The sequence below is a fragment of the Plantactinospora veratri genome (assembly GCF_036421995.1).
GTDB lineage: Bacteria > Actinomycetota > Actinomycetes > Mycobacteriales > Micromonosporaceae > Plantactinospora > Plantactinospora veratri.
This window is the reverse complement of sequence record NZ_JAZGQL010000009.1, coordinates 57,672-113,683: the sequence shown is the minus strand read 5'-3', so window position 1 is coordinate 113,683 and position 56,012 is coordinate 57,672. Positions and strand designations below refer to the sequence as shown.

Here is a 56,012-nt window from a genome sequence, read left to right as displayed (position 1 = left end):
AAGTTCCTCGACGTGCTGACCACGGCGCTCGACAAGCCTCTCGAACACGGCGGCGGGACGCTGAACATCCTGCGCAACGGAGTGCAGTACATCGGTGGTGGCCGGTTGAAGATGGCGCAGTTCCGCCCCGAGACCAGCCTGAACGCGACCACCAACGAGCAGTACGCGGCGATGCGGGTGCGGGTGATGCGGCAGGTGCACTTCTCCACCGCCGACCGCCGCAGCATCGACTTGGTCTTCTTCGTCAACGGGCTCCCGGTGGCCACCGTCGAGCTGAAGACCGACTTCACTCAGTCTCTCGACGAGGCGATCAACCAGTACCGCAAGCATCGGCTGCCGCTGACCAACGGGAGGCCGGAGCCGCTGTTGTCGTTCGGGCATCGGGCGTTGGTGCACTTCGCGGTCTCCAACGACCGGGCCGCGATGACCACCAGGTTGGAGGGTGACAAGACGCAGTTCCTGCCGTTCGACATGGGGTACGAGAGTGGCGCGGGGAATCCGCCGGGTGAGGGCGGGCGGTCGGCGACGGCGTACCTGTGGGAGCGGGTCTGGGAGAAGGAAGCCTGGCTCAACATCATCGGTCGGCTGATGATCGTGGAGACCAGGGAGGAGTGGGACGTCGCGACCGGAACGTCGGTACGGCGTACGAGCATGCTCTTTCCGCGGTTCCACCAGTGGGAGGCCGTGACGAAGATCGTGGCAGCGGTGCGCGAGGAGGGGGTGGGGCATCGCTACCTGATCGAGCACTCGGCAGGGTCGGGGAAGACGAACACCATCGCCTGGACCGCGCACGGGCTGGCGCGGCTACACGTCAACGACGAGAAGGTCTTCGACTCGGTGATCGTGGTCGTGGACCGCAACGTGCTCGACGGGCAGCTCCAGGAGGCCATCCGGCAGATCGACGGGTCGGGGAAGATCGTGGCCACGATCAGCCCCGAAGACGTCCGCAAGGCGGGAGCGAAGTCGAAATCCGGGCTGCTGGCGACCGCGTTGAAGAACGGCGAGCTGATCATCGCGGTGACGGTGCAGACCTTCCCGCACGCCCTCGACGCGATCCGGGCCGACAGGGGCCTGAAAGGTAAGCGGTTCGCGGTGATCGCCGACGAGGCGCACTCCTCGCAGTCCGGCCAGATCTCTCGGAAGCTGAGGGACGTGCTCACCGCAGAGGAAATCAAGGATATCGAGGACGGTGGCGAGGTCGACGTCGAGGCGGTCCTGGCTGCGGAGATGGCCGAGCGGGCCGAGTCGAAGCACATCTCCTACTTCGCGTTCACGGCGACGCCGAAGAACAAGACCCTGGAGCTGTTCGGCCGCAAGGGTCCTGACGGGAAGCCGGTCGAGTTCCACATCTACTCGATGCGGCAGGCGATCGAGGAGGGCTACATCCTCGACGTGCTCAGGGGCTACCAGTCCTACGACACCGCGTTGAAGATCGACGGACGAGCCGCGAGCGGCAACGGCGACAAGATGGTGGAGGAGGCCGTAGCGCGCAAGGGGCTGATGCGGTGGGTGAAGCTGCACCCGACCAACATCAGCCAGAAAGTGGAGATCATCGTCGAGCACTTCCACGCCAACGTCGCCCACCTGCTGGAAGGCAGGGCGAAGGCGATGGTCGTGACCGACTCGCGCAAGGCCGCGGTGAAGTACAAGAAGGCGATCGACGCCTACATCGCCAAGCGGGCCGCCAAGGACGCCTCGTACAGCTACCGCACCCTGGTCGCCTTCTCCAACTCCGTGACTATGGCCGAGGACGAGGAATGGACCTCCGACTGGGGGCCGCAGCCGAGCAAGGACGACGAGTTCACCGAGGCCAACCTCAACCCCGGCGCTGGCACGGACCTGGCCGCCGCGTTCAAGGGCGGAACGTACAAAATCATGTTGGTCGCCAACAAGTTCCAGACAGGGTTCGACCAGCCGTTGCTCTCGGCGATGTACGTCGACAGAAAGCTATCCGGGGTCACCGCCGTGCAGACGCTGTCCCGGCTCAACCGCACCCACCGCACTGCGGGTGGGGAGCAGAAGCACAAGACGTTCGTCATCGACTTCGTGAACAAGCCGGAGGACATCCGGACCGCGTTCGAGCCGTACTTCACCAACGCCACGTTGGAGACCGAGACCGACCCGTACATTGTCGTCCACCTCGCCAACAAGCTCGCCCAGGCCGGGATCTACACGCCTGAGCAGGTGCGCGAGGTCGCCAAACTGTGGTACGCCCGCAAAGGCAACAACGCGCTCTCGGCCGCGATCAGCCCGGCCAAGAACGACTTCGCCCGCCGCTACGCGGCGGCGATTGAGGCCGACGACAAGGTCACCCTCAACACCCTCGACCTGTTCCGCAAGGACGTCTCCACCTACGTCCGGCTCTACGACTTCATGAGCCAGATCGTCGACTACGGCGACCCGTACATGGAGATGTTGTCGATCTTCCTGCGGCTCCTGGAGAAGGTCATCGCCGAATCCTCCTGGGCCGCGGAGGTCGACCTGTCCGACGTGGTCCTGGTCGGGGTCAAGCACAACAAGGCGACCGCAGTCGACATCTCGCTGACCGGTGACGGCCAGCTCAAGGGCATCGGCGCCGCCGGCACCGGTGCACGAAAGGAGCCGAAGTACGTTGCACTACAGGTCGTCATCGACAAGATGAACGACCTTTTCGGCGCCGAGTCGTTCGCCGAGTCTCAAGTCCGTGAGTTCGTGCAGGGACTGTTGCAGCGGCTGCTCGCCTACCCGGACCTGGTCAACCAGACCAAGGTGAACTCGAAGAAGCAGTTCATGGAGTCGCAGGACTTCCAGGCAGCGGTCACTGAGGCAGTGGTCGAGAACCAGGAGGCCCACAACACCATGGCCGACTACTTCTTCAGCGACGGCCCTGGCATCAACGGTGTCATCGTGGCGCTCGCGGACGCCTTCTACGAGACAGCAATCGACCAGCGGACCGCCGTGTGAGCAGGCGCGTCAATGCGACGTAGACAAGTCGACGGCCTCGAACGTCCTCGGCGATGATGTCCGCTCGCTGCGCGGCGGTTCGGCAGCACGGATCCTCGGCACAGTCTGGGCACATGCCGAAAGCCATCTGGCACGACCTGGTCGTCGCCGAGAGCACGGACACCGTCGTGGTCGAGGGCAACCATTACTTTCCGCGTATCGCACTACGGGAGGACCTGGTCCGAGGCTCCGACACGGCACACCGTCTGCCCGTGGAAGGGCATGGCTTCCTGCTACTCGTTGGAGCACGACGTACGCCGTAGCGTCGACGCCGTGTGGTATTACCCCGAGCCGAAACCGGGGGCCGAGATGATGCGGGACCGGGTCGCATTCTGGAAGGACGTCGAGGTCATCGACTGACAGGCGCACGGCTGCTTGCGCGTTCAACACCACCGAGACGATGACCCGGCAGATCGTGGGCACCGCGCCGTACATGGCGCCGGAGCGGTTCCGGGACAACAACGGCGGGCACGCGTACCCCGGTGTCGAGGACAGCCCCGCCGCCGAGTCGGCGTGGTCCGCCGCGTACGCGTTGTTCGAGCGGATCGACAACAGCCGGCGGCGAATCGGGTGGCCGCGCTGTGCCCGGTGTACCGGTGCAGCCGCCCGCTGACCCGCTGCCGGCGTTGCGCGCGCCGGTTGTCCGGTCGGCAGTCCGGGAGCGGTGATCAGCTCGGACGGGTTGTGGTGGCGGTGTTTAGCTCGTGCGTGTGGCGGCGGCGTGCGCGGCGAGGCCGGCCGCGACCTGGCCGATGAACCGGTGCAGCGCCCGCCGGTAGAGCCAGCCGGTCCCCGGCACCCTGGCGGCGAAGGTGGAGTGCCAGCGGATCGAGGTGCCGCCGCGCTCCGGGGTGAGGTCGACGTCGGCCCGGTAGTCGCGCAGCGGCAGCCCGGAGAGGAGTTCGTAGCTGAACCGGCGGTCCGGCACCCGCTCGACCACCCGCTCGCGGCTGGTGAGCCAGCCGGTCCGGAAGATCCGGATCGCGCCGACCCCCTCCGGCTCGTCCGGGCCGGGGCGTTCCAGCTCGAAGGAGCCCAGCGGTGACCAGCCGGGCCAACCGGCGCCGTCGACCAGCAGCGCGTAGACCACCGCCGGGCTGGCCGTGGTGTGCACCCGTACGTCGATCTCTTCTCGGGCCACTGTCCGCACCCTCCCCAACTCATGTACCAACTGGTACATGTACCGTATGGTACATGTCTGCCGGAGTACGGGAAGAGCTGCTCGCCCGGGTCGTCGACCGGATCGCCGACCAGGGCGTCGGCGCGCTGAGCCTGCGCCGGCTGGCGGCGGACCTCGGCACCAGCCACCGGATGCTGATCTACCACTTCGGCTCCAAGGAGGGGCTGCTCGTCGAGGTGGTCCGGGAGATCGAGCGCCGGCAGCGGGCCGCACTGGCCAGTCTGGAGTTCGACCCGGCAACCGCACCGGCGGACGCGATCCGCAGCATGTGGCGCCGGCTGGCCGACCCGGCGCTCTGGCCGTACGAGCGGCTCTTCTTCGAGCTGTACGGCCAGGCGGTACAGGGCTATCCGGGCACCACGGCCCTGCTGGAGGGGGTGGTGGACAGTTGGCTGGACCTCAACGTCGAACTCGCCACCCGGCGGGGCGTACCGGCCGAACTGGCCCGCACGCACGCCCGGCTCGGGCTGGCGGTGATCCGGGGACTGCTGCTCGACCTGCTCGCCACCGGCGACCGGGCCGGCACCGACGCGGCGCTGGAAGCCTTCGCCGCCGGTTACGAGGCGGGCCTGCCGGCCGGCCCGGCCGAGAGCGCGGGCGCCCGCCCGACGGGACGGACACCCGCGCGGTAGGTCAGGGCCGCACGAAGGTCACGTCGGGGTGCCGGGGCGACGGGTCCCGAAGCAGCGGCTGCGGCCGTCCCCGCAGATGCTGGTCGAAGAAGGCCCCGAGGTAGGCCCGCAGCGACCCGACGATCCGGTCCGGGTCGACGGTGCCGATCGATCCGGCGACCAGATCCGGCGGCAGCGGGAACACCTCGGCGAGCTGCGGCAGCAGTGCCTGGTGGTCGGTGAAGGTGAAGTGCTCACCCTCGGCCACGTGGAGATCCAGCTTCCAGCCGGTGGACTTCGCCCAGAAGCCCGCCCAGTCCCGGGCGTGCTGGTGCGTGTGCGGCGCCCCGGAACTCTGCCCGGCCCCCATCAGCAGGAACGGCCGGTCCAACCCCTGGTGTACGACGTCGCCGAAGTCCCCGGCCGAGAAGCTGTAGGCGAGACTGCCGTCCATGTCCACCCCGGCGTCCAGCCGGCGGTCCAGCAGCATCGTCTCGGCCGCCGTGAAGCCCCCGGCGGAGTGGCCGAACATCCCGACCCGGGACATGTCGAGCCCAGCGCCGACGCCGAGCGGCAGTCGCCGTCCCTCGGCGTCCGGGTTGCCACCCCGGGCGAGCAACGCGAGCTGGTCGAGGACGAAACGGGTGTCCCGGACCCGGGTCTCGAGCATCCGGTGGTTGAGTTCGGTCGGGTCGACGTCGGGAAGCTGCTGCACCTCGACCCGACCGCCCGGAAATTCAAGCTCCGGCGTCTCGTAGGTGTGGTCGACCGTCACCACCACGTACCCCCGGCTGGCCAGTTCGGTCACCAGCATCGTGCCGTTCGCCCGGGGCACTCCCCCGCCGGGTGAGAAGAGGACGACCGGGTGGCCGCCGTGCCGGGGGCGTACCGGCACACCGGTCCGGGCGTGCGTGGCGATCCCGGCCCAGTCGACCTGGCCGGTGGGGAAACCGAGCTGCGCGTCGGTGCGCGCGGCGAACCGCTGCCCCGCCAGCGGTGGCAGGTACGGCGCCGGCCGCCCGCCGTGGGCGGTGAGCGCCGGATACCAGAGGCTCACCATCAGTTCTCTCGGCCGCCCCGGCACCCACGGGTCGGGGCGGGCGGCGTCGACCAGGTGCAGTTCGCTGGTGCCGACCGGATACGGGCCGGTCGGCTCGGGCAGGCTCAGCCGCAGCGGCGGTGCGGGTGGCGTGGTCCCGGCCGAAGCCACCGGGGCGGCGGCCGGTACCGACACGGCCAGCAGTGCCACGAGCCCGCCGAGCAACCAGCGTCGAGAAGGTATTCGCATACCCGCAGACTGTCCCGCGAGAGCACCCGGGCACATCTGCCGAAGGTGCCCACCGGTACCCGGAGAAATCTCAGGGGAGTCTCGACCGGAAACCAGGGTGCGCGGCCCGATGACCGGACACGGCAACGCCCTCGTAGCGGGAGTATGCGCGGGTCTCGGCGGTGTCCGGCAGATCGGGTGTCAGCTGGACGCGGGGCGAGGTTGCCGACGAGCCACACCGGTATCACCGCACCGGCTGCTCTTGATCCACTTGCCGCCGGTCAGATCCACTTCTCCGCCACTTCCTGTATCAACTCGGCGGACTGCTGCCGTGGAAGCGCCTCACTCCGAACGGCCTCCCATGCCCGCTGTAGTACCGCCAGGTCGTCCGCATTCTCGATCACCTGCCAAGCCAACTGGTTGTCGAGATAGCCGGTCTCGCTCCGGTCCCGCGCCGTGGCGATCGCGAATGGACCGTTCAGTCCGGGGTACGCGCCGACCGACATGGGGACGACGTGCAGCCGCACGTGCGGCAGGGCGCACGCGGCTACCAGTGCGTCCAACTGTTCACGCATGACAGCCGGCCCACCGACAGGGCGGTGCAACAGTTCCTCGTCCAGTACGGCCGTGAAGTCCACCGGGGCCTCCCGGGTCAGTACCGCCTGGCGAGCGAGGCGCATGGCGAGCCGACGCTCCGCCTCCTCAAGGTTGGTCAACCCTGCCTCGGTGAGCACCGCTCGGGCGTACGCCTCGGTCTGTAACAGGCCTGGCACGACCAGAGCCTGAAACGACCGCAACGACACCGCTCCCTCTTCGACGGTCCACCAGTCGATGAACCACTGGGAGGAGCCGAGCCGGGCGGCGAGGCGGCCGAGTGCGCCGCCGGTCTGTAGGGCGCCGTCGACGGCGGCCCAGAAACCGGGCGGTGGTTTACGACGCCCACTCTCGATCATCGCGATGGTGGAGGCCGCCCATGGAATATGGCCGGCCAGATCCTCCTGCGTCATTCCGCGCGCGTCCCGGGTCAGTCGGAGTTCGTCGAGAAGATAGCGAACTCGATCATCCATGCTCACACCGTCCTCACAGGTCCGACCGGCGCGCCACACACCGCTCACGATGCGCCGTGACCACCCACAATCCGGCGCTACGCCTTCCGAGGATAGGACCGGGAAGGCCACTGTGGAAGGGACGAACTTCCGCTCGCATCGGCCCCGATCCCATTTTCGAGGAGAGAAGAAGCTAATGATTCCGGTAGGTCGAACAAAGGCGCGCCATCGCCGGGACTGGCGGCGACTCTGGCGGTACTGCCGATGTGGCTGGCGCTGGCGCTGCCCGGACTCGGTCGAACTCGTCCCGATGCCGTACCCGCCGCCGCCGGACCCGGACCGGGCGGTGGTCGTACTCCCGGATCCGCCGCCACCGGCCGGCGTTCGCGCCGTGGCCGGACCGCCGGACCCGCCGCCTCCGGTGCCGCGCGCCCGTGCCGTCAACAGCCGGTTCCCGCTCCGGAACTCCCCCGGCTCCCACGAGGTCGGCCGGGTCGGTCCGATGGCCCCGGCCCAGGCTCACCGCGCGGGCCGCAGCGGGCGCGCGGAACGTGCGGTGCGGTGATTCGGCCCGAGCCGGGCGGCCGGCCCGGTCGGCGTACCGAGGATCAGCGAACAGCATGACCCGGCCGCTCCTCAGCCGCCGTCGTCCACACGTCCATACCCGCCCGCTCTTCCTCTGCCGGGCCTGCGGGGCGAAATGGCCCTGCCAGCCGGCCCGGCTCGTCCTGCTCGCCATGTACCAGGACGACCGGCAGGGGCTGCGGATGCACCTCGCTCGCAAGCTGCTGACCGCACTGGCCGACCAGCCGCGCAGCGACGCGGTCACGCTGGCCACGCATTTCCTCGGCTGGCTGCCCCCGGAAGACTGAGGTTTCGTCACCCGACCGCGGGGGGGGGGGGCCCCGCCCCGCGGCCCCCCCCCCCCCCCCGCCGCATGCGTCGGGCCGCCGGGCCCGTCTCGCCGTCGACCGTCCCGTCGCCCCGCCCCGCCGCCGACGGGCGTCCGGGGATGAGGTCAGGAGACTCCGCAGGAACTCGCCGACCAGGTACGGCTCGACTTGTGCGCCACGTGGGTGTGGTCGCTGTGTCCGGGGTAACCGGGGCCGAGGATCTCCCGCCAGCCGTGGTTACGGGCCTGCTGGGCGAGGCGGCACAGGGAGTGCGGGTTGACGCCGAGGTCGACCGCGTCGCCGTAGAGGTGCCGGCTGGTGGCCGAGCCGCCGACCGCGTTGTTGCAGGCGTGGCTGCGGAACGCGCTGGTGACCCGGATCTGCTGGTCGCCGAGGGCGTGCCGCATGGCCTGGAGCTTCCACATGTTCACCAGGGCGTTGAAGCGGGCGGTGGAGGCTGAGACCGCGCCGCCGGACCAGTCCGAGTTGCAGTTGTTCAGCTCGGCGTAGCTGAAGTTCACCGGGGTGCAGTCGTCGTCCTGGAGGGCGTAGATCCGGTCGAACGTCTGCGGGCCGGCGATGCCGTCGGCGCCGAGCCCGTACGCCTGCTGGAAGCGAACCACCGCGGCCCGGGTGGCCGGACCGAAGGCGCCGTCGATGGTGAGTACCGCGTTGTAGCCGGGGTAACCGGCGACCCGGATCTGCAACTGTCGTACGTCCTCGCCGGACATTCCCTCCGAGAGGGTCCGGCCCCAGGCGTAGCAGCCGTCGGCCTGGGCGGGGCCGGCGGTGGTCACGGTCGCGACGAGGGTGGCCGCGGCGGCCATGGTGAGCGCCGCGAGGATTCTGACGGTACGTCTGAACAAGGGGTCCTCCATACCGAGCGGGGGTTGAATATCGACGAGGATGGCTGTCCGCAGATCACAAGTCAATATCTTGCAGTGACCTTTTGTGACTCGGCGCTTTCCTTCACCCGCCGGAGACGCCCCGTTCACCGCCCCGCCGCCGGGCGGATCGACCAGTTGGCCGGGAGGGACCGGTCCGAGACGCCGGTCGGGTGCCGGCCCGGTCTGACCGGAATAGTCTGGGCTGATGCCGAAAGCCATTTGGAACGATCTGGTCATCGCGGAGAGCGCCGACACCGTCGTGGTCGAGGGGAACCACTACTTCCCGCGTACGGCCCTGCGGGACGACCTGGTACGGGAGTCGGACACGCACACCGTCTGCCCCTGGAAGGGCACCGCGTCGTACTACACCCTGGAACACGAGGGCCGGCGCAGCGTCGACGCCGTCTGGTACTACCCGGAGCCGAAGCCGGACGCCGAGATGGTCCGGGACCGGGTCGCCTTCTGGAAGGACGTCACGGTCGTCGACTGATCCCCCGCCACCCGGGCAGCCCACCCGTCGGCCGCCAATTGCGGCATTAGCCTGCGAAGTCGCCCCACCGGGTCCGATCCTGAACCCGTGGCGACGTACGAGTACCGGTGTCCCCGGGACGGGGTCATCCCGGCCCGGTTTCCGATCGGGCAGGCTCCCGCGCGGCTCCGTTGCGCGACCTGCGCGGCGGAGGCCGCCCGGGTCTTCTCGGCGCCGTCGCTGCGTGCCATGCCGCGGCCTCTGGTCGCGGCCCTCGATTGGGCCGGCCGCAGCGCCGAAGCACCGGAGGTGGTGTCCCGGGTCCCCGGCCGACGCGGCGCGGCGGCCCGGCCGGTCCATCCCGGGCACGCCCGTCTGCCACGACCCTGACGGGTGAAAGGGAAGCCGCGATGCCCGAGCTGTTGTATCCGCTGGACTCGACGAAGAAGTTCACCGAGCAGGAACTGATGGGCCACAACCGGTGGCATCCGGAGATCCCGCCGGTCGCCACCGTCCGCCCCGGCCAGTCGTTCCGGGTGCACTGCCGGGAGTGGTTCGACGGCGCGATCCACAACGACGACTCGGCCGAGGACGTCCGGGACGCGCCGTTGGAGATCGTGCACGCGCTCAGCGGCCCGTTCTCGGTCAGTGGTGCCGAGCCCGGCGACCTGCTGGTGGTCGACATCCTCGACGTGGGGCCGATCCCGCAGGAGGATTCGGGCCCGCTCGCCGGGCAGGGCTGGGGCTACACCGGCATCTTCCCGAAGCAGAACGGCGGCGGCTTCCTGACCGACTACTTCCCGGACGCGTACAAGGCGATCTGGGACTTCAGCGGGCAGCAGGCCACCTCCCGGCACGTTCCCGGGGTGACCTTCACCGGGATGATCCACCCGGGTCTGATGGGTACCGCCCCCTCGCCGGCGCTGCTGGCGAAGTGGAACGAGCGGGAGGGGGCGCTGCGGGCCACCGACCCGGACCGGGTACCGCCGCTGTCGCTGCCACCACTGCCGGACGGGGCGATCCTCGGCTCGCTGACCGGTGGCGACTTCGATCGGGTCGCGGCGGAGGCGGCCCGGACCGCGCCGCCCCGGGAGAACGGCGGCAACCAGGACATCAAGAACATGACCAAGGGAACCAGGGTCTTCTATCCGGTGTACGTCCCCGGCGCCAACCTCTCCGTGGGCGACCTGCACTTCTCCCAGGGCGACGGTGAGATCACCTTCTGTGGTGCGATCGAGATGGGCGGCTTCATCGACCTGCACGTGGACGTGATCAAGGGCGGGATGACCATGTACGGGGTGTCGGAGAACGCGATCTTCCTGCCGGGGATCGTGGCTCCGCAGTACAGCCAGTGGCTGGCCTTCTCCGGCATCTCGGTCAGCACCGACGGGGAGCAGCGCTATCTCGACTCGCAGCTCGCGTTCCAGCGCGCCTGCCTGCACGCGATCGAGTACCTGTCCCGCTTCGGCTACAGCCCGGAGCAGGCGTACCTGATCCTCGGCGCCGCCCCGATCGAGGGGCGCTTCTCCGGGGTGGTGGACATTCCGAACGCGTGCGCGACGGTGTACCTGCCGACCGCGATCTTCGACGTCGACGTACGCCCCTCGTCCGCCGGGCCGACCCGGGTCGATCAGGGCCAGGGCGCCCCGAAGGCGACCTTCTGACGCCCCGCCAGATCCCTGGGCACGACAGAATTGATCGACTTTGCGCCATCTGAGCGCTTCGGTCGCGTCGAGATTCCGGCCGCCGGCCGTTGGTAGCGTGAACCGCTCGTGCCGATTCTCCGCAGCGACCGCAGAGGAGTGCCGCCATGCCGGAGGAGGAAGCGGATCCCGTCCCCCGACGACCGCCACTGCGGCAGGACCGTCTCGTCGACGACCTTCGGCCGGCGCCCCAGGAGCCGCCCCCCGACGTCGTCGAACTGCACGGCTTCCTGGGCAGGGACGGTGCGGACGGATACTGGCGGCTCTATCTGACCGTTGGCCTGGACAGCTACCTGCGGATCGCCGAGGCGGACATCGTCGCCAGCCGTCAGGCCGACGACGACGCCACCTCCCTCGATCCCAGTGTCGTCGTCGTCCGCGCCTCGGCCACTGTCGAACACGTGCACACCACCTCTGCCGACCTGCACGCGGACTTCCTCCGGGGGCCGTACTCGACCGGGCTAGGGACGGAGCGGTCCGGCAACGATGCCCCGGCGACGCGGTCCAGACTGCGGCGCGGACACTTCACCGCAGAGGCCGCACTTGCTTACCCGCAGACCTATCCCTATTTCTGTCGCCCTCAGGTCACCATCGAACAGCAGACCTGCTTCTGCACGATCTTCTGCCCGAGGTGACCGGACCCTCCACCGCGTCCCGCCCGGCCGCGCCGGGCAGCGCCGTACCGGAACTGTCGTCACCCGCGGGCCTGCTGACCTACCTACTCGACCGCGGGCTCCTGCCCTGGGACGGCGTCGATCCTGGCGACATCGTGGTGACCATCCGAAGCAGCCGCAGTTCGAGTCACGTCGTCGAGGCCGGCCCGGACCGCTGCTACTTCCTGAAGCATCCGACCAGCCTCGAACAGCAGGCGACGGTGAGGCACGAGGCCCTGGTCTACCAGGCCCTGTCGCCCCGTGAGGAGTTCCGGGGCATCGGACCCCGCCTGATCCGGCACGATCCGGACCTGCCGCTGCTGGTGCTGGAAGCGATCCAACCGTCCCGACCGTCCGACCCGGTCCGGATCACGTCCCGGCGCTTCATCACTCGGCTCGGGCGGCGGCTCGGGCGGGTACTCGCCGCGCTGCACGACCTTCCCCCGGTGGCCGGCGATCCGTACGCGCCACTGCCGCCGGCACTCCGGCTGGACGCGCCACCTGTCGCCTTCCGTGAGTATCTCGGCGCCGCCACGACCCGGCTCGTCCGGTGCGTGCAGCAGGACGCGACCCTCACCGCCACCCTCGCGCGCTGCCGGGAGAGCTGGCGCCGTACGACCTGGATCCACGGCGAGGTCAGATGGCCGCACGTCGTCCTGCGGGCCGCGTCCGGCAACGCTGTCGCACGACCGGTTCTTGTCGACTACGAATCCGCCGGACTGGGCGAACCCTGCTGGGACGTGGGCTGCGTCATCGCCGCCTACCTCGACTCGTGGCTCGGCTCGATGCCCGATCCGACGACCGGATCGGTCGAGACGCTGGTCTCCCGGTCGGCGCTGTCCGTACCCGAATTGCAGGAGGCGGTCGCGGCGTTCTGGCGCGGCTACGCCACCGGGCGACGGCTCACGGCGGTGGAACGCCGGGCTGCGCTCGACCGGGCCGTACGGTTCGCCGTCGTCAGACTGCTGTGGTCGATCTTCGAGCTCAGCGTGGGAGAGGAGAGCCTCGATCCCCGGTGCGTCATGGCACTCCAACTCGCACACAATCTCGCCCGGCGTCCCTACGAGGGCGTTCGCCACCTGCTCGGCATCCCGCTGAGCTGACGGATGGACGGATCATGACCTCGTACCGGGAGCAGGTGGCGGATCTCGCCAGGTACGTCCGGGTCCTGGACGAACGACGCTTCGTCTGGTTCGGGCAGCGAGTCTCCGCCGTCCCTCCGAGGAACACCGCCCACCGGCCAGCGCCGACGCCGATCCGGTCCACCCTGGCTCTGCACCTCTACCAGCACTTCTTCGTCACCGGCGCTCCGGTCCCCACCCGCCTGCGGGGGCAGCCGGGCGGCAGCGCGCCGGACGCCGCCTTCGTCGAGCACATCCGGGACAACATCGTGGGCGCCGGCCCGCCGGACCGGGACTGGCGGTTCGACCGCTCGCACCCCGAGGGCGTGGTCGCCACCCGCGACGGGATCTCCTTCCTGGTGCCCCGGACGGCGGTAGCCGAGTTTGGTTCGGGCAGGTCACCGGGGGACGCGCTCACCGTACGGCAGTCGCCTCTCCTCCGTGCGGCGCAGCCGGGCTTCTGCTTCGTCCTCGGCAGCGTCGCCCCACCGGAACCGGGCGAGACGATCCGGCTTTACTGGAACATCGCGGCCGACGGCGCCGCCATGCTCACCCGGCTGCTGAGCACCGATCTGAACACCCGCTCGATACCGTTCACCCTCAAGCTGCCCAACACCGCGCAGGGTTACCAGCGCTGCGACTCCGCCGTGTTGTACGTGGCCGGTGCGCTGTTGCCGGCCGTGGTCGAGGTGGTCGTCCGGCGCCATCCGGAGCTGGAGCCGGTGCTCGGGGACCGGATTCCTCCGCTCACCAGTCCGCTGCTGCGCGGCGTCGGCGTGGCGCAGGACCCGGGTGGTGGCGAGAGCTTCGGGCAGCACCGGTGCCGGCTGCTCGCCGAGGCGCTCTGCACACCGGCTGCGCGGCAGGCGCGCGGACCGCAGCGGCGCGCGGAGGAGCTGATCAGGTGGCTGGACGAGAACGGCGTCTCGATCGTCGCGCCCTACCGGAACGCCGGCTCCACCGACCTGGAACCGCCGCTGCTCCGGCTGGTCAACCGAACCGGCGACCGGGCAGCCGGAACACCCGACGGCCGTGGACATCCCCGGCCGGCAGCCCTGGGCCCGGCCGGACCGCTCGGGGCCGACCCTGTCGCGGCCGTTCCGCTCGCCGCCGCCCCGGGGGCGGCCGACCCGCTCGGGGCCGCGATGGCGATCGGCGAGGTGTTGCTGGCCGAGGCGATGTGGTGGGGCGACAGGTGCACCTGGTGGGGGTCGCACGGCCGGGAGAACTGGACGGCGATCGGTCCGGACGTCTACTCCGGCACGGCCGGCGTGGCGTCCTTCCTGGCGACGCTGGCGGAGACCGTCGACGACGACCGGTTCGCCGACGCGGCGGTCGGCGCCTTCCGCTGTGCCGCACGACAGGTCGAGCAGCGGATGGCGCCGAATCAGGCCGGCTACCACCTTGGCTGGTCCGGGGTCGCCGCCAACCTCCTGCGGGCCGCGCACCGGTTGGATCACCCCGAGCTCTGGGCACTGGGCGCGCGGATCGTCCGTGACCGGCTCGACCGCGACCTGCTTTGCGCGGGCAACGACTGGTTGGCGGGTCTCGCCGGTACCGTCTCCGGGCTGCTGACGCTGGCCCGGGAGGGGGTGGACGGGCCGGTTCTCGACGCGGCGGAGCGGGTCGGCCGGGCGCTACTGACCCGGACGATCCGGGTCGCCGACACGGTCGCCTGGCGCGAGCCGCAGGTGCGCAGCAACGTACCGCTGACCGGACTCGCCCACGGCTGCGCCGGTATCGCGCTCGCCCTGGCCGATCTCGCGGTGGCGACCGGCGACGGCCGGTTCCGGAGCGTGGCCCTGGACGCCGTCGAGTACGAACGACGGCGCTTCTCTCGCGTCCAACGCAACTGGCCCGACTTCCGGCTCCAGCCGGCCGCGCGCGGCTCCAGCGGCGTTCGGCGGTACGCCGTCGCCTGGTGCCACGGCGCCCCGGGCATCACGCTGGCCCGCTCCCTGACCTGGCGACTGCTCGGTGCACCCCACCTGAGCGAGGAGACCGCGACCGGGCTCGTCACGACGATCCGGTCGCTCGACTGGCTGACCGAGGAGGGAATGGACCGGATGGTCCTGTGTCACGGACTGGCCGGCAACCTGATGATCGTCAGATCCGTCGCGCGGCAGGGCTTCGCGACACCGGTGCGGCACGCGTCCACCGTCGACGCCGCCACCCGCACTCTGTGCCGGACCGCCCGGCTCGTCCGGGGCAGTGGCGCCGTCTCACGGTGGGCCAGGCAGAATCCCGGACTGCTGACCGGCGTCGCCGGGATCGGGCAAGCCCTGCTCGGCGAGGCCGGGGTGGCCGGTGCGTCCGAGGGCATCCTGCCCTGGACGGCGCCTCCACCGGAGAGCAGCCTGCCGGTCCAGCCGGCCGTACCGGCGAATTTTCCGGGTGAACGTCAACGAACTCCGCCCGGCGCTCACCTCGACCGGGGAGCGCAGGCCCGGACGCCGGCCTGATTCGCCGCTTCCGGAACAGGCAGGCCCGGACGCCGGCCCGCTTTACCTCCGTCGACGGCCCGGCGCCGCCCGCCCGGAGCGGGCGTCCGCGCGAATCGGGGCGGACTTCATGCCCATGCCTCCGAATCGACGTCAGCGACGGATACCGGCTCGACCACCCGTAGCCGCCGGGTCGACGGGCCGACGGTCAACCGCTGCCCCCAGACCATCGTCAGGTGGTCGGTCTCGAGCCCGTCGGCGAAGACCACCAGCCGCTCCCGCTCCGCGACGATTTCCAGCGTCTCGTCCGCGCCGAGCCGCCCGGCGGTCAGCGACGCGCCGGTCGTCGGGGACGGCCACGCCTCGCGGACGAACCAGCACAGCGCCGGTTCGTCCGCCGCCGGCAGCGGCGGTGCGGCGGCCCGTTCCCGGGCGATCGACGCGCACCAGCCGGTGGCGCCGGTCCCGGTGCCGACCACCAGTCCGGAGGAGGACTGGCGTTCGCGGCGGCCGTCGGTGATGCAGAGCAGGTAGCGCGCCGACTGGTGCCCGGGATGACCGGCGTAGATCTCGTTCAGCCCGACCAGTTCCTGGCCGTCGTCGAGAGTGGCCCGGACCATGGTCCGGTCCCGCACCGGAGCCCGCCCGGCGACCACCGCGGTCACCAGCCCGGCGACCGCCTCTGGCCCGAACCGGACGAGTACTCCGGCGTTCTGCCCCGGCTCCGGGTCCACCCCGATCACCGGCTGCCCGTCCAGGTACTTGGCGACGTTGGCGACCAGCCCGTCCTGGCCGACCGCCAGCACGATGTCCTCGGCCGCGAACGGGAACCGGGCCAGGTCGTCCCGGTCCACCCGACCCCGCCGCCAGTCCGCCGGGATGGCCGATCCGACCGTGGTCAGCGCCGCCTGCAGCGCCTCGTGCCGGGTCACCACCTCGGTCAGGTCGCGCCCCCGCTGGCGCAGGTAGTAGCCGGCGGCGGCCCGGGTGCCGTGGTGGGCCAGCAACTCGTCCAGTTCGCTGCGCCGGCTCACCACGACGACCCTCGGCGCCAGCGTGGCGCTCACCGGGACAGCCGGGTCAGCAGGCCGGTCAGCATATCCGGGGTGACCGTGAGCTGGCCGATCTCGGGAAGCTGCCCGGCCACCTCGCGCAGCGCCAGCGCGTGCAGCACCTCCGGCGGCAGGTCCCGGTACGCCGCCAGCCTGGCCGTCTCCGCCTCGGCCTCGGCGAGCCCGATCACGCGTACCCCGTCGGCCTTCGCTCCGGCGAGGGTGCGCTCCTTCTCCGCCTCGGCGGCGGCCAGCACCCGGGCCCGCTCGGCCGCCGCCGCGTTCGTCACCTTCTCCCGCTCGGCCTTGCCCTGGGCCCCCGCCAGGTCGGCGGCGGCCTCCAGTTCGACCTTGCGCCGGGAGTTGGCGCCGTGCTGCTCCACCAACTGCTGCTCCCGGCGGGCCAGCTCGATCTTGTTCTGCAACTCGTTCTCGGCGATCGCCCGCTCCTGCTCGACCGCCTGCGCCCGGCGTGCGTAGGTGGCCCGGTCGGCCTCGACCTGCACCGTCTCCCGGGTCGGTGTCTGGAGCGCCCGCTCCATTTCCGGCTCGGGCCGCACCGCCACCACCCGGGCGCTGACCACCGAGACACCCACGTCGGTCAGCCGGCCCTCGTCGCGCAGCGCCGCCGAGACCGCCTCGCGGACCGCCGCGATGTCGGTGAGCGCCTCGGCCAGCGGCACCCGGGCCAGCAGGTCCAGCGCCGGCTGCTGGGCCAGCTCGGCCAGCAGGGTGGCGATCTGGTCGAGCGGACGGCCCCGGGCGACGCCCCTGTGCGGGTCGACCGAGAAGTCCAGCCGGCTCGCCGCCAGCGCCGGGTCGGCGATCCGGTACGTCACCGTCGCCTGCACGGTGACGTCGGCGAAGTCACCGGTCCGGGCGTGGAACAGCAGTGGCAGCTCGCGGTCGTCGACCGGCACCTCGCTCAGTACGCCGACCAGCGGCCGGTACCAGAAGGACTGCCCGACCCCCTCGTGTCGGACGCTGCCCCGCACGGAGTGTCGGATCCACGTGGTTGGCGCCCCGCGCAGGTGTCGCAGGAACAGCCGCCTGGTCACGTCGGCCATGACGCGCCCCCTCCCCTGTTTTCGTCGCCAAGACGATAAAGGGAGATCGGATTTCGCGTCAAGCTGCCGATAAACCGGTCCCGAACCCAGGGCCCCGGACAGCCCGGGTCAGGCGGCGGCGAGTTGCGGATAGAGGGCGGCGAGATCCGCCGAGAGCCCGGCCTTCACCCGGCGGGTCACGTCGTCGGCGAGTACCTCGTGGGCGCCGGCCTCGACCCCGTCCAGGGCCTGCCGGGCGACGTCCTCCGGGGCGACCTTCGGCACGTCGAGGTGCGCGGCCATGTCGGTGTCGACGTACCCGACGTGCAGCCCGGTCACCCCGACACCCCTGGCGAGCAGTTCCAGCCGCAGCGAGTTGCTCATCGACCAGAGTGCCGCCTTGGATGCGCTGTAGGAGCCGGAGAGGGCGAGCCAGGAGAGCACCGAGTGGATGGTCAGGAGGTGGCCACCGCCGGCCGCGACCATGCCCGGCACGAAGGCCCGGGTCACGGCGAGTGGGCCGAAGAAGTTCGCCTCGAACTCGCGGCGGACGTCCTCCACCGGCGAGCCGAGGAAGTTCGCGGCGACCAGGCCGGCCGCGTTGTTCACCAGCACGGTGACGTCGGATGCCCGCCGGGCGGCCTCGGCGACCGACTCGGGGTCGGTCATCTCCAGTGCCAGCGGCACGACGTCGGGGTTGGTGACAGTACGCGGATCGCGGGCGGTGGCGTAGACCCTGCGGGCGCCCCGGGCCAGCGCCTCGGCGGCGATCGCCCGGCCGAGCCCACGGTTGCCGCCCGTGACGAGGACGACGGCGTCTCTGATCTGCATCATGGTGCCTTTCGGGGAGAGGTAGAAAACCGATCGGTTTCCACCACCGTAAACCGATCGGTTTCCATCCGCAAGCAGGGCGGGTACGCTGCGAACATGACCTCGACGACCAACCCGGCGACCCCGCGCGACCGGCTGCTCCGGGCGGCGGCCGCGCTCTTCCACCGGGAGGGCATCGCGACCACCGGGGTCGAGCGGCTCTGCCAGGTGGCCGGCGTCTCCAAGCGGACCATGTACCAACTCTTCGAGACCAAGGACGCCCTGGTGGCGGAGAGTCTCGACGCGTGCGGCCCGGGGGTGGTCGCGGCACACCTGCCGGACCAGACCTCCGGTCTCGACCCGCGCGAGCGGATCCTCACCGTCTTCGCCCACCTGGACGAGCTGTCCGGCTCACCCGAGTTCCGGGGATGTCCGTTCCTGAACACGGCGGTCGAACTCCGGGACCCCGACCATCCGGCCAGCGTGGTGGCCCGCAGCTACAAGGGCCGGCTGACCGACTTCTTCGCCGAGCAGGCCCGGCTGGCCGGTGCCCGCGACCCGGAGACGCTGGCCAGGCAGCTCACCATCGTCTACGACGGGTCGGCCAGCCGGGCCGTGACCCAGGGTGCCGGGCTGGACGGGCTGGCCGCGCTCACCGCCTCGGCACTGCTCGACGCCCAGCTCGGCACCGCCTCATCCGAGGCCCAGCTCGACACCGCCTCATCCGAGGCCCAGTTCGACACCGCCTGACCCGGACCGCCGCGTACCGCCGGCAGCTCCTATCGACTGTCGCCGGCCTGACGGCCCTGCCTCACCTCAGGTGCCGGGCGAAGAACCGGTTCCCGTCGTCCCCCTCGAACTGCGGGACGCCGGTGTGCCCGCCCATGTTGGCGTGCAGCGTCTTCTCCCTGGAGCCGAAGGCGTCGAACAGGTCCAGGGCCAACTGCCGGTCGTTTCCCTCGTCGTCCCACTGAAGCAGGACCTGCAACGGAATGGTGACCTGCCGGGCCTGTTCGAACATGGTGCGGGGCACGAAACTCCCGGCGAACAGCAGGGCGGCCGAGATGCGCGGCTCGACCACCGCCAGCCGGATGCCGATGGCGATCACCCCTCCCGCGTACCCGACCGGACCGCCGATCTCGGGCAGCGAGAGGAGGGCGTCCAGGGCGGCCCGCCACTCCGGGACCGCCTTCTCGACCAGTGGCAGGACGAGCCGGTCGACGATCTCGTCGTCGACCGGCTCGCCAGCCGCCAGCGCCCGGTGCAGGTCGCCGCGGGCCTCCTCGGCGGCGGCGGACCGGGGCCGGTCACCGCTCCCGGGGAGTTCGATGGTGGCTGCGGCGAAGCCCTCCGCCGCACAGTGCCGGGCCCGGACCACCAGTCGGGGGTACATCCTGCGCAGTCCGCCGGGGTGGCCGAGCAGGATCAGCGGGGCCGGCGCGGATGCGGATCCGGGCGTCCACAGGATGCCCGGGATCCCCCCGAGGGCGAATCCGCGTTCGAGAACGCCGTCGTCGAGGCGCTGTTCAGCAGTGAATTCCACGGTCGTGCCTTTCGGGAGTGCTCGCGAACGGCGCTCCCGGACGACCTATCGCCCGACCGTGACCCCGCAGGGGAGCACCCATGTCGAAACGTTCACGGGTACCACCTCCTCGGTCTCTCGCACGGCCTCCGGAAGTTAGCAGCGTCGCCGCGCTCCGCCAAACCGGTTTTCCGAAGACTCGGTACGAGCGCCGCACGACGGCTGGCACACACCCGCACCCGGCCGACCGCCGTCAGCGGCTCAGCCGCTGGTACCGCCGGACGGCCAGCGGCGCGAAGACGCCGATCAGCAGCAGCGGGAAGGCGACCGCCAGGAGCAGCGGGTGCTGCGCCGCCCAGGAGTCCCCGCCGCTCCCCGGATTGCCGAACAGCTCACGGCTGGCCGCCACCGTCGCCGACAGCGGGTTCCACGACGAGATCGCGCCGAGCCAGTCCGGCATCAGTTCCGGTGCCACGAAGACGTTGGAGAGCGCCGTCAGCGGGAAGGCCAGCGGAAAGACGATCACTCCGACGGTGTCCGGGTTCGGCACCATCAGGCCGAGGAAGATGCCGACCCAGGTGAGCGCGAGCCGCAGCAGCAGGATCAGCCCCACCGCCGTGAGCGCGTCGAGCAGGCCGTTGCGCCACTGCCAGCCGACCAGCAGGCCGCAGACCACCAGCATGGTCATCTCCAGCAGCGCGCGGAGCAGGTCCGCACCGGCCCGCCCGGTGACCAGCGCGGTCCGGGCCATCGGCATCGACCGGAACCGGTCCACCACGCCCCGGCTGACGTCCATCGCGATACCGCTGGCGGTGGCGCCCAGCCCGTACAGCATGGTCATCACGAAGACGCCAGGCAGCAGGTACTCCCGATAGCTGCCCTGGCCGGGCATCGCCATCCCGCTGCCGAAGACGTAGCCGAAGACCAGCACGAACATGATCGGCAGGCTGAAGTAGATGAGTATCTCCTCGGGCGAACGGACCACGTGCGCCATGTTCCGGCCGGTCATCACCCAACCGTCGGTAACCGCCCGACGGAACCCGGCCGACCGCCCGGCCGACCGCCCGGCCGACCGCCTTGCCGGAGACGCCTGCGACGCCCGGTGCTGTGCCTGCAACGTACTGGTCATGCCGTCACCCCGTTCCACTCGTCGTCGTACCGACCCGGCCGGTCCGGCCGTCCCGCCACCGGCCCGGTCACGCCGGCACCCCTGCCCGGTTCGGCTGCGCCGCCCCGGCCTGGTGCCCGGTCAGGTGCAGGAAGGCCTCGTCGAGGGTCGGCCGGCGCAACCCGATGTCCTCGACCGCGATCCCGGCGTCCCGCAGCGCCCGCATCACGTCGCCGAGCGCCGCCACCCGGTCCAGGACCGGGGCGCTGAGCTGCCGGATCTCCGCGTCGAGCGTCACCGGCCCGGCGGAGGAACGTTCCACGATCCCGGCGGCGGTGCCGAGTTCCGCCGCGTGCCGGACCACCACCTCGATCCGGTCCGCCCCGATCCGCGCCTTCAGCTCGGCCGAGGTGCCCTCCGCGACCACCCGGCCGGCGTCGACAACCAGGATCCGATCGGCGAGCTGGTCCGCCTCCTCCAGGTACTGGGTGGTCAGCAGCACGGTGGTGCCGTCGGCGACGAGGCTCCGTACCGCCGACCAGAGCTGGTTGCGGCTGCGCGGGTCGAGCCCGGTGGTCGGCTCGTCGAGGAAGAGCACCTGGGGGGTCATGATCAGACTGGCCGCCAGGTCCAGCCGGCGGCGCATCCCGCCGGAGTACTCCGCCGCCGAGCGGCCCGCCGCGGCGGTCAGCCCGAACTGCTCCAGCAGCTCGTCCGCGCGGCGCCGGGCCGCCCGAGCCGACAGACGGTGCAGCCGACCGAAAAGGATCAGATTTTGCCGCCCGCTGAGTATCTCGTCGACCGCCGCGTACTGCCCGGTCAGCCCGATCACCTCACGGACCTGCTCGGGCTGCCGGGCCACGTCGTACCCGGCCACCTGAGCCCGGCCGGAGTCGAAGCGCAGTAGCGTGGCGAGGATCCGGACCGCCGTGGTCTTGCCGGCGCCGTTCGGTCCGAGCAGCCCGCACACCGTGCCGGCCGGCACGCGCAGGTCGAACCCGTCGAGGGCCCGGGTGGCGCCGTACCGCTTGTGCAGTCCCTCCGCCACGACCGCTGATGTCTGTGTCGTCATGCCGAACACGGTCACCGACCGCGCGCACCGGTCACGCACCGATCGCTGACGGCCGCCCTGACCGGTCCCGCACCGATCGCTGACCGCCGGGCTGACCGGCCACGCACCGCCGGGCCGGTGCGGTCGCCCGCGGTCAGCCGGCGTCGAGCATCGCCAGCGCCGCCGCCCGGCTCAGCGCCGCACCCCGGGCCAGCAGACGCCGGTACGCCGGCTCGCCGAGCCGGGCCCGGGTGGCGACGGCGACCGGTGCGGCGTCGATCGCCACCGCGCTGCCGTAGCCGGCCTGCAACGCCGCAACCGCGCCGAGCAGCAGGCCGGCCCGGTCGACGTCGCCGTCCCGGAGCACCGGTCCGACCAGACCCTCGATCGCGATCGTGAGGGTACTCAGCTCCCACACTCCCGCCGTGGCGCCCAGCACCTGACGGAACCGGGCCCGCGCCCCTGCCTCGTCACCGGCCGCCGCCAGGATCTGCCCCAGGGCGACGAGCGCCGCGAGCCGTACCCCCTCCGCCCCGAACCAGCCGGTCGGGCACTCCGCCAACGCCTGCTCGCAGAGCCGCCGGGCCCGGTCCAGGTCACCGTGCCGCCGGGCGATCTCGCCGAGCCCCAGGTGGGCCGCTGCCAGCAGCTCCGGCGCCCCGGCCGGCACGGCCAGCTCCAGCACCCGCCGGTAGTCGTCCTCGGCTCCGACCAGGTCGTCGATGCCGAGCCGACCGTCGCCCCGGGTACGCAGCAGCTCCGCCATGTCGAGCATCGAGTCGAGTTCGTCGGCCAGCCGCAGCGCCTCGTCGACAAGTTCGGAGTGGGTGTGGTCGCGGCGCCGGTACGCCAGCTCGATCAGGATCGTCAGCACCAGGATCGTCCCCCAGCGCTCCCCGATGGCCCGGAAGTCGGCCAACGCCTGGTCGAGCCTGGTGTACGCCTCCTCGTAGCGACCTTCGAGCATCAGCACCATCCCCATGCCGAGCGCCGCCAGCGCCCGGCTCCACGGGTCGGTTCCGATGAGCCCGATCCAGCCTTCGGGGGTGCTGAGCAGATTCGCCGCCATCTCCGGCGGTGGACCGTTGGCGACCCCGGACAGGTAGAGCAGGAACGGCTGCCGGGGTGGACGGCCCAGGCTCCACAGGATCGTGGCTGCCGGTTCGACACCCTGCGGCCCCGAACCGTACCCGCCGAGCGAGGCGTGCAGCAGACAGAGGGCGTACTCCTCGGCGAGTTCGGGGGGCGGGTCGCCGCCGAGCTGCTCGACGAGTTGGGCGGCCAGCGCGGCCCCCTCACCCCGCAGGCCGCGCAGCCACCAGTAGAACGAGAGCGCGGCGACCAGCTCCAGCGCGGTAGCGACGTCTCCGGCGGCCATCGCCCGGCGCAGCGCGGCGTGCAGGTCGTCGCGGTCGCCGTCGAGCCGCCGCAGCCAGTCCAACTGGTCCGCGCCGCGCAGCCGCAGGTCGGCGGTACGGGCCAGTTCGAGGAAGTACCCCGCGTGCGCCCGCCGCAGCTCCTCCGCCTCGCCGGCCTCGACCAGCCGTTCGGCGCCGAACGCGCGTACCGTCTCCAGCATCCGGAAGCGCCCGCCGCCCGCCTCCACCAGGGACTTGTCCACCAGGCTGGAGAGCACGTCGAGCAGCTCCGCGTCGCCTGCGCCCGTGTCGAGGGGTCCGCAGACCCGTTCGACGGCGGCCAGGTCGGCGGGGCCGGCGAAGATCGTCAGCCGGCGCGCCAACCGCTGTTCGGCCTCGTCCAGCAGGTCCCAGCTCCACTGCACCACCGCACGCAGCGTCTGGTGCCGGGGCTGGGCGATCCGGCTGCCCCGGGTCAGCAGCCGGAACCGGTCGTCGAGCCGGGCCGCCACCTCGGTGACCGGCAGTGCCCGCAGCCGGGCCGCCGCCAGCTCGATGGCGAGCGGCAGGCCGTCGAGGGTGCGACAGATCCGCAGTACCGAGGGAAGGTTGTCGGGGCCGACGGTGAAGCCCGGTGACACGTCGGTGGCCCGTTCGACGAAGAGCCGGACGGCCGGGTACCCCGGGGCGGCCTCGGCGGCGGTCTCGGCCGGTGGCAGGGGCAGCCCGGAGATCGGGCAGAGCGCCTCGCCGGTGAGCCCGAGCGGCTCCCGGCTGGTGGCCAGGACCCGCACCTTCGGGCAGGTGCCGAGCAGCCGGGCGACGAGCCGGGCGGCGTCGGCGACCAGGTGCTCGCAGTTGTCCAGTACCAGCAGCAGGCTGCGGTCGGCGAGCGCCGTGACCAGCCGGTCGGCGGCGTCCCGGGGGCCGCCCTGGGCGCTCAGCGCGGCGTCCCGCAGATTCAGCGCGGCCAGCACCGCGGAGGCGACGTCCGCACCTGCGGCCACCGCCGCGAGTTCGACCAGGAAGACCTCGCCGGGCTGCCGACCGGCCGCCTCGATCGCCAGCCGGGTTTTGCCGGCGCCACCGGGCCCGTGCAGCGTGACCAGGCGCCCCTCGCCGAGCAGCTTGCCGACCCGGGCCAGTTCCTCGTCCCGGCCGACAAAGCTGCTGAGCTGCCCGGGCAGCCCGACAGCCGCCCCGGACAGCTCCCCGTCGGCGCTGGCCGCCTCGCCATCGACCACGGCGGGAGCGGCGGCCGGGCCGGCAGCATCGGCGGCGGCCGGGGTGGGGGCATCGGCCGCCGGCCTGCCGGGATCGGCGGCTGGACTGGCGGGCCTTGCAGGGGTGGGACCGGGGCGGCCCGTTTCGGCCGGGAGCAGGGCGGGATCGTCGCGCAGCACGGCCACGTGCAGCGCGGCCAGTTCCGGAGACGGGTCGGTGCCGAGTTCCGCCGCGAGCAGTCGCCGGGCCTCTTCGAAGGTGGCCAGCGCCTCGGCCCGGCGACCGCCGACGTGCAGCGCGCGGATGAGCTGGCCGCGAAGTCGCTCCCGCAACGGGTACGCCGCCACCAGCTCCCGCAGCTCCGCCACCGACGGTCCGGCCCCGGCGATGTCGAGTTCCGCCGCCACGCGGTCCTCGACGGCGGCGAGCCGCAACTCGTCGAGGCGGATCGCCGCGGCCCGGGCGAAGGGTGCCTCCCGGACGTCGGCCAGCGGCTCGCCGCGCCACAGCCGGGAGGCGGCGCGCAACAGCACGACGGCGTTCCGGCGGTCACCCCGGGACAACGCGCGCTGGCCCTCCGCCACCAGCCGGGTGAACCGGTGCAGGTCGACGTCCTCCGGTTCCACCGCGATCCGGTAGCCCGCCGGGTGGAACTCCACCGGTGGCTCCGGCCCGTCGACGCCGGAGAGCACCTGGCGCAGCCGGGAGACCTGGGACTGCAACGCGTTCGCGGCCCGGTTGGGCGGGGCGTCGCCGTACAGGCCCTGGATCAGTCGGTCCGCCGAGACCACCCGGCCGGCGTCGAGGAGCAGCAGTACCAGCAGGGCACGCAGCCGCGGACCACCGACGGCGAGTCGCCGGCCGTCGCCCGCGTACACCTCGGTCGCGCCCAGGATGCCGAACCGCATGGCGTCGATTGTCGCCCACGCCACCACGGCGGCCGGCACGCCCTCGGCCGGGGGCAGCACCGCCGTGCTGGCGGCCTCCTCAGGGTCCCGGCAGCGACCGGCGCGTTCCGTACCCATGCGAGGGTTTGCGCATTTGAACCCTTTACTGCATTGCTGTAGCTACTTTGGGGGGTGTTCGTCCGCGACGCGACCACGGGAGGCCGGAAGGATGGATGCCGAGGTCAGCCTTTGGGTGGACGGGACCGCTCACCGGGTCACCGTCGACACCCGGACCACCCTGCTGGACGCCCTCCGGGAGCGACTGGGCAACACCAGCCCGAAGAAGGGCTGCGACCATGGGCAGTGCGGTGCCTGCACGATCCTGCTCGACGGGCGGCGGGTGAACAGTTGTCTCGCCCTCGCGGTGGCACACGACGGGGCCGAGATCGTCACCGCCGCCGGCCTGGCACCCGACGGCGAACTGCACCCGATGCAGCAGTGCTTCATCCAGTACGACGCCTTCCAGTGCGGCTACTGCACGCCCGGGCAGATCGTCTCGGCGGTGGCGATGCTGCGCGAGGCGGAGGCGGGCTGGCCGAGCGCGGTGACCGCGGACCGAGTCCCGGCCGGCGACGGAGGCCGGGCGGGGCTGGACGCCGACGAGATCCGGGAACGGATGAGCGGCAACCTCTGCCGCTGCGCCGCGTACGCGAACATCGTGCCGGCGATCCAGGAACTGGCCCGGCGATGAGGCCCTTCCGGTACACCCGGGCCGAGGACGTGACCGGTGCCGTCGCACTGCTCGCCGAGGCACCCAACGGCGCGTTCCTCGGCGGCGGGACGAACCTGGTCGACCTGATGAAGCTGGAGGTGGCCACCCCGGACCTGCTGGTGGACGTACGCCGGCTGACCTCGGACCAGGTGGAGGAGTTGCCCGACGGCGGCATCCTGATCGGTGCTGCCACCCCGAACAGCGAGCTGGCGGCACACCCACTGGTCCGGAGCCGCTATCCGGTGCTCTCCCAGGCGCTGCTCTCCGGCGCCTCCGGCCAGCTGCGCAACCTGGCGACCGCCGGCGGGAACCTGCTGCAACGCACCCGCTGCGTGTACTTCCAGGACGTCACCACCCCGTGCAACAAGCGGGAGCCCGGCACCGGCTGCTCGGCGATCGACGGCTACAACCGGGAACTCGCGATCCTCGGCACTTCGCCGGAGTGCATCGCGACCCATCCGTCGGACTTCGCGGTCGCACTGGTCGCACTGGACGCCGTCGTGCACACCGAGGGTCCCGGGGGCGGGCGGCGCATCCCGATGGCCGAACTGCACCGGCTGCCGGGCGGCGAACCGCACCAGGACACCGTACTCGCGCACGGCGAGCTGATCACCGCGATCGAGGTACCGCCGCTCGCCTTCGCCGCCCGGTCCCGCTATCGGAAGGTACGCGACCGGGCGGCGTACGCGTTCGCGCTGGTCTCGGTGGCGGCGGCGGTCGACCTGGTGGACGGGACGGTGCGGGACGTCCGGATCGCGTTCGGCGGGGTGGCGCACAAGCCGTGGCGGGCCGGCCGGGCCGAGGAGCTGCTGCGCGGCGGCCCGGCCCGGGAGGACCGGTTCCGGGAGGCTGCCGAGGCGGAACTCGCCGAGGCCCGACCGCTGCCCGGCAACGCCTTCAAGGTGCCGCTGGCCCGCAACACGCTGACCCGTACCCTGCTCGACCTGGTCGACGGCCCCGGCTGAGCCCCACTTCACGGTGCCGCCACCTGGACGGCCGGTACGTCGGCGCGGGTAGGTTGATCAGGAACGTCGCACCACGCCGGCCCGCGCCGCCGGGCCGGACCCCGAGCGCAGGAGATCAACCACATGAACGCAGAGTCGACCGTGCCGACCCGACCGCTGGCCAACGGTGCCCGGATACCGCAGCTCGGTTTCGGCACCTGGCCGCTGAACGACGCCGAGGCGGAGCGGGCCGTCGCCGAGGCGATCGGGGCCGGTTACCGGCTGATCGACACCGCCTACAAGTACGGCAACGAGGTGGGTGTCGGCCGTGGCCTGCGCGTCTCCGGGGTGCCCCGGGAGGAACTCTTCGTCACCAGCAAGCTCAACGGCGAGTGGCACGGCCGGGACAGGGTGCAGGAGGCGTTCCGGGACAGTGTCGGCAAGCTCGGCGTCGACTACCTCGACCTCTATCTGATCCACTGGCCGATGCCCTGGCAGGACCGGTACGTCGACGCCTTCCTGGGCCTGACCGACCTGCTCCGGGACGGCCGGGTACGGGCCATCGGGCTCTCCAACTTCAAGCCGGCGCACATCGACCGGATCCGCGCCGCCACGGACGTCACGCCGGACGTCAACCAGATCCAGTTGGATCCGACGCTGACCCGGGACGCCGCCCGGGCGTACCACCGGGAGCACGGCATCGCCACCCAGTCCTGGGGGCCGATCGGGCACGGCGGCGAACTCCTCACCCACCCGGTGGTGACCGGGATCGCCGACCGGTACGGCCGTACCCCCGCGCAGGTCGTGCTGCGGTGGCACCTCGACCTGGATCTCATCCCGATCCCGAAGACCGCCTCGCCGGACCGGATGAAGAGCAACATCGACGTCTTCGACTTCACCCTCGCCCCGGAGGACGTCGCCGCGCTCTCCGCGCTGGACCGGGGTGAGCAGGCCGCCACCGACTCCGACACCACCGGGCACTGATCCGGCACCGGGCACTGACACACCTGCACCGCGGCGAGGCGCCGTCCCGGTCAGGGTAGTTCCATCGTCTCCGCGACGGCGATCTCGGCCAGGGCGGCGGCCAGGTAGTCGCCAACCGCCCCGCCGGTGACGGCGAGCAGGTCGGCGACGAGCAGCGGGGCGTGCCGGGCCACCCCCGCCGGATCGGCCGGCGGCGCCTCGTCCGCCATCTGGTGTACGCCGAGCGCACCGGTCAGCAGCAGCGCCAACACCCCGACGTCCAGCCCCGGCAGCCAGCCGGCGTTGCTCCGGGCGCACCGCACGAGTACGGCCTGCACGTCCTCCCCGGCCAGCCCGTCCGGATGCGCCTGCTCCAGCAGCAGCCGCAGCACCGCGCCGAGCACCAGCCCGACCTGTTCGGCAGGGAGCAGGGCCAGGTCGCCGGCCGCCTCGTCGAGGGCGTCCGGGTCCCGCGCCCGGACCGCCTCGACGGCACGGACGGTCGCCTGCGTGATGGCCCGGGGCACCGGTGGGGTCATCGGCACATTCAACCGGACGTACCCGGACCGGCCCGGCCCGGGCACCCCGGAAAGGGTCTGCCGGGCCGGGCTCTGTCGGGGCTGAGCCGGGCTCAGTCGCCGGTCAGCAGTTGGTCGAAGGTCGTGGTGAGCCGGAACGGGTCGGCGGCCTCGGCCGGTTCGCGGTGGGCGACCTGCTCGGCGAGTTCCCGGGCGGCCCGGTCGATCCGGCGGCGTAGCGTGCCCTGCGCGTTGCCGCCGGCCCAGTCCTCGGGGGCGGCGAAAACCGAGGTCGGCACCACCACCGCGCGCAGGTAGCTGAACATCGGCCGGAGGGCGTGTTCGAGCGCGAGCGAGTGCCGGGCGGTGCCGCCGGTCGCGCCGATCAGCACCGGCCGGTCGACCAGGGCGTCGTCCTCCAGCACGTCGAAGAACGACTTGAACAGGCCGCTGTACGAGGCGTTGAAGATCGGCGTGACCACGATCAGGCCGTCCGCGCCGGAGACGGTGTCCAGCGCCTGTTTGAGCGCCGTGGACGGGAAGCCGGCGAGCAGGTGGTTGACCACGTCGTGCCCGTGGTCGCGCAGCTCGACCACCTCGGTCCGGACCGGCACGCCCCGGCGGTCGAGTTCGGTACGGGTGGCCGAGCTGAGCTGGTCGGCGAGCAGCCGGGTGGAGGAGGGCACGCGCAGCCCGGCCGAGACGACCGCGAGGGTCCGGGCCGTCATCGGGCGGCTCCCGCCCCGGCCGCCTCGGCCGCCGCCTCCCGCTCGGCCTTCATCGAGGCGTGCGTGGGCGCCTCGGGTACGTGCGCGGGGCGGAGCGCGGCGAACTCCCGCCGCAGCACCGGTACGACCTCCTCGCCGAGGATGTCCAACTGCTCCAGTACGGTCTTCAGCGGCAGTCCGGCGTGGTCGACCAGGAAGAGCTGCCGCTGGTAGTCGCCGACGTAGTCCCGGAAGGTGAGGGTGCGGTCGATCACCTGCTGCGGGCTGCCGACGGTCAGCGGGGTCTCCCGGGTGAAGTCCTCCAGCGACGGACCGTGCCCGTAGACCGGCGCGTTGTCGAAGTACGGCCGGAACTCGCGTACCGCGTCCTGCGAGTTGCGTCGCATGAACACCTGGCCGCCGAGGCCGACGATGGCCCGGTCGGCGTCGCCGTGGCCGTAGTGCGCGAACCGCTGCCGGTAGAGGCCCACCATCCGCTGGGTGTGCTCCTTGGGCCAGAAGATGTGGTTGGCGAAGAACCCGTCGCCGTAGTACGCGGCCTGCTCGGCGATCTCGGGGCTGCGGATCGAGCCGTGCCAGACGAACGGCGGGATGCCGTCCAACGGCCGGGGTGTCGAGGTGAACGACTGCAACGGGGTGCGGAACTTGCCCGTCCAGTCGACGACGTCCTCCCGCCACAGCCGGCGCAGCAGGTCGTAGTTGTTGATCGCCAGCGGGATGCCGTTGCGGATGTCCTGCCCGAACCACGGGTAGACCGGTCCGGTGTTGCCCCGACCCATCATCAGGTCGACCCGGCCGTCGGCCAGGTGCTGGAGCATCGCGTAGTCCTCGGCGATCTTCACCGGGTCGTTGGTGGTGATCAGGGTGGTCGCGGTGGAGAGCAGCAGCCGGCTGGTCCGGGCCGCGATGAAGCCGAGCATCGTGGTGGGGGACGACGGCACGAACGGCGGGTTGTGGTGCTCACCGGTGGCGAAGACGTCGAGGCCGACCTCCTCCGCCTTCAACGCGATGGCGACCATTGCCTTGATCCGCTCCGCCTCGGACGGCTCGCGCCCGTTCGTCGGGTCGGTGGTCACGTCGCCCACGCTGAAGATCCCGAACTGCATCGCCAGCTCCTCACTCGGTCCCGGATGCCAACCCCCGGGTTTGCCCCACACAACATACTTGCCGCGTCAACTATTCCACGTACTTGCCGCGTCAACTATTCGGCCGCCGGCCGGGGGCAGGACCGGCCTCGGACGGCGACAACCCGGTGGAGCGGGCCGGGCACGGGGGGTGATCTCGATCATCCGGGCAGGTCGGAGATGCGCCGGACAGGGCGAATACGCTATTCATGTCGGGTGGAGGCTGGCAGCGCACGACGAGACGACACGGCACCGGCCGGCGGGCCGGGGAACGCCGCGGCGGGCCAGTGGGTCCGCCCCGGGCCGACCCGGCGACAGCGGGAGCGGGACCTCTATCTGGGCCTGTCGATGGCCGCGCTCGGCGTGATCAGCGTGGTGCTGTCGAACAGCATGGGCAGCTTTCCGCTCGGTACCCCGCCGTCCTGGCCCGAGCAGTTCGCCTGGGCCGTCGCCGGTGGCCTGCCGCTGATCTGGCGACGCAGTCATCCCGAGACCAGCACCAGCGTGCTCGCCGCGATCTTCATCGCCGCCCAGGTCCGGCACGTTCCGGAGGTATGGATCGCGTCCACGACGCTCTTCGTCGCCGTCTACAGCCTCGGTGCCTGGGGGCGGAACCGCCGGCTCTCGGTCCGGATCAGGATCGGCGTCATCGTCGCGATGTTCGTCTGGCTGGTGATCGCCGCGGGATTGAGCATCGCTTCGGTGGGGCCGAACTTCCCGGGCGCGGCCGGCCCGATCTCCCCGCTCGTCGCCGCCGCGATCACCACCGTGCTGTTCAACGGCGCCTTCTTCCTGCTCGCCTACCTGCTCGGCAACCGCACCTGGACCTCCGCGCTGCGCCAGCACGAGCTGGAGGTGCAGGCCGAGGAGCTGCGCCGGTCCCGGGCCGAGAACGCCGAGCGGGCGGTCAACCAGGAACGGGTACGCATCGCCCGCGAGCTGCACGACGTCGTCGCCCACCACGTCTCGGTGATGGGGGTGCAGGCCAGCGCGAGCCGGCGGGTCATGGACAAGGACCCGGAGAAGGCCAAGACCGCGCTCGCCGCCGTGGAGCAGAGCGCGCGTACCGCCGTCGACGAGTTGCGCCGGATGCTCGGGGTGCTGCGCAACGCGGGCGCCGCCGACGAAGCGCTCGGCTACGGGCTGGAGCAGGTCGACAGCCTGCTCCAGAGAGCCAGGGACGCCGGGCTCGCCGTCGAGTACAAGATCTACGGCACCCCGGTGCCGGTGCCGGAGTCGGTCTCCCTGGCCGGCTACCGGGTGGTCCAGGAGGCGATGACGAACACCATCAAGCACGCCCGGGCCAGCGCGGTCGACGTACGGATCCGGTACCTGCGCCGGGAGGTCGAGGTGGAGGTGACCGACGACGGCCGCACCGGGCTGGTTGCCGCGCCGGCCCGATCCTCCGGCAGCGCCGGGCTGGGACTGATCGGCATGCGGGAACGGGTCGCCGCGCACGACGGCAGTCTGGAGGCCGGCGCCCGGCCCGACGGCGGTTACCGGGTACGGGCCCGCTTCCCGATCGCCCAGGCCGGTACCGCCGACGCCTCCCCCGCCGGGGCGACGGCATGACCGAGCCGAACCAGGCGACGCCGATCCGGGTCCTCCTCGCCGACGACCAGCATCTCGTCCGGGCCGGCCTGCGGATCATCCTCGAGACGGAGGAGGACCTCGAGGTGGTCGGCGAGGCGGCGGACGGCCACCGGGCGGTGGAACTCGCCCTCGCCCAGCGGCCCGACGTCGTACTGCTGGACGTCGAGATGCCACACCTGGACGGGTTGGCGGCGACCCGGCAGATCGTGGCGGCCACCGGGGCGGACGGGCCGGCGGTGCTGATCCTGACCACCTTCGACCGGGACGACTACCTCTTCGCCGCGCTCCAGGCCGGCGCCAGCGGATTCCTGCTGAAGAACGGCTCACCCGAGGAACTGGTCGAGGCGGTCCGGATCCTCGCCCGGGGCGACGCGCTGCTCGCCCCGCAGATCACCCGACGGGTGATCGCCACCTTCGCCGCCCCGCCCGGGGCGGCGGCCCGGACACCCGGCCAGCCCGGGGCGGGCGGCGGCCCCGCCGACCTCGACCGGCGCCGGCTGGCCGAGCTGACCGAACGGGAGCGGGAGGTACTGGTGCAACTCGCCGGGGGCGCCTCCAACGCCGAGATCGCCGAGCGGCTGCTGCTCAGCGAGGCGACCGTGAAGACGCACGTCTCCCGGGTACTGATGAAGCTCGGGCTGCGCGACCGTACCCAGGCGGTGGTCTTCGCGTACGAGCACGGGGTGGTGACCCCGGGCGGTGCCGGCGGCTGACCGGCCGGGCCGCCGGGCGCGTCGCCCGGTGTCATACCGGCGGCGCCCGACAGCGGAAGTGGATCATCCCTGCGGTTCCGTCGCGCGGCGGACGTCAGCCGGGTCCGGCCGGATTATCGTCGTCCCCGCCGGTGCAGGGTGCGTCGGCGGAAGACCTGGCGAAGGAGGCCGGATGCTGCGCGTGGCGTCCGTCGATCGGTCGTTCGGCGGCCGGAGAGTGCTCGACGACATCTCCTTCGAGGTGGCCCCGGGCCGGATGACCGGGTTCGTCGGCGCCAACGGTGCCGGCAAGACCACCTCGATGCGGATCATCCTCGGCCTGCTCTCCGCCGACTCGGGGACGGTGACCTGGAACGGCGAGCCGGTCAGCCGGGCCGTTCGGCAGCGCTTCGGCTACATGCCCGAGGAGCGCGGCCTGTACCCGAAGATGAAGGTCCGGGAGCAGCTCGTCTACCTCGGCCGGCTCTACGGGCTGACCGCGCCGGCAGCCCGGCGCAGCGTCGACGAGTTGCTCGACCGGATCGGTCTGGCCGAGCGGGCCGACGACCCGCTGGAGAAGCTCTCCCTCGGCAACCAGCAGCGGGCCCAGATCGCGGCGGCGCTGGTGCACGACCCCGAGGTGCTGATCCTGGACGAGCCCTTCTCCGGTCTCGACCCGATCGCCGTCGAGGTGATCGCCGGGGTGCTGCGGGAACGGGCCGCCCGAGGGGTACCGGTGCTCTTCTCCAGCCACCAGCTCGACGTGGTGGAGCGGCTCTGCGACGACCTGGTGATCATCGCCGCCGGGGCGGTACGCGCCGCCGGCAGCCGCGCCGAACTCCGCTCCCGCTACGCGACCCCGCGCTACCAACTCGTCTCCGACACCGACGCCGGCTGGATCCGGGACCTGCCCGGAGTCTCCATCGTGGACCTCGACGGCGCACGGGTCGTGATCGAACTCGCCGACCCCGCCGACGACCAGACGGTGCTGCGGGCGGCCCTCGCCCGGGGCCCGGTACGCGCCTTCGGCCCCATCGTCCCCTCGCTCGCCGAGATCTTCCGGGAGGTAACCCAGTGACGACGCTCGCACCGTCCCCGGCCCGGTCGCAGTCCGACCCGGCCGCCACCCGCACCACCCTGTGGGGCGCGACGAAGCTGGTCGCCAGCCGGGAGATCGCGGTCAAGCTGCGGGACCGGACGTTCCTGATCAGCACCCTCCTCTTCCTGCTGATCGCGGCGGCGAGCACGGTGCTGCCGGCGCTCTTCGCCAACAGCAGTTCGACGGTGGCGGTGGTCGGTTCCACCGAGGCCGGTGCGCTGCTGGACCGGGCCGGCATGGAGGTGGTCTCCGCCACCGACGTCGCGGCGGCCGAGCAACTGGTCCGGGACGGCGACGTGGACGCCGCCGTGGTGCCGGGCGACGGGTCCGGCGGGCTCCGGGTGCTGGCGTTGGACCGTACCCCGGACTCGGTGGTCCGGGCGCTGAGCAGCGCTCCCCCGGTGCAGTTGCTCGACCCGGACGCGGTCGAGCCGGTGCTGGCCTTCCTGGTGCCGATGTCCTTCTCGATGGTCTTCTTCTTCGTCTCCATCAGCTTCGGGGTGCAGATCGCGCAGAGCGTCACCGAGGAGAAGCAGACCCGCATCGTGGAGATCCTGGTCGCGGCGGTGCCGGTCCGGGCCCTGCTCGCGGGCAAGGTACTCGGCAACGGCGCACTCGCGTTCGGCCAGGTGGCGCTGATCGCGCTGGTCGCGGTGGTCTCGATGCAGGCCGTCGGCGGGGACGCCGGGCTGCTGGGTCAGCTCGGTCCGGCGATCGCCTGGTTCATCCCGTTCTTCGTGGTCGGCTTCGTGCTGCTGGCCTCGCTCTGGGCGGTCACCGGTGCGCTGGTCAGTCGGCAGGAGGACATCAGCGGGGCGTCCGGCCCGGCACAGTTGGTGATCATGGTGCCGTTCTTCCTGGTGATCTTCCTCAACAGCAACCCGACGGCGATGGCGGTGCTCTCCTACGTGCCGCTGTCCGCCCCGACGGCGATGCCGCTGCGGCTCTTCTTCGGCGACGCCGCCGCCTGGGAGCCGATCCTGGCGCTGCTGCTCCTGCTCGGCGCCGCCGCGCTCTGCATCGCGCTCGCCGCCCGGCTCTACGAGGGGTCGCTGCTGCGCACCAACGGCAAGACCTCGCTGCGGGCCGCGTGGCGGGAGCGGGAGACCCGGGTCTCCTGAGGACCCCGACCGGGAATCAGGATCGTGTCGCGGCGAGGCCGGAACAGCGCCTCGCCGCGCCGATCCGCTCCTCGATCCGCTCCCGGGCGGTGCCGGAGACGAGTACCGGCTGACCGGTCCGGGAGACCGTGGCGGGCAGGAACTCGTTGCGGACCACCGTACGGCCCCGGACGGTCAGCCGGAGCACCCCGGAGTCGGTGCTCTTCGAGTCGCCGTACCAGAGGAAGTTGCCGAGCCCGTAGTGCACGTACGTCCGGCCGAGCCAGCCGTCGGCGAGCAGCGTGTGCGCGTGCGTACCGAGCACGATGTCGGCCCCGGCCCGGGCCATCCGGCTCGCGAAGCTCTTCATCTCGCCGCTCGGACACCGGTTCCCCTCGATCCCCCAGTGCATGAAGACGACCACCAGATCGGCCCGCTCCCGGGCGGCCCGCACGGCGGCGGTGGCCCGGGCGGTGTCGAACGCCATCGCCACCCCGGGCCGGTCCGCCGTCGGCTTCCACTGCCCGGCCAGCTCGTGCACCTGCGACATGCCGAGTACGGCGATCCGCACCCCGCGTACCGTGGTCAGCCAGGGCGCGTACGCCGCGTCGGCGTCGCGCCCCGCACCGAAGACCGGGAAGTCCGCCTCCGCCGCCGAGTCGAGGGTGTCCGCCAGCCCCACCTGCCCGTAGTCCAGCACGTGGTTGTTGGCGATCGAGGCGGCGTCCACCCCGGCGGCCCGCAGCGCCGGATAGGCGCTCTCCGGCGCCCGGAAGTGGAACCGCTTCGGCTGCGGGGTGCCCCGACCGGTCACCGCCGTCTCCAGGTTCAGCACGGTCAGGTCGGCGTCGCGCAGTGTCGCCGCGATCCGGCCGAACGCCGTCTCCGGCTCGTCGAGCAGCCGCAGCGTGCGCCCGGTGAAGTGGACGTCACCGGCGAACGCCAACCGCAGTTCGACCGGCGCGGCCGGGGTCGGTGACGCCGCCGGGCCGCTCGGCACCGGAGCCGGCGGGTTCACCGACGCCCCGGGCGCGCTCGGCTCGGCCTCCGGCTCCGCCGAGCATCCGAACAGGAGCGTCCCGGCCGTGACCCCCGCCAGCACCGTCCGCCACGCCCGCACCGCGCCGCCGCCCATCCGGCGAGGGTACGCGGTGCAGACCCGAGCGCCGTTACGGCGTCCCCGCGACCACCGGGACGCGTCCTCTCGGGGACCCCGACGGGCGGGGGTTACCGGCGGACGAGCCGGCCGAGCAGGTCGAGTTGGCGGGAGTCCTGCAACGCGGAACCGACCGCCACCACCCGGGCACCGGCCGCGAGGAAGGCGGCGGCGTTGTCGGCGTCCACCCCGCCGGTCGCGACGAACCTGACCGCCGGGAAGGGGCCGCGCTGGGCCCGGAGCCAGCCGGTGCCGAGTTCGCTGGCCGGAAACGCCTTGAGCCAGGTGTGCCCGGTACGGAGCGCCTGGCCGATCTCCGACGAGGTGGCGACCCCGGGCAGGTGGGCAAGGCCGAGCCGGGAGCACTCGGCGGCCACCTCCGGGTCGTACCCGGGTGCCACGGTGAAGACCGCGCCGGCCTCGTACACCGTCCGGACCTGTTCCGGGGTGACCACCGTGCCGGCGCCGACCGGCCGGTCCCGGTCCCGGCCGGCCGCGATGGCGGCGTGCAGCGAGGGCAGCGCGTCCGGGCTCTGCACCGGTACCTCGACCACGTCGATGCCGGCGTCCCAGGCCCGCCCGCAGAGTTCGACCGTCCGGTCCGGGTCGAACCCGCGCAGGATCGCCATCACCGGCTGGTCGGCGAAGAGCTTGTCGAAGTAGGTCGTGGAAGGGTTCGACACGGTGGCTCCGTTCATGATCGGTGTTCTCCGGTCCAGCCGAGGTCCCGGGAGATCGCGGCGCAGGTCGCGGTCAGCTCCGGCAGGTGTTCGCGGAGCCGCTCCAGCGGGGCCAGGGCGCGCAGCGCGGTGAGCGACACCGCGCCGGCCACCCGCCCCCGGGCGTCCCGGACCGGTACGGCGACGCAGTTGACGAAGTCCTCGAACTCGCCGTCGTCCTCGGCCCAGCCGCGCTCGGCGGTCCGGGCCAGCTCCGCCCGGAACTCGGCCGGGTCGGTGATCGAGGTGTCGGTGTGCCGGGGGTACGTCAGCCGGGCCAGGAAGCGTTCCCGGGCCGGTTCGTCGAGGTGGGCCAGGACCGCCTTGCCGACTCCGGAGGTGTGCGGGTCGACCGGCTGGCCGATCCGGGACCGCATCCGCAGCGCCCCGCGACCGTCCACCTTGGCCACGTAGACGATCTCGTCGTCGACGAGTTGGGCGAGGTGCACGGTGTGGCCGTGCCGGTCGCCGAGCCGGACCAGGTGCGGGTGGGCGACCGGGTGCAGGTCGAGCTGCTCCACCGCGTGCTGCGCGATCGCCACCATCCGGAAACCGATCGTGTAGCGGCCGTCGACCGGGCGGGCGAAGCCGCCCCGTTCGAGGGTCTGCACCAGCCGCAGCGCGGTCGACCGGTGCACCCCGAGGTCGTCGGCGAGTTCGCCGAGCGAGCGGGGCCGCTCGGCGAAGAGTTCGATGATGCGCAGGGCGCGCTCGACGGTCTGGGACACGGGTCGGACTCCCCCGCCTCAGGCCGCCGGGCCGGCGGGCCGGTGCCAGTCGTCCAGGGTGATGCCGAGCGTGGCGCAGATCGTCGGCACCGGCGGCAGTTCGGCGAAGTCGGAGACGGAGCCGAGCGCGGCACCGGCGACCAGGTGTCCGAGCCGCAGCCGGGCGGCGGCGTCGAGGCCGCGCAGCGCGCCGGAGAGCCACCCGGCGGCGAAGGCGTCGCCGGCACCGACCGGCTCCACCACCTCGACCGGCCGGGCCGGCTCGACGGTGACCCCGTCGGCGGTGAACGCGAGCGCCTCCACCGAGCCGTTCTTCACCACCAGGGTGCCGGGCCGGTCGACCAGGGCGCGGACGTCCTCCGGTTCCTTGACGTCCCAGAGCCGCGCCGCCTCGTCCAGCCCGACGAAGACCACGTCGGCGGCCTGGGCCAGCCGGAGCAGCTCTGTGGCGGCGGTGGCGGGGTCGGGCCAGAGCGGCGGCCGGTGGTTGACGTCGAAGGAGACCAGCCGCCGTCCCGCCGGCCGGCTGCTGATCAACCGATCGACCAGCGCCCGGCAGCTCTCCGAGAGTGCCGGGGTCACGCCACTCAGATGCAGTACGGCCGCCGGCACCGCGTCGACCCGGGTCGCGTACCCGGGGTCCATCCCGGCGGCGGCGGAACCGCTCCGGTAGTAGTAGACCTTCGTACCGTCCGGGCCCGGGTCCTTGAGGTAGACGGCGGTCGGCCGGGTCGGGTCGACCTCGACCAGCGAGGTATCCACCCCGGCCGCCCGGACCTCTCCGACGACCAGCTCGCCGAGCGGGTCGGCACCGACCCGGCTGGCCCAGCCGGCCCGGTGGCCCAGCGCGGCGAGGAACATCGCGACGTTGGACTCGGCGCCGCCGGCCCGGAGCACGAAGGTCGACTCGGCGTCCAGGCGCCCGCCGGGAGTGGGGGTCACCATCGCCATCGTCTCGCCGACGCAGACCGCGTCGAGCGGCGTCGTCGAGCGGCTGTCGACCGGCGGAGGCATCGGACTCCCATCTGGTGCACATGTTGCACCAACTGCTCAATATCTGCACCACGTGCCGATGGCTTCACCCTAGATCAGCGATTGCCCCGCCGCGACGGCCGTGCCCGCGCAAGGGCCGGCGAGTGAGCAGGAACACCGCGACCGGCGCACCTGCCGTCCGGGGCCCTGCCGTCCCGCGTTCGGGATTCAGTCGTGGTCCGCGTCCCGCTTCGGGATTCAGTCGTGGTTCCGCGTCCCGCGTTCGGGATTCAGTCGTGGTCCGGGGCGCCGGTGAGGTGGTGGTCGGCGGCGTACAGCACCTCGGCGACCAGCCGCCGGACGTGGCCGCCCCGGGCCCGGTAGACCGCCCGCCGGCCATCGCGCCGCACGCTGACCAGGCCGGCGAGGAGCAGCTTCGCCAGATGCTGCGACACCGCCGGCCGGGCCGCCCCGACGGCCAGGGCCAGGCTGCCGACGTCGTACTCGCCGTCGCGGAGCAGCCACAGCAGGCGGAGCCGGGTCGGTTCGGCCAGCATCCGCAGCGCGGTGACCGCCGTCTCGACCTGGGCCTCGGTCGGCAACTCCGGGCCGTCGCCGCCGGCCGGTGCCTCGTCGGGTGCGTACACGAGCACCTACTCTGCTGCCGCCACGGCAGTCGTGTCCACCTCGGCGGAGCGCCGGGTCAGCCGGCCGGGTCCAGAGGGCCCAGCCAGCGCAGGTGACCGTCGACCCGGAGCAGCGGCACGACCACGCCGTCCGGACCGTGCATCGCCAGTTCGCCGCGTGGATCGGCGACCTGCCCGCCGTGCGGCGCCGAGGGCGGCTCCTGCCAGACGTGGTAGAGCGGACCGTCGTCGCCGATCGAGTCGATCGCCCGGTCGAAGGCCGCCCGTCGAGGCACCGGCACGTGCATCCGGGTCGCCGCGTGGAACACCACCCTCGGCTCACCGGACGGCAGGCCGCGACCCAGTTCCGGGCAGACCCGCACCGCGTCACCGGCGACGACGGCGGGCGGGTCGGTCGCCACCGCGTCGAGGGCGGCGTCGAGCAGCGTCGCCGCGTCCCGGTTCTCCGGCCAGACCAGCGCCCGCAGCCAGCGCCGCGCCCGCTCGTCGGTGACGTCCACCGGATCCAGGTCCACCCCGGTCCGGCTGGCGATCGGCGGTACGTCGTCCAGGTCCGGCGGCGGCGTACGACCCAGCCACCGGCTGTCCAGGGTCACGGCGGCGTCGGCGGGCCCGAACACCCGCTCGCCGAGGAGGTAGCGGTAGCGGTCCACCTGGAGGTGGATGCCGGCGCTCGACCCGACCTCGACCAGGTGCACCGGCCCGGCGCAGCGTCGCCCGACCGCCCAGAGCGCGTACCGCAACGCGATCGCCCGGCGTACGACGTTGGTCTGCACCAGGCGGGTACGGACGAGTTCGCCGAGTTCGGCCCGGTACCGGCGGCAGAAGTCGAGCAGTACCGGCCCGGCATCCGCCGGCGCGGCGGCCGACGAGCCGACCAGCGACGGGTAGAAGTCGCGTAGCGGGTGCCGTACCCCGGCCAGCAACAGGTAGTGTGCCGCCCCGAAGAACAGGTACGACGCCTGCTGCCCCGGCCGCCGCCGGGTCAGCAGTTCGAGGGTCGGTCGGTCCCCCGCGACCACCGGGCAGAGCGCCCGGTAGAGCGGGGAGGTGGTGAAGGTCGCCGGCCCGGCGGCGAAGTGTTCGGAGAGTTCGTCGATCTCCCGCACCGTCGCCATGTCCCTCGTTCCGTGTCTCCGACGATCCGGTCCCGGTCGGGAGCTACCCGGCCGCTCCGGAAGGCCACTGCGGCGACGTTCGGGCCCGGTCGTACCGGTTCCGTGCCGGGGACGGCGATTCAGCCGGTTCCCGGGCGTCGTACCAGTATCCGGTGCGTGCCGGCCGGACGGCTGTGAACTGAAGCACCTCTTGATCGACCGGGAATGTGTCGGAGCGCCAGCGGTTGGAGGCAGGTGTGATCTTCGCTGTTCCTGTTCAGACTCACGACCATCAGCCGGGAAGGGTCTCATGACCGCCACCGCCGCGCACGTCGAGGCGTCCGCGCCGCCCGCCACACCCGGCGACCTGATGACCGCCCGGGAACGGCTGCGGCTCGTCCTGGTGCTCGGTGCGCTGATCGCGATCGGGCCGTTGACGATCGACATGTACCTGCCGGCGCTGCCGGCGATCACCGCCGACTTCGGTACCGCCGAGGCGGCGGTCCAGTTGACCCTCACCGGCACCCTGGCCGGGCTCGCCCTCGGCCAGTTGCTGATCGGTCCGTTGTCGGACGCGGTGGGCCGGCGGGTTCCGCTGCTCGCCGGCCTGGTGCTGCACGTGGTCGCCTCGGCGCTCTGTGTCGTCGCACCGAACGTCGGCGTGCTCGGCGTGCTGCGGGTGTTGCAGGGGCTCGGCACCGCCGCCGCCTCGGTGGTGGCGATGGCCGTGGTACGCGACCTGTTCAGTGGAACGGCCTTCGCCAGGATCTTCTCCCGGCTGATGTTGGTGATGGGTGCCGCCCCGGTGCTGGCGCCCACCCTGGGCAGCGCGGTGCTGGGCTGGACGGACTGGCGCGGGGTCTTCGTCGCGCTCGGCGTGGTCGGAATCGTCCTGGTCGTCCTCGCGGCGTTCAAGCTGCCCGAGACGCTTCCGGTGCACCGGCGGCGCAGTGGCGGCGTACGCGGCACCGCCCGGGTCTACCGCTCGCTGCTGCGGGACCGTACGTTCGTCGGGCTCGTCGCGGTGGCCGGGCTGGCGATGGCGGCGCTGTTCGCGTACGTCTCCGGTTCCTCCTTCGTCTTCCAGGAGCAGTACGGTCTCGACGAGCAGCAGTTCGGGATCGTCTTCGGTGCCGGCGCGGTGGGGCTGATCGGGGCCTCCCAGCTCAACGTCCGACTGCTGCGCCGGTACGCCCCGCAGCGGATCCTGGTCACCGCGCTGGCCGTCGGCACGCTGGCCGGGTTCGCACTGCTCGGCTTCGCCGCGACCGGGCTCGGTGGGCTGCCCGCCGTGCTGGTGTCGCTCTGGGTGGTGCTCGCCGCCTCCGGTCTGGCCATGCCGAACGCTCCGGCGTTGGCGTTGAGCCGGCACGGCGAGGCGGCCGGCACCGCGGCGGCGCTGCTCGGTGCGGTCCAGTTCGGCATCGGCGCGCTGCTGGCGCCGCTGGTCGGCGTGCTCGGCAACGGCAGCGTGGGGATGGGTCTGGTGATCGCCGGCGGCATGGTCGCGGCGCTTGCCGTGCTGCTCCTGGTCGTCCGCCCGGCCCAGCTCTCCCCCGCGCCCGCCCCGGAGGTCTCCCCCGCCATCGCCCACTGACCGAACGACGCGCCCTCGCCCTCTTGATCACGTAGCGTCCGGCTCGCGCCGGGCGGCCGGACGCTACGTGATCACGAACGGCGGCGGGGGCGGCGGCGGGATGGCGGGCGGCGGGGGTGGGATGGCGGGGGGTGGGGGTGGGATGGCGGGGGGTGGGATGGCGGGCGGTGCCAGTGCGCCGGGTGCCGCAGGGCCGCCGGGAGGGCGGTCCGGGCGTCTCCGGCCGCCGCGTCGACCTGGGCCTGGGTGAGGAAGAGACTGCGGGCCAGGTCGGTGCCGCGCAGGTCGGCGCCGCGCAGGTCCGTCCCGGTGAGGTCGGCCAGGGTCAGGTCGACGCCGCGCAGGTCGGCGCCGATGAGGTACGCCCCGCGCAGGTTGGCGGCGACGAGGTCGGCCCGGCGAAGGTCGGCGCCGATCAGCTCGGCTCCCCGCCGGTCGGCGCCCTTCCGGCCGGCCCGGGACCGGACCTGGTCGCTCGCCCGCAGCAGCAGCTCGTTGACGGTCCGGCGGTGGGTCGGGACGTCCAGGGCGACGAGCGAGGAGGGGTCGCCGTCGGCGAGCCCTTCGGTCGTGGCGCGGGCGGCGGCCAGCTCGGTGTGCAGCGGCTCGGCCGGGTCCAGCGCCAGGGCCTCGGCCAGATACCAGAGCAGTTCGTGGAGTTGCCGCACGACCGGGAAGACCTCGAACATCCCCGCCGCGATCTCCGGGTTGGTCCGCCAGTCCCGCCCCCGGTAGGTGATCTGGGCTACCTGCTGGCCGGCGCCGAAGCAGTCGAAGACGGTACATCCGGCGAAGCCCCGCTCGCGCAGGTCGCGGTGGATGCCGCAGCGGTGGTCGGGCCGGAGGTTGGGGCAGGGCCGGCCGGCGGGCTTGTCGATGGCGAAGTCCGACGAGGCGGCGAAGGCCGGCACCACGCAGCACAGCCCGAAGCAGCGCTCGCAGTCGGCGCGCAGCTCGCGCCGCCGCCCGGGCGGGTCGGAGCTGGTCGGGGGTACGGCGGGCGGGGAGGTGCCGGACAAGACAGTCGATCTCCAGAAAGCGAGCCGGAAGGCAGGTTCCGCGCCGTCCGGCTCGGGCCCACCCCGTGGTTGAGCTCGGTAAAGAGTACCGACCCGGTGAGGTCAGCCGGCCGCCGGTGCGGGCTCGGGCTCGCCCTGCGGCAGCGGCTCGCCGGTCTCCAGCAGTGTCTTGAGGCTGGAGAGCAGTTCCGACCAGCCCTCGCTGACGCTTTCCAGCAGCGTGCTCCCCGGCGCGAAACCCTGGTGTACGACAGTCAGCCGCACCGCACCGCCGCGAGGCTCGATCTCGAAGGTCACCCTGCTGCGCGGCTCCTCGGCCAGCTTGGCCACCTCCGCCGGGTCCATCTCGTAGGCCCTGGCGAACTCGGGGCTGAAGTCGTGCCAGGCGTACGAGAGCCGGCGGTAGGGCTCGGCCTCCAGCACCACCTGCTCCGGGCCGACGATCCGTACGCCGTTGTGCACCCAGACCATCTCCGAGCCGGCCCGCCAGTCGGTCTCGAAGGTGACTCCCCAGTACCGGCTGGTGAAGGCGGGATCGGTCAGCGCCTGCCAGAGACGCTCCGGGGTGGTGTTGATGTAGCTGGTGTAGACGAATTCGCGCTCACCCATGGGTTGCTGCTCCAATGCGCTCTTGAGGTCGGCGAGTGCGTGCACCCGCGCCCGGTCGTACTGGTTGATCCAGCGGTCCGCGATGGCGTTGATCGGCTCGGCGTTGAGGTAGTGCAACTTCTCCCGGCCGCGCCAGAGCGTGGTGACCAGGTTGGCCGCCTCCAGCACCGCGAGGTGCTTGCTGACGGACTGCCGGGTCATCGCCAGCCCGGCGCACAGCTCTCGCAGGCTCTGCCCGTTGCGGGTGTTCAGGCTGTCCAGCAGCCGGCGGCGACTGCCGTCGGCGAGCGCCTTGAACACCGCGTCCATCCTCGTCATCCCCCGAACATGCAGCCAACTGGTTGCCCAAGACCATAGGCAACCAGTTGGCTGCATGTCAACCGATCGGGGAGACGCGACCCACGAGGGCCGCAGCGGACGACCCGGCGACATCGACCGGCGGTGATGGTTTCCGATTTCGTAGCCCGGGTAGCTATCTCTCCATAACCGACAGTCGACCAGGAGGAACAGATGGCATCCCGAACGCAGTACCACGTCGTGCCCGAGGCCAGTGGCTGGAAGGTGGAGCACGGCTCCACAGTGGTCGGACACTACGACACCAAGGAGAGCGCGCTGGGCGCCGGCCGTGACGCGGCCAAGGCGAACCAGCCGAGCCAGCTCGTCGTACACAAGCAGGACGGCCAGATCGAGACCGAGCACACCTACCGCGACGACCCCTACCCGCCCGCCGGATGAGCGCAGCCGCCGGAGGACGACGGCAGCGAATCCCCGGCCGCGCGCCCGGCGGAGTACCTACGGATCGGCCCACGCCGCTGTGCTGGCGTGGGCCGATCCGCGTCTGAGCCGGGGTGGCAGGTCAGGCGGCTCGGGGTTCAGGCGACCGCCTTGCGGGCCCGCGCCGGGTCGTCGGCGTCCAGGGCCAGCCGGGCCAGCCGCAGGCAGTCGGGGTACGAACGCCCGGCGAGTGCCGCCCGCACCGGGGCCAGCGAGCGCCCGGACATCGACAGGCTGGTCATCCCGAGGCCGACCAGGACCGGGGCGAGCAGCGGGTCGGCCGCCGCCTCGCCACAGACCCCGACCGGCTTGCCGGCGGCCCGTCCGGCGGCACCGACCTCGCCGATCAGGCGCAGCAGCGCCGGCTGCCACGGGTCCAGCAGCTCGGCCAGCAGGCCGGACTGCCGGTCGGCGGCGAAGGTGTACTGGCTGAGATCGTTGGTGCCGACGCTGAGGAAGTCGACGACCTCCAGCAGTTGACCGGCGCGCAGTGCCGCCGCCGGCACCTCGACCATCACCCCGGCCTTCGGCAGCCCGGCCGCGTGCACCGCGTCGGCGAACTCGGCCGCCTCGGCCCGGGTGGCGACCATCGGCGCCATCACCCAGACCTCCGCCCCGGTCTGCCCGGCCGCCCGGGCGATCGCCGCCAGCTGGGTCCGCAGCAGCTCCGGGCGCTGCCGGACCAGCCGCAGGCCGCGTACCCCGAGTGCCGGGTTCGGTTCGTCGGCCTGGTGCAGGAACGGCAGCGGCTTGTCGGCGCCCGCGTCCAGGGTGCGGATCACCACCCGGCGCCCGGCCAGCCCGGCGAAGACCTCCCGGTACGCCTCGGCCTGCTCGTCCAGGGAGGGTTCCCGGCTCCGGTCGAGGAAGAGCAGTTCGGTGCGGAACAGCCCGACTCCCTCGGCGTCACCGGCCGCCGCCAGGTCCCGGGCCGAGCCGATGTTGGCCAGCAGGGCGACCGGGTGCCCGTCCGAGGTCTGCCCCGGGCCGGAAACCGCCGCCACCGCCGTGCGGTGCTCCCGGTCGGCAGCGGTGGCAGAGGCCACCTCCGCCGGGTCGACGTCCACCCGGACCAGGCCGGTCGCGCCGTCGACCAACACCGTCGTGCCCTCGGCGAGGTCGCGGGCGCCGGGGCAGGCGACCACGGCGGGCAGCCCGAGCGCGCGGGCCAGGATCGCGGTGTGGCTGGTCGGGCCACCGGACTCGGTGAGCAGCGCGACCACCTGCTCCGGGTCCAGGTCGACGGTGTCGGCCGGGGCCAGGTCCCAGGCGGTGAGCACGTACCGGTGCCCCGGCGACGGGACTCCGGGCATCGGCCGGCCGAGGCAGACCGCCACCGCCCGGTCGCGCAGGTCGTCGAGGTCGGCGACCCGCTCGGCCAGGTATCCGCCGGCCGCCTCGAACGCGGCGCGGTGGGTGGCGAAGGCCGCGTCGATGGCGTGCGGCCCGTCCGACCCGGCCAGCACCTTCTCGCGTACGGCGTCGAGCAGCACCGGGTCCTCGGCCATCATCGCCTGGGCCCGGAGTACGTCGACCAGGGTCTTCTCCCCCGACCGGTCGGCCCGGCGGTTCAGCTCGGCGACCACCTCGCGCAGTGCCGCCACCGCCCGGTCGGCCTCGGCCGCCGGATCGGTCACCGGGGCGGGTGCGGGTAGCGCCGGCACCCCGGCGACCCGGAGCACCGGCCCACCGGCGACTCCCGGGCTGACCCCGATGCCGTGCAGCGGCCCGGCCGGCTCAGGCATCGGCCGGCTCCTCCGCGTCCAGGTCCCGGGCGAGCAGCTCGGCGAGACCGTCCAGGGCCGCCTCGGCGCCCTCGCCGTCGGCCTCCAACACCACCTCGGTGCCCTGCTTGGCGCCGAGCGAGAGCACCGAGAGCATGCTGTTGGCGGGTACCGCCCGCTTCTGCCCGGTCCGGATGGTCACCGGGACCGGCGCGGCCCCGGCCGCCGCGACGAAGAGCGCCGCCGGGCGGGCGTGCAGGCCGCTGGCGGAGCCGACCGTCACCGTGCGCGTAGCCATGATGGCCTCCCTCTCTCAGGGTTCGATCGTGACCTTGATGGCCTCGCCCCGGGCGACCACGCCGAAGGCGTCGACGGCCCGTTCCAGCGGAAGCCGGTGGGTGATCAGGTCGGAGACCGGCACCGAACCGGTGGCGATCAGGCGCAGCGCCTCGGCGTTCTGCGCCGGGCTGGAGCCGTTGGCACCGACGATGGTCAACTCGCGGTAGTGCACGAGATTGGAGTCGAGCGAGATGGTCGGGTTGTCCTTGGGCAGGCCGCCGAAGAAGCTGATCCGGCCCTGCCGGGCGGCCATCTGCACCGCCTGCTCCTGGGCCGCGCCCGAGGCCGCGGCCGTGATGATCACGTCGGCGCCGCGCCCGTCGGTCAGCTTCAGTACCTCGTCGACCGGGTCGACCTCGACGCCGCAGATCGCCGCGTCCGGGTGCACCAGCGCCGCCGCCAGCTCCAGGCGCTCCCGGTTCAGCTCGACCAGGAAGACCCGGGCGGCGCCCCGGGCGCGGGCCAGCCGGACGTGCAGGCAGCCGATCGGCCCGGAGCCGACCACCACCACGTCGTCGCCGGGGCCGACCCCGGCCAGCTCCTGCCCGTTGAGTACGCAGGCCAGCGGCTCGGCCACCGACGCCTCGGCGAACCCGACCCCGTCCGGGATCCGGTTCAGCCCGTCCACCGCCAGCACCTTCGCCGGCACCACCAGGTACTGCGCGAAGCCGCCCTCGTAGTGGTAGCCCATCGACTCCTGGTTGGGGCAGACGGTCATCCGGCCCCGCCGGCACTCCGGGCAGGTACCGCAGGGGATCGCCGCGATCACCTGCACCCGGTCGCCGGGCGTCCAGCCGGCGACCTCGGATCCGGTCTGCACCACCTCACCGGCGATCTCGTGCCCCATCACCCGGGGCGGGTGGATGTGGTGGTGCCCGAACTTCGAGATCTTGACGTCGGTGCCGCAGGTGGAACAGTTGCGTACCCGGATCTTGACGTCGCCCGGCCCCGGGGTGGGCTCGGGGACGTCGGAGATGCGTACGTCACCGGGAGCGTGGAATCGAACGGCCTTCATCGGTTGCTGTCCTCCGGTGCCGGCGTGAGCAGCGCCAGCACGTCTTCGGGATCGGTGGCCTCGCGCAGGGCGCGGGCCCGGTCGGTGTCGAGCAGGATCTCGGCGAGGCTGGCCAGCAGCTCGACGTGGCCGTCGCCGCGGGCGGCTATCGCCACGCAGACGGTGACCGGCTGGCCGCCCCAGTCGACGCCGTCGGGAAACCGGAGCACCGCGAGCGCGTCCCGGTGCACCAGGTCCTTGCCGGCGAGGGTGCCGTGCGGGATCGCCACGCCCTCGCCGACGTAGGTGGAGACGGAGCGTTCCCGGTCGAGCATGGTCCGCACGTACTCGGAGTGGACGACGCCGATGTCGACCAGGACCTCACCGCAGCGCCGGATCGCGTCGTCGCGGTCGGCGGCCACCTCGGTCAGCCGGATCGCCCGCCGGTCGAGGACGTCTCCGCTCAGTTCAGCCACTGACCTCACCCCCGGACTCGATCGCCTTGACCACGGCGGTCACCGCCGGGTCGCCGAGGAAGACCTGGAACGGCACGACGACCTTGTCGGGTGCGGCGGCCCGGGCCCGGGCGGCCAGCCCGTTGTGCGTGATCACCACGTCGGCGTCGCCGGGGATCGAGTTGACCGGGGTGTGCTCCACCGTGACCGAGTACTTCTTGAGCTGCTTGCGGAGCTGGCTGGCGAGCATGACGCTGCTGCCCATCCCGGCGTCGCAGGCGACCACGACCTTGTGGATGTCCTTACCGTTGATGCTGCCCATGGCGGTACCCCTCTCGTTCGTACGGTGGTCGGGTCAGCTCTCGGCGGTGGCCGAGCGGGCCACGGCCGGGCTGGTCTCGCGGTCCCGGGCCTCGGTGGCGGGTTGCGCCGTCGCCGGGTCGCCGGTCCCGCCGTCGGTGACCTCGTCGGCCTTCGGCTCGCCGTTGAGCCTGCCGAAGCCGAGCAGCGCCGAGGCGACCACGAAGGAGACGGCGGTGGCGATCAGCACGCCGAGCACCATGCCGAACCAGCCGCCCCGGGGGGTGACCGCCGCGTAGGCGAAGATGCTGCCGGGCGAGGGGGTGGCGACCAGTCCGGCGCCGGTAACCATGAAGGTGCCGACCCCGGCCGCGCCACCGGCGATGGTGGCGAGGATCAGGCGCGGCTTCATCAGCACGTACGGGAAGTAGATCTCGTGGATGCCGCCGAGGAAGTGGATGATGCCGGCGGCCGGCACGCTCGGGCGCAGCGAGCGCGGCCCGAAGAGGAAGAAGGCGAGCAGCAGGCCGAGCCCCGGGCCGGGGTTCGACTCGATCATGAACAGGATCGACTTGCCGGTCTCCTGCGCCTGCGCCACCGCCAGCGGCGAGAGTACGCCGTGGTTGATCGCGTTGTTCAGGAAGAGCACCTTGGCCGGCTCCACCAGTACGGACGCGACCGGCAGCAGGTTCTGCCCGATCAGCCAGTCCACCCCGCTGCCGGCCCAGTCGCTGAGCCGGCCCACCACCGGGCCGGCCAGCCAGACGCCGAACAGCGCCATGGCGCCGCCGACGATGCCGGCGGAGAAGTTGTCGACCAGCATCTCGAAGCCGGGCCGGATCCGGTCCTCGACCAGCCGGTCGAAGAGTTTGATCAGGTAGGCGGCGGCCGGTCCGATGATCATCGCGCCGAGGAACATCGGGATGTCCGCACCGACGATCATGCCGACCGTGGCCACCGCGCCGACCACGGCGCCGCGCTGGCCGTGCACGATCCGGCCGCCGGTGTAGCCGATCAGGATCGGCAGCAGGCTGAAGATCATCGGGTCGACCAGTTTGGCCAGGTCCTCGTTGGGCAGCCAGCCGGTCGGGATGAAGAGTGCCGTGATCAGGCCCCAGGCGATGAACGCCCCGATGTTGGGCATGACCATTCCGGCCAGGTGACCGCCGATCCGCTGGACCCGGGCTTTGAAGCCGCTGCCCTGGACCTCCGGGGTGTACGACACGGCCATGAGGGGGGACTCCTTCGCAGAGGTTGGCCGGCGTTACCGAACGCGGCCGGGTTCGAATGTCATGCCGTCGGTTCCGGGGGTCGGCCGACGTCCGGGACGTTGTCGTCGTGTTGCTGGCATGACCGGCTCACCCCTGCGGCAGGAGGGGCCGGACCAGGTCCGGCCGGGGGTGGAGTCGGACGGTGTTCCGGAGCAGGTCGCCGGGGCCGGGCATCCGGCTGCCGGGCAGGCTGACCGCAGCGGCGCCCCAGGCGAGCCCTTCGGCGAGGGCGTCCGGGCCGGCTGCGCCGGCGGCCAGGAACCCGGCCAGCAGCGCGTCGCCGGCCCCGACCGTGCTCTTCGGGCGCGCCACCGGCGACTCGCCGGTGAGCACGCCGGCGGCGTCGACCAGCACCGCGCCGTCGGCGCCGAGGCTGGCCAGTACCGCGCCGGCACCCCAGCTCCGCAGCCGCGCGGCGGCGTCGACCACGTCGCCGAGGGAGCGCAGCGGGGCACCGACCGCCTCGGCCAACTCCTCCCGGTTCGGCTTGACCAACGCCACGCCGGCCTCGGCGGCGGCCCGCAGCGCCGGCCCGCTGGTGTCGACCGCCAGCCGCACGCCGGCGTCGACCAGCCGGGCGCAGAGGTCGCCGAAGGCGGTCACCGGCAGTCCCGGCGGCACACTGCCGCAGGCGACCACCCAGTCGGCCGAGCCGGACGCGGCGAGGACCGCGCTGGTGACTTCGGCGAACTCGGGCCCGGTCAGGACCGGGCCGGACTCATTGATCTTGGTTACCGTGCCGTCCGGCTCGGCGAGGGTGATGTTCGACCGGGTACGGCCGGCGATCGGCACCACCAGCAGCTCGACGCCCTCACCCTCGAGCAGTCGGACGAGCTGGCTGCCCTCCTCGCCACCGACCGGCAGCACCGCCCGGGACGGCACCCCGTTGGCCAGCAGCGCCCGGGAGACGTTCACGCCCTTGCCGCCCGGGTCGAGGTGTGCGGAGGCGGCCCGGATCACCTCGCCCCGGACCAGCAGGTCGACCTCCATCGCCCGGTCCAGGCTGGGGTTGAGCGTGACGGTGAGGATCATGCCCGCACCACCCGTACGCCGGCCGCCTCGACGTCGTCGGCCAGTTCCTCGTCCACCCCGTTGTCGGTGATCAGCAGGTCGAGGTCGGCCAGGGTGCCGAACCGGGCCAGGTAGTCGTTGCCGATCTTGGTGTGGTCGGCCAGCAGTACGACCCGGCGGGCGGCTCCGATCATCGCCCGCTTCACCGCCGCCTCGGCGGGATCAGGTGTGGTCATCCCGCGCTCGACCGAGCAGCCGTTGGTGCCCATGAAGGCGACGTCGACATAGAGTTCGGCGAGCGGGCGCAGGGCCCAGTCGTCCACCGTGGCCAGTGTCTTGCCGCGCAGTCGGCCGCCGAGGAGCAGCACCGTCAGGTTGGGCTTCAGCCCGAGCGCGGAGGCGAGCACCGGCGAGTTGACCACCACGGTCAGCTCGCGGTCCGAGGGGAGGAGCTGGGCCAGCCGGGCGGTGGTGGTGCCGGCGTCGAGGATCACCGCGCCCTCGTCGGGCAGCTCGGCCAGGGCCGCCTTGGCGATCCGTTCCTTCTCGGTGATGAGTACGGCGTCCCGGGCGGCGAGGGCGGGCTCGAACCCGATCCGCTCGACCGGGATCGCCCCGCCGTGTACCCGACGGAGCACGCCGGCCCGCTCCAGCACGGTCAGGTCCCGGCGGATCGTCTCCGCGGTCACGTTCATGCCCTCGGCCAGCGCCATCACGTCGACCCGACCCGCCTCGCGGGCCAGACGCAGGATCTCCTGCTGACGTTCCTCGGCGTACATCTGTTGGATCTCCCGCCCGATCGTTTTTGCTTCTCTTCTGTTTACGCCCGTTCCTGTGGGACGTCAACATGTTGCCGTAACGGTTTGGTCATCTCGCTGACGCAACAAGGCTCGATCCAGGACAATCCACCTGGCTGCTCGGCGGTTGCGAGGAAACCTGTCGACCAAGCACCGACCGGCTCGGCCCGGCACTACCGGAAACAAACCGACACTGATACCCGTTTGTGTGGTTTCAGCCGGACCGGTGCGGTACGACTGGCCCGGGTCAGCGGGTTCCCGGATTCACCCGGACCGTCGGTCCCACCCGCCCGGTCGCCGGGGCCCGGCCCCGCTCCCCCCGTCGACGTCGCCTTCCGCCGCCGACCGTTCGAGGTCGCGCTGCACCCGGTTCATCCCGTGCAGCCAGCGCTCCGGATCCGTCGCCCGTCGGGCGTAGTACGTCGCCACCTCCGGATGCGGCAGCACCAGGAACCGGTCGTCGGCCAACGCTGCCACCACCAGCTCGGCGACCTGCTCCGGGGTGACCGCCCCGGCCGCGAGCAGGGCGGCACCCGGGCCCTCGCCCTGCTCCAGCATCGGCGTGCGGACCCCCTGCGGGCAGAGCGCCTGCACGACCACGCCCCGGTGGGCGTAACTCGCCCGCAGCCACTCGACGAACGCCACCGCCGCGTGCTTGGTGACCGAGTAGGGGGCGGCGCCGAGCAGGGTGAGCAGACCGGCGGCCGAGGCGGTGACCAGGAGCCGGCCGCGTCCGGCCGCCAGCCAGTCGGGCAGCAGCTCCCGGGCGGCGTACACCGGGGACATGGTGTTGACCCGCCAGGCGTGCTCCCAGGTCTCGTCGGTGGCGTCCAGCCCGCCGGTGCCGGGCACCCCGGCGTTGGCGCAGAACAGGTCGATCCCGCCGAACCGCTCCCGGGCATACCGGACCAGCGCGGCAACCGCGGCCGGGTCGGCCATGTCGGCGGGGAAGACCTCACCGCCGGTCCGGGCCGCGACCGCCCGGGCGGCGTCGGCGTCGACGTCGTTGACCAGCACCCGGGCACCCTCGGCGGCGAACCGGGTGGCCAGCGCGGCGCCGATGCCGGAACCCGCCCCGGTCACCACCACGGCCGCGCCGGGCAGGGCGAGCCGGACCCTGTCCGCATCCACGATGCGGACAGTAGCCCGTCCCGCACCGCTCGGCACTCCCCCGGCCGGGCCGGTCCCGTCGCGGGCGCCCGCTACCGTTCCAAAATGTCCGTCGACCTGGCCGCCACACTCGCCCGACCCACCACCCTCGCCGCCCTGCTGGCCGGCACCCGGCGCACCCTGACCGAATTGCTCGGCCCGGTACCCGCGCCCGAACTGGACCTCGTCGCGGACCGGCGGTACGTCCAGGGGCAGCGGGTCGATCCCGGGCGGCGCCTCGACCCGGCCGAGTTGGCCGGTACCAGCATCGGAGACCCGATCCCGGCCGAGTCCGCCACCAGCCCCGGCACGGCGCACTACGAGATTGACGTCCCGGCCAGTGGCGACGGGGTGTGGCTGACCGTCATCGACCACCTGCCCGAGGCCGGCGGCGGAGTGGAGGCGGTGTTCAGCCCCTATCGCACCTGCGTCGGCGTCGTGCTGGCCACCGCCCTGGCGCTGACCGGCGCCGAACTGACCGGTGGCGAGTTCGTCGACGAGCAGATCCGGATGCTCCGGCCCGGGCCGACCGCCCCGCGCCGGTTCGTCGCCGCGACCCGGCTGGCCCCGCCGCCGGACGACGACTTCGCCGCCGCCTGCGAGCGGTACCTGCGCCAGTTCCCGACGCTGGACGGCTGGCCCCGGAGCCGGTCGATGCGCTGACCGGCCACCGGCCGGCGGGCCGTGCCCGGCCGGGATCCGCCGGTCGCCGCAGCGCCCGGTTCGGCGTGGTGAAAAGCTGACGGTATGAGTTCCGACAGCGCACCACCCGCTCCGCCGGTCAGCACCAGCCCGAACGACTCCGACGACGGCTCCGGCACCTTCGCCGACCTCGGGCTGCGGACCGAACTCCTGGACGCGCTCGGCACGCTCGGCTACGAGGAGCCGACCGCCATCCAGCGGGCCGCCATCCCGCCCCTGCTGGCCGGCCGGGACCTGCTCGGCCAGGCCGCCACCGGGACCGGCAAGACGGCCGCGTTCGCGCTGCCGCTGCTGCACCGGCTGCCGGCTGACCGAAGCTCCAGGGCGCCGGTGGCGCTGATCCTGGTACCCACCCGCGAGCTGGCGGTGCAGGTCTCCGAGGCGACCCACCGGTACGGCCGCGACCTCGGCGTACGGGTGCTGCCGATCTACGGGGGCCAGCCGATCGCCCGGCAACTGCGGGCACTGGACGGCGGGGTCGACGTGGTGGTGGCCACCCCGGGGCGGGCGCTGGACCACATCGCCCGGGACACCCTGCGGCTGGACGGCCTCGCCACGGTGGTGCTGGACGAGGCGGACGAGATGCTCGACATGGGATTCGCCGAGGACATCGAGGCGATCCTGCAACACGTACCGGAGCAGCGGCAGACCGTACTCTTCTCCGCCACCATGCCGGCCCGGATCGACGGGATGGCCCGGCAGTACCTGCGGGACCCGGCCCGGATCGAGATCGGCCGGCAGCCCGCACCCACCGGCACCGCCCCGCTGGTCCGACAGACCGCGTACGTGGTGGCCCGGGCGCACAAGCCGGCCGCGCTCGGCCGGGTACTCGACGTCGAGGCGCCGACCGCGGCGATCGTCTTCTGCCGCAGCCGGGAGGAGGTCGACCGGCTCACCGAGACGATGAACGGCCGCGGCTACCGGGCCGAGGCGCTGCACGGCGGGATGACCCAGGAGCAGCGGGACCGGGTGATGGGCCGGCTCCGGGCCGGGACCGCCGACCTGCTGGTGGCGACCGACGTGGCCGCCCGGGGGCTGGACATCGAGCAGCTCACCCACGTGGTCAACTACGACGTGCCGTCGGCCCCGGAGTCCTACGTGCACCGGATCGGCCGGGTCGGCCGGGCCGGCCGGCAGGGGGTGGCGATCACCCTGGCCGAGCCGCGCGAACACCGGATGCTCAAGACCATCGAGCGGACCACCGGGCAGCGGATCTCGATCGACAAGATTCCGAGCGTGGCCGACCTGCGGACCCGGCGGCTGGAGATGACCCGGGCGGCGCTGCACGAGAGCCTGCTGGAGGACGACCTCGACCCGTTCCGGGTGATCGTGGAGACCCTCACCGACGAGTTCGACGTGATGGAGGTGGCGCTGGCGGCGGTGAAGCTGGCGCACGAGTCGGCCGGCGGCCCGGTCGACGAGGAGGAGGACATCCCGCAGGTGGCGTTCCGGACCGACCGGGACGGCCGGGCCCGGCGCGACGGCGGCCGGGACGGCGGCCGGGACGACCGGCGCGCTGGCCGGCCCCGCTCCGGCGACATGGCCTGCCTCTTCATCGGGGTCGGCCGGCGGGCCGGGATCCGCCCGCAGGATTTGGTCGGGGCGATCACCGGGGAGACGGCGGTCAGCGGCCGGGAGATCGGCTCGATCGAGATCGCCGACCGGTTCTCGCTGGTCGAGGTGCCAAGGTCGGCGGCGAACGAGGTGATCGCCCGGCTCCGGCAGAGCACCATCAAGGGCCGCAAGGCGACGGTACGCCGGGACCGCGAGGTCGGCCGCGACCAGCGCGAAGGCTGAGTCGCCGGACGGCCGCGACCGGCGGCAGGGCCGGTCGCGATGTCAACCGGGCCGGTCGCGATGTCGACGGGCCGGCGGACCGTCATCGGAGGAGGGGCAGGTGGACGGGGCGGACCCGGACCGCTGGTCGGCGGTCGCGGCGGGCTGGACCGAGCTGTGGGGTGGCTTCGCCGAGCCGGTCTGGCGGATCGTCGTGGCGGCTGGCGGGATCGGCCCGGGTTCCCGGGTACTCGACGTCGGCTGTGGCGGTGGCGACCTGCTCGGCTATCTCGACCGGCTCGGCGCGACGACCGCCGGGATCGACCCGGCGCCCGGGATGCTGGCGCTGGCCCGGTCCCGGGTGCCCGCCGCCGACCTGCGGATCGGCGACGCCGAGCGGCTGCCCTGGCCGGACCGGACGTTCGACCTGGTGACCTCGGTCAACGCGGTGCAGTTCGCCGACGACACCCTGGACGCGCTGGCCGAGTTCGTCCGGGTCACCCGCCCCGGTGGTCTGGTCGCGATCGCCAACTGGGCGGAGGGACGGCACAACGACCTGGACACGGTCGAGCAGGCGGTCGCGTACGCTGCCGGCGAGGAGCCGCTGCCCGACGGCGAGCTGCGGGAGCCCGGTGGTCTCGAACGGCTGCTCGCCGACGGTGGGCTCGACGTGGTGGCGGCGGGGCTGGTCGCGGTCCCCTGGTACGCGCCCGACGAGGACGCGCTGGTGCGCGGCGTACTGCTGGGCGAGGATCCGGAGACGATCGCCGCCACCGCGCCGACGGTGCGGGACGCGGCCCGCCCGTTCCGGCGGCCGGACGGCGGCTACCGTCTCGACAACGCGTTCCGGTACGCGGTCGGCCACACCCCGGGCTGACTCCCGTCCCGCCCTCCGGCCGGGCTCAGGCTCAGGTGCGGAGCAGGTTGCGCAGTGCCCGGGCGAACTCCGCGATGGAGAGCGCGGCGGTGAACGGCGGCAGGCCACCGCGGCGGCGCGGGGCGGTCGGGTGCTTTCCCACCGACTCGTCATCGTCGCCACCACAGGATGAGGTCCGCCGGTTGTCGGCCCCAATCATTCCGGGGTACGCCCGCCGGTTCGTCGTACGCTCGGATTGTCCTCCGGCGCTTTCCGTGCGCGTACCGGAGCCGATCGAGGGGCGCCGCTGCCGACCGTCCGGGCTGGACTCACCGGCTGCCCGACCGTCCTCCGTACACCCCGCTCCGGGCAATTGACCGGACGACCGCGGCGCCCCGCCGACCAGGCGGACCGGATAGTATTATCAATTCACAATCATCAATTGACTGCCGTCGGACGACTCGATCTCGCGGGGT

At 72.5% G+C, this 56,012-nt stretch carries 53 protein-coding genes and 1 pseudogene (1 of these 54 only partly in view); 23 read left to right on the top strand and 31 right to left on the bottom strand.

The annotated features are described in order from the left end of the window. From V1634_RS15385 to V1634_RS15375, 3 genes and pseudogenes are all read left to right on the top strand, one after another. Window positions 1-2,943: the 3' portion of a type I restriction endonuclease subunit R gene (locus tag V1634_RS15385; RefSeq protein WP_331208493.1), read on the top strand. It extends 195 nt beyond the left edge of the window; 2,943 of the gene's 3,138 nt are visible here — the last part of the coding sequence; the start codon falls outside the window, past its left edge; its stop codon occupies window positions 2,941-2,943. Between the two features lie 113 nt (window positions 2,944-3,056). After that, window positions 3,057-3,342, top strand: a pseudogene (locus tag V1634_RS15380) (DUF427 domain-containing protein). A 40-nt stretch (window positions 3,343-3,382) separates the two neighbouring features. Then, window positions 3,383-3,595 (top strand): hypothetical protein, encoded by a 213-nt coding sequence (locus V1634_RS15375; protein WP_331208492.1) that lies wholly within the window; start codon window positions 3,383-3,385, stop codon window positions 3,593-3,595. 84 nt (window positions 3,596-3,679) lie between these two features. Here the strand turns inward: V1634_RS15375 and V1634_RS15370 are convergent, their stop codons facing one another. Then, window positions 3,680-4,123 carry an SRPBCC family protein gene (locus V1634_RS15370; protein WP_331208491.1) on the bottom strand — a complete coding sequence of 148 codons (444 nt, stop codon included), beginning with the start codon at window positions 4,121-4,123 and terminating at the stop codon, window positions 3,680-3,682. 53 nt (window positions 4,124-4,176) lie between these two features. Between V1634_RS15370 and V1634_RS15365 the strand changes: the two genes are divergently transcribed. Beyond that, window positions 4,177-4,794 (top strand): TetR/AcrR family transcriptional regulator, encoded by a 618-nt coding sequence (locus tag V1634_RS15365; protein ID WP_331208490.1) that lies wholly within the window; start codon window positions 4,177-4,179, stop codon window positions 4,792-4,794. Between the two features lies 1 nt (window position 4,795). On the opposite strand, the gene V1634_RS15360 is transcribed toward V1634_RS15365, so the two are convergent. Beyond that, window positions 4,796-6,061, bottom strand: a complete 1,266-nt coding sequence (locus V1634_RS15360) for an alpha/beta hydrolase family protein (RefSeq protein ID WP_331208489.1) — start codon at window positions 6,059-6,061, stop codon at window positions 4,796-4,798. A gap of 260 nt (window positions 6,062-6,321) precedes the next feature. Continuing rightward, a complete protein-coding gene (locus V1634_RS15355; protein WP_331208615.1) occupies window positions 6,322-7,107 on the bottom strand; it encodes a helix-turn-helix domain-containing protein in 786 nt (261 codons plus the stop codon). Between the two features lie 599 nt (window positions 7,108-7,706). Here V1634_RS15355 and V1634_RS15350 point away from each other — a divergent pair. Then, window positions 7,707-7,958 carry a flavin reductase gene (locus V1634_RS15350; protein ID WP_331208488.1) on the top strand — a complete coding sequence of 84 codons (252 nt, stop codon included), beginning with the start codon at window positions 7,707-7,709 and terminating at the stop codon, window positions 7,956-7,958. 146 nt (window positions 7,959-8,104) lie between these two features. Here the strand turns inward: V1634_RS15350 and V1634_RS15345 are convergent, their stop codons facing one another. Further along, a complete protein-coding gene (locus tag V1634_RS15345; protein ID WP_331208487.1) occupies window positions 8,105-8,845 on the bottom strand; it encodes a D-Ala-D-Ala carboxypeptidase family metallohydrolase in 741 nt (246 codons plus the stop codon). Window positions 8,846-9,071: 226 nt separating this feature from the next. Between V1634_RS15345 and V1634_RS15340 the strand changes: the two genes are divergently transcribed. The 5 genes from V1634_RS15340 to V1634_RS15320 all read left to right on the top strand — a co-directional run bounded on the left by V1634_RS15340 (window position 9,072) and on the right by V1634_RS15320 (window position 15,274). Further along, the gene (locus tag V1634_RS15340; protein ID WP_331208486.1) at window positions 9,072-9,356 is read left to right on the top strand and encodes a DUF427 domain-containing protein; all 285 of its coding nucleotides are present in this window, start codon (window positions 9,072-9,074) and stop codon (window positions 9,354-9,356) included. Window positions 9,357-9,745: 389 nt separating this feature from the next. After that, a complete protein-coding gene (gene fmdA / locus V1634_RS15335; RefSeq protein ID WP_331208485.1) occupies window positions 9,746-10,999 on the top strand; it encodes a formamidase in 1,254 nt (417 codons plus the stop codon). Window positions 11,000-11,145: 146 nt separating this feature from the next. Further along, entirely contained in the window at window positions 11,146-11,673 is a 528-nt protein-coding gene (locus V1634_RS15330) for a hypothetical protein (RefSeq protein ID WP_331208484.1), read from the top strand. After that, window positions 11,670-12,794 (top strand): phosphotransferase family protein, encoded by a 1,125-nt coding sequence (locus V1634_RS15325; RefSeq protein ID WP_331208483.1) that lies wholly within the window; start codon window positions 11,670-11,672, stop codon window positions 12,792-12,794. Before V1634_RS15330 ends, V1634_RS15325 begins: the two co-directional genes overlap by 4 nt. Before the next feature lie 14 nt (window positions 12,795-12,808). Continuing rightward, window positions 12,809-15,274 (top strand): lanthionine synthetase LanC family protein, encoded by a 2,466-nt coding sequence (locus V1634_RS15320; protein ID WP_331208482.1) that lies wholly within the window; start codon window positions 12,809-12,811, stop codon window positions 15,272-15,274. 107 nt (window positions 15,275-15,381) lie between these two features. On the opposite strand, the gene V1634_RS15315 is transcribed toward V1634_RS15320, so the two are convergent. The 3 genes from V1634_RS15315 to V1634_RS15305 all read right to left on the bottom strand — a co-directional run bounded on the left by V1634_RS15315 (window position 15,382) and on the right by V1634_RS15305 (window position 18,182). After that, on the bottom strand, window positions 15,382-16,320 hold the full coding sequence (locus tag V1634_RS15315) for a diacylglycerol kinase catalytic domain-containing protein (RefSeq protein ID WP_331208481.1): 939 nt from the start codon (window positions 16,318-16,320) through the stop codon (window positions 15,382-15,384). After that, window positions 16,317-17,372 (bottom strand): SPFH domain-containing protein, encoded by a 1,056-nt coding sequence (locus V1634_RS15310; protein ID WP_331208480.1) that lies wholly within the window; start codon window positions 17,370-17,372, stop codon window positions 16,317-16,319. The genes V1634_RS15315 and V1634_RS15310 overlap by 4 nt, the downstream gene beginning before the upstream one ends. Before the next feature lie 108 nt (window positions 17,373-17,480). Continuing rightward, window positions 17,481-18,182 (bottom strand): SDR family oxidoreductase, encoded by a 702-nt coding sequence (locus tag V1634_RS15305; protein WP_331208479.1) that lies wholly within the window; start codon window positions 18,180-18,182, stop codon window positions 17,481-17,483. A 96-nt stretch (window positions 18,183-18,278) separates the two neighbouring features. Here V1634_RS15305 and V1634_RS15300 point away from each other — a divergent pair, with 96 nt between their 5' ends. Beyond that, a complete protein-coding gene (locus V1634_RS15300) occupies window positions 18,279-18,911 on the top strand; it encodes a TetR/AcrR family transcriptional regulator (RefSeq protein ID WP_331208478.1) in 633 nt (210 codons plus the stop codon). 61 nt (window positions 18,912-18,972) lie between these two features. Here the strand turns inward: V1634_RS15300 and V1634_RS15295 are convergent, their stop codons facing one another. From V1634_RS15295 to V1634_RS15280, 4 genes are all read right to left on the bottom strand, one after another. After that, window positions 18,973-19,704 (bottom strand): alpha/beta hydrolase family protein, encoded by a 732-nt coding sequence (locus V1634_RS15295; protein WP_331208477.1) that lies wholly within the window; start codon window positions 19,702-19,704, stop codon window positions 18,973-18,975. Window positions 19,705-19,936: 232 nt separating this feature from the next. Next, window positions 19,937-20,692 carry an ABC transporter permease gene (locus tag V1634_RS15290; RefSeq protein ID WP_331208476.1) on the bottom strand — a complete coding sequence of 252 codons (756 nt, stop codon included), beginning with the start codon at window positions 20,690-20,692 and terminating at the stop codon, window positions 19,937-19,939. Window positions 20,693-20,879: 187 nt separating this feature from the next. Then, complete coding sequence (locus V1634_RS15285) at window positions 20,880-21,863, bottom strand: ATP-binding cassette domain-containing protein (protein WP_331208475.1); 984 nt, start codon at window positions 21,861-21,863, stop codon at window positions 20,880-20,882. A 133-nt stretch (window positions 21,864-21,996) separates the two neighbouring features. Further along, window positions 21,997-25,449, bottom strand: coding sequence for an AfsR/SARP family transcriptional regulator (locus V1634_RS15280; RefSeq protein ID WP_331208474.1), 3,453 nt, complete (start codon window positions 25,447-25,449; stop codon window positions 21,997-21,999). A gap of 91 nt (window positions 25,450-25,540) precedes the next feature. Here V1634_RS15280 and V1634_RS15275 point away from each other — a divergent pair, with 91 nt between their 5' ends. From V1634_RS15275 to V1634_RS15265, 3 genes are all read left to right on the top strand, one after another. Further along, window positions 25,541-26,062 carry a 2Fe-2S iron-sulfur cluster-binding protein gene (locus V1634_RS15275; RefSeq protein WP_331208473.1) on the top strand — a complete coding sequence of 174 codons (522 nt, stop codon included), beginning with the start codon at window positions 25,541-25,543 and terminating at the stop codon, window positions 26,060-26,062. After that, complete coding sequence (locus V1634_RS15270; RefSeq protein ID WP_331208472.1) at window positions 26,059-27,048, top strand: FAD binding domain-containing protein; 990 nt, start codon at window positions 26,059-26,061, stop codon at window positions 27,046-27,048. Before V1634_RS15275 ends, V1634_RS15270 begins: the two co-directional genes overlap by 4 nt. 123 nt (window positions 27,049-27,171) lie before the next feature. After that, window positions 27,172-28,011 (top strand): aldo/keto reductase, encoded by an 840-nt coding sequence (locus V1634_RS15265; RefSeq protein ID WP_331208471.1) that lies wholly within the window; start codon window positions 27,172-27,174, stop codon window positions 28,009-28,011. A gap of 50 nt (window positions 28,012-28,061) precedes the next feature. Here V1634_RS15265 and V1634_RS15260 read toward each other — a convergent pair whose 3' ends face one another. From V1634_RS15260 to V1634_RS15250, 3 genes are all read right to left on the bottom strand, one after another. Next, window positions 28,062-28,529, bottom strand: coding sequence for a hypothetical protein (locus V1634_RS15260; protein ID WP_331208470.1), 468 nt, complete (start codon window positions 28,527-28,529; stop codon window positions 28,062-28,064). Window positions 28,530-28,621: 92 nt separating this feature from the next. Continuing rightward, on the bottom strand, window positions 28,622-29,236 hold the full coding sequence (locus tag V1634_RS15255; RefSeq protein ID WP_331208469.1) for an FMN reductase: 615 nt from the start codon (window positions 29,234-29,236) through the stop codon (window positions 28,622-28,624). Further along, the gene (locus V1634_RS15250; RefSeq protein WP_331208468.1) at window positions 29,233-30,342 is read right to left on the bottom strand and encodes an LLM class flavin-dependent oxidoreductase; all 1,110 of its coding nucleotides are present in this window, start codon (window positions 30,340-30,342) and stop codon (window positions 29,233-29,235) included. Before V1634_RS15250 ends, V1634_RS15255 begins: the two co-directional genes overlap by 4 nt. A 234-nt stretch (window positions 30,343-30,576) precedes the next feature. Between V1634_RS15250 and V1634_RS15245 the strand changes: the two genes are divergently transcribed. The 4 genes from V1634_RS15245 to V1634_RS15230 all read left to right on the top strand — a co-directional run bounded on the left by V1634_RS15245 (window position 30,577) and on the right by V1634_RS15230 (window position 34,865). After that, window positions 30,577-31,932, top strand: coding sequence for a histidine kinase (locus tag V1634_RS15245; protein WP_407951792.1), 1,356 nt, complete (start codon window positions 30,577-30,579; stop codon window positions 31,930-31,932). Next, complete coding sequence (locus V1634_RS15240) at window positions 31,929-32,666, top strand: response regulator transcription factor (protein ID WP_331208467.1); 738 nt, start codon at window positions 31,929-31,931, stop codon at window positions 32,664-32,666. Before V1634_RS15245 ends, V1634_RS15240 begins: the two co-directional genes overlap by 4 nt. 172 nt (window positions 32,667-32,838) lie before the next feature. Beyond that, complete coding sequence (locus V1634_RS15235) at window positions 32,839-33,723, top strand: ABC transporter ATP-binding protein (RefSeq protein ID WP_331208466.1); 885 nt, start codon at window positions 32,839-32,841, stop codon at window positions 33,721-33,723. A gap of 59 nt (window positions 33,724-33,782) precedes the next feature. Continuing rightward, on the top strand, window positions 33,783-34,865 hold the full coding sequence (locus V1634_RS15230) for an ABC transporter permease (protein WP_407951797.1): 1,083 nt from the start codon (window positions 33,783-33,785) through the stop codon (window positions 34,863-34,865). Window positions 34,866-34,881: 16 nt separating this feature from the next. Here V1634_RS15230 and V1634_RS15225 read toward each other — a convergent pair whose 3' ends face one another. The 6 genes from V1634_RS15225 to V1634_RS15200 all read right to left on the bottom strand — a co-directional run bounded on the left by V1634_RS15225 (window position 34,882) and on the right by V1634_RS15200 (window position 40,184). After that, window positions 34,882-35,979, bottom strand: coding sequence for a CapA family protein (locus tag V1634_RS15225; RefSeq protein WP_331208464.1), 1,098 nt, complete (start codon window positions 35,977-35,979; stop codon window positions 34,882-34,884). A gap of 92 nt (window positions 35,980-36,071) precedes the next feature. Beyond that, window positions 36,072-36,683, bottom strand: a complete 612-nt coding sequence (locus V1634_RS15220; RefSeq protein WP_331208463.1) for a bifunctional 4-hydroxy-2-oxoglutarate aldolase/2-dehydro-3-deoxy-phosphogluconate aldolase — start codon at window positions 36,681-36,683, stop codon at window positions 36,072-36,074. An 11-nt stretch (window positions 36,684-36,694) separates the two neighbouring features. Continuing rightward, window positions 36,695-37,447 (bottom strand): IclR family transcriptional regulator, encoded by a 753-nt coding sequence (locus V1634_RS15215; RefSeq protein ID WP_331208462.1) that lies wholly within the window; start codon window positions 37,445-37,447, stop codon window positions 36,695-36,697. Between the two features lie 18 nt (window positions 37,448-37,465). Then, the gene (locus V1634_RS15210; RefSeq protein WP_331208461.1) at window positions 37,466-38,461 is read right to left on the bottom strand and encodes a sugar kinase; all 996 of its coding nucleotides are present in this window, start codon (window positions 38,459-38,461) and stop codon (window positions 37,466-37,468) included. Between the two features lie 248 nt (window positions 38,462-38,709). Then, on the bottom strand, window positions 38,710-39,072 hold the full coding sequence (locus V1634_RS15205) for an ArsR/SmtB family transcription factor (RefSeq protein ID WP_331208460.1): 363 nt from the start codon (window positions 39,070-39,072) through the stop codon (window positions 38,710-38,712). 50 nt (window positions 39,073-39,122) lie between these two features. After that, window positions 39,123-40,184, bottom strand: a complete 1,062-nt coding sequence (locus tag V1634_RS15200; protein ID WP_331208459.1) for a DUF2332 domain-containing protein — start codon at window positions 40,182-40,184, stop codon at window positions 39,123-39,125. A gap of 349 nt (window positions 40,185-40,533) precedes the next feature. Between V1634_RS15200 and V1634_RS15195 the strand changes: the two genes are divergently transcribed. After that, on the top strand, window positions 40,534-41,760 hold the full coding sequence (locus V1634_RS15195; protein ID WP_407951796.1) for a multidrug effflux MFS transporter: 1,227 nt from the start codon (window positions 40,534-40,536) through the stop codon (window positions 41,758-41,760). A gap of 71 nt (window positions 41,761-41,831) precedes the next feature. On the opposite strand, the gene V1634_RS15190 is transcribed toward V1634_RS15195, so the two are convergent. Then, complete coding sequence (locus tag V1634_RS15190; RefSeq protein ID WP_331208613.1) at window positions 41,832-42,713, bottom strand: pentapeptide repeat-containing protein; 882 nt, start codon at window positions 42,711-42,713, stop codon at window positions 41,832-41,834. Between the two features lie 168 nt (window positions 42,714-42,881). Then, window positions 42,882-43,706 (bottom strand): ArsR/SmtB family transcription factor, encoded by an 825-nt coding sequence (locus V1634_RS15185; RefSeq protein WP_331208457.1) that lies wholly within the window; start codon window positions 43,704-43,706, stop codon window positions 42,882-42,884. Between the two features lie 192 nt (window positions 43,707-43,898). On the opposite strand from V1634_RS15185, the gene V1634_RS15180 reads away from it, so the two are divergent. Then, window positions 43,899-44,123, top strand: a complete 225-nt coding sequence (locus V1634_RS15180) for a DUF2188 domain-containing protein (RefSeq protein WP_331208456.1) — start codon at window positions 43,899-43,901, stop codon at window positions 44,121-44,123. Between the two features lie 137 nt (window positions 44,124-44,260). Here the strand turns inward: V1634_RS15180 and ptsP are convergent, their stop codons facing one another. From ptsP to V1634_RS15135, 9 genes are all read right to left on the bottom strand, one after another. Next, window positions 44,261-45,907, bottom strand: coding sequence for a phosphoenolpyruvate--protein phosphotransferase (ptsP, locus tag V1634_RS15175; protein ID WP_331208455.1), 1,647 nt, complete (start codon window positions 45,905-45,907; stop codon window positions 44,261-44,263). Next, a complete protein-coding gene (locus V1634_RS15170) occupies window positions 45,900-46,184 on the bottom strand; it encodes an HPr family phosphocarrier protein (RefSeq protein WP_331208454.1) in 285 nt (94 codons plus the stop codon). The genes ptsP and V1634_RS15170 overlap by 8 nt, the downstream gene beginning before the upstream one ends. A 15-nt stretch (window positions 46,185-46,199) precedes the next feature. Next, entirely contained in the window at window positions 46,200-47,240 is a 1,041-nt protein-coding gene (locus V1634_RS15165) for a zinc-dependent dehydrogenase (RefSeq protein ID WP_331208453.1), read from the bottom strand. Next, complete coding sequence (locus tag V1634_RS15160) at window positions 47,237-47,686, bottom strand: PTS sugar transporter subunit IIA (RefSeq protein ID WP_331208612.1); 450 nt, start codon at window positions 47,684-47,686, stop codon at window positions 47,237-47,239. The genes V1634_RS15165 and V1634_RS15160 overlap by 4 nt, the downstream gene beginning before the upstream one ends. A gap of 1 nt (window position 47,687) precedes the next feature. Continuing rightward, window positions 47,688-47,996, bottom strand: coding sequence for a PTS sugar transporter subunit IIB (locus V1634_RS15155; protein WP_199853257.1), 309 nt, complete (start codon window positions 47,994-47,996; stop codon window positions 47,688-47,690). A gap of 33 nt (window positions 47,997-48,029) precedes the next feature. Next, on the bottom strand, window positions 48,030-49,205 hold the full coding sequence (locus V1634_RS15150) for a PTS mannitol transporter subunit IICB (RefSeq protein WP_331208452.1): 1,176 nt from the start codon (window positions 49,203-49,205) through the stop codon (window positions 48,030-48,032). A gap of 127 nt (window positions 49,206-49,332) precedes the next feature. After that, a complete protein-coding gene (gene pfkB / locus V1634_RS15145) occupies window positions 49,333-50,277 on the bottom strand; it encodes a 1-phosphofructokinase (RefSeq protein WP_331208451.1) in 945 nt (314 codons plus the stop codon). Beyond that, complete coding sequence (locus V1634_RS15140; protein WP_107256138.1) at window positions 50,274-51,035, bottom strand: DeoR/GlpR family DNA-binding transcription regulator; 762 nt, start codon at window positions 51,033-51,035, stop codon at window positions 50,274-50,276. The genes pfkB and V1634_RS15140 overlap by 4 nt, the downstream gene beginning before the upstream one ends. A gap of 282 nt (window positions 51,036-51,317) precedes the next feature. After that, window positions 51,318-52,184: an SDR family NAD(P)-dependent oxidoreductase gene (locus V1634_RS15135; RefSeq protein WP_331208450.1), complete on the bottom strand. Its 867-nt coding sequence runs from the start codon at window positions 52,182-52,184 to the stop codon at window positions 51,318-51,320. A gap of 84 nt (window positions 52,185-52,268) precedes the next feature. Here V1634_RS15135 and V1634_RS15130 point away from each other — a divergent pair, with 84 nt between their 5' ends. From V1634_RS15130 to V1634_RS15120, 3 genes are all read left to right on the top strand, one after another. Then, window positions 52,269-52,865 (top strand): hypothetical protein, encoded by a 597-nt coding sequence (locus V1634_RS15130; protein WP_331208449.1) that lies wholly within the window; start codon window positions 52,269-52,271, stop codon window positions 52,863-52,865. A gap of 84 nt (window positions 52,866-52,949) precedes the next feature. Further along, complete coding sequence (locus V1634_RS15125) at window positions 52,950-54,701, top strand: DEAD/DEAH box helicase (protein WP_331208448.1); 1,752 nt, start codon at window positions 52,950-52,952, stop codon at window positions 54,699-54,701. Window positions 54,702-54,801: 100 nt separating this feature from the next. Beyond that, window positions 54,802-55,557 carry a class I SAM-dependent methyltransferase gene (locus V1634_RS15120; protein WP_331208447.1) on the top strand — a complete coding sequence of 252 codons (756 nt, stop codon included), beginning with the start codon at window positions 54,802-54,804 and terminating at the stop codon, window positions 55,555-55,557. Window positions 55,558-56,012 lie beyond the last annotated feature (455 nt).

Coding starts and splice junctions, on each gene's coding strand:
- V1634_RS15300 (WP_331208478.1), top strand. CDS start 18,279: ATGACCTCGACGACCAACCCGGCGACCCCGCGCGACCGGCTGCTCCGG.
- V1634_RS15255 (WP_331208469.1), bottom strand. CDS start 29,236: ATGACGGCCCGGACCCTCGCGGTCGTCTCGGCCGGGCTGCGCGTGCCC.
- V1634_RS15155 (WP_199853257.1), bottom strand. CDS start 47,996: ATGGGCAGCATCAACGGTAAGGACATCCACAAGGTCGTGGTCGCCTGC.
- V1634_RS15200 (WP_331208459.1), bottom strand. CDS start 40,184: ATGGCGACGGTGCGGGAGATCGACGAACTCTCCGAACACTTCGCCGCC.
- fmdA (WP_331208485.1), top strand. CDS start 9,746: ATGCCCGAGCTGTTGTATCCGCTGGACTCGACGAAGAAGTTCACCGAG.
- ptsP (WP_331208455.1), bottom strand. CDS start 45,907: ATGCCTGAGCCGGCCGGGCCGCTGCACGGCATCGGGGTCAGCCCGGGA.
- V1634_RS15340 (WP_331208486.1), top strand. CDS start 9,072: ATGCCGAAAGCCATTTGGAACGATCTGGTCATCGCGGAGAGCGCCGAC.
- V1634_RS15275 (WP_331208473.1), top strand. CDS start 25,541: ATGGATGCCGAGGTCAGCCTTTGGGTGGACGGGACCGCTCACCGGGTC.
- V1634_RS15250 (WP_331208468.1), bottom strand. CDS start 30,342: ATGCAGTTCGGGATCTTCAGCGTGGGCGACGTGACCACCGACCCGACG.
- V1634_RS15310 (WP_331208480.1), bottom strand. CDS start 17,372: ATGGCCGACGTGACCAGGCGGCTGTTCCTGCGACACCTGCGCGGGGCG.
- V1634_RS15140 (WP_107256138.1), bottom strand. CDS start 51,035: ATGTACGCCGAGGAACGTCAGCAGGAGATCCTGCGTCTGGCCCGCGAG.
- V1634_RS15265 (WP_331208471.1), top strand. CDS start 27,172: ATGAACGCAGAGTCGACCGTGCCGACCCGACCGCTGGCCAACGGTGCC.
- V1634_RS15360 (WP_331208489.1), bottom strand. CDS start 6,061: ATGCGAATACCTTCTCGACGCTGGTTGCTCGGCGGGCTCGTGGCACTG.
- V1634_RS15260 (WP_331208470.1), bottom strand. CDS start 28,529: ATGACCCCACCGGTGCCCCGGGCCATCACGCAGGCGACCGTCCGTGCC.
- V1634_RS15355 (WP_331208615.1), bottom strand. CDS start 7,107: ATGGATGATCGAGTTCGCTATCTTCTCGACGAACTCCGACTGACCCGG.
- V1634_RS15320 (WP_331208482.1), top strand. CDS start 12,809: ATGACCTCGTACCGGGAGCAGGTGGCGGATCTCGCCAGGTACGTCCGG.
- V1634_RS15180 (WP_331208456.1), top strand. CDS start 43,899: ATGGCATCCCGAACGCAGTACCACGTCGTGCCCGAGGCCAGTGGCTGG.
- pfkB (WP_331208451.1), bottom strand. CDS start 50,277: ATGATCCTCACCGTCACGCTCAACCCCAGCCTGGACCGGGCGATGGAG.
- V1634_RS15365 (WP_331208490.1), top strand. CDS start 4,177: ATGTCTGCCGGAGTACGGGAAGAGCTGCTCGCCCGGGTCGTCGACCGG.
- V1634_RS15185 (WP_331208457.1), bottom strand. CDS start 43,706: ATGACGAGGATGGACGCGGTGTTCAAGGCGCTCGCCGACGGCAGTCGC.
- V1634_RS15235 (WP_331208466.1), top strand. CDS start 32,839: ATGCTGCGCGTGGCGTCCGTCGATCGGTCGTTCGGCGGCCGGAGAGTG.
- V1634_RS15210 (WP_331208461.1), bottom strand. CDS start 38,461: ATGCCTCCGCCGGTCGACAGCCGCTCGACGACGCCGCTCGACGCGGTC.
- V1634_RS15285 (WP_331208475.1), bottom strand. CDS start 21,863: ATGACGACACAGACATCAGCGGTCGTGGCGGAGGGACTGCACAAGCGG.
- V1634_RS15125 (WP_331208448.1), top strand. CDS start 52,950: ATGAGTTCCGACAGCGCACCACCCGCTCCGCCGGTCAGCACCAGCCCG.
- V1634_RS15270 (WP_331208472.1), top strand. CDS start 26,059: ATGAGGCCCTTCCGGTACACCCGGGCCGAGGACGTGACCGGTGCCGTC.
- V1634_RS15150 (WP_331208452.1), bottom strand. CDS start 49,205: ATGGCCGTGTCGTACACCCCGGAGGTCCAGGGCAGCGGCTTCAAAGCC.
- V1634_RS15350 (WP_331208488.1), top strand. CDS start 7,707: ATGACCCGGCCGCTCCTCAGCCGCCGTCGTCCACACGTCCATACCCGC.
- V1634_RS15225 (WP_331208464.1), bottom strand. CDS start 35,979: ATGGGCGGCGGCGCGGTGCGGGCGTGGCGGACGGTGCTGGCGGGGGTC.
- V1634_RS15165 (WP_331208453.1), bottom strand. CDS start 47,240: ATGAAGGCCGTTCGATTCCACGCTCCCGGTGACGTACGCATCTCCGAC.
- V1634_RS15290 (WP_331208476.1), bottom strand. CDS start 20,692: ATGACCGGCCGGAACATGGCGCACGTGGTCCGTTCGCCCGAGGAGATA.
- V1634_RS15170 (WP_331208454.1), bottom strand. CDS start 46,184: ATGGCTACGCGCACGGTGACGGTCGGCTCCGCCAGCGGCCTGCACGCC.
- V1634_RS15240 (WP_331208467.1), top strand. CDS start 31,929: ATGACCGAGCCGAACCAGGCGACGCCGATCCGGGTCCTCCTCGCCGAC.
- V1634_RS15195 (WP_407951796.1), top strand. CDS start 40,534: ATGACCGCCCGGGAACGGCTGCGGCTCGTCCTGGTGCTCGGTGCGCTG.
- V1634_RS15305 (WP_331208479.1), bottom strand. CDS start 18,182: ATGCAGATCAGAGACGCCGTCGTCCTCGTCACGGGCGGCAACCGTGGG.
- V1634_RS15280 (WP_331208474.1), bottom strand. CDS start 25,449: ATGGGTACGGAACGCGCCGGTCGCTGCCGGGACCCTGAGGAGGCCGCC.
- V1634_RS15130 (WP_331208449.1), top strand. CDS start 52,269: ATGTCCGTCGACCTGGCCGCCACACTCGCCCGACCCACCACCCTCGCC.
- V1634_RS15375 (WP_331208492.1), top strand. CDS start 3,383: ATGACCCGGCAGATCGTGGGCACCGCGCCGTACATGGCGCCGGAGCGG.
- V1634_RS15330 (WP_331208484.1), top strand. CDS start 11,146: ATGCCGGAGGAGGAAGCGGATCCCGTCCCCCGACGACCGCCACTGCGG.